Below are 51,100 nucleotides of genomic sequence, written 5' to 3' on the forward strand. Positions count from 1 at the left end.
TCTGCTGCTATATGGATATGAATGAGAAGCTTCTGGCAGAAGCGCGCAGGAACTTGAAGGCAGAGAACGAGTATAAGGAACAATATTTCTGGCAGTTCATAAACAGCAGGCTGAACTGGTACAGGACAGTGGCCGCGTTCTGCGACGGGCCCGTCGGGTCCGGTGATGAGAACTGGCATATGATTCTTAAGGAGTACAGTTCCGATGATATGCGCTTTGGTATCGCGGATACGCATGGGACGATATATTTCGGAGATAACGAGACGGCGGACATCAGCGGCCGGAGCTATTACAATAAAGTGATACAGGGGAAGGAAGTCATCTCCGATGTGCTGGCCGGAAGCTGGGACGGACAAGAGACGGTCGTCATGGCCGTGCCTATCTGGACGGACGGGAAAGTGAGCGGAGCAGTCTGTGCGGAATATACGGCCTTGAATCTCGGACAGACCCTGAATACATCGATTACGGAAAAAGCAGGAGCAACGCTTGTGTTCGACAAGACGGAAAAATAGTTGCATCCTACAAAGGGATGGAAAACTTTTCGACGATATATGATATGCTGGAGACGATGCAGTACAAGGACGGAAACGAGGTCGGAAAGCATAAGGAGGACGCGGAGGCGGGCAAATCCGGCTATCTGACATATTACAATAACGACAAGGTACGGCTGTTCTACTATCAGGCGTCAGAGTACAATGACTGGACCAGTCGAGAGAGGGATGCACATGGAACATAACAAGTCGTTCGGTGCCTGCCTCTTTATAGATGTGGATAATTTCAAAGGGGTCAACAATACATACGGACATGATGAAGGAGACCGCATACTCATCAATGTAGGGCGAATATTCATGCAGAATACGCGCGACCGGGATATCGTCATCCGGTTCGGCGGAGATGAATTCGTCATATGGATGTATAAGGTAGACAGCATTAAAGCAGCCGAAGATACAGCCAAGCGGATTCTGAAAACATCTTATGATGAGGCTGGAACGGGCCTGAGCATTGGCATAGCAATGGTAGAGCCGGGAGAGAAATACTATGACGCGGTCATAAAACGGGCCGATGAAGCGCGCTATCAGGCCAAGGCGGAAGGCAAAGGCCGGTATGCGGTTCACCGTGATGCGGCAGAAGAATAACAGGCAGCGCTTAACCGCGTATCTACTTGCCGACAGACGCTGCCAGGTCTTCCAGCACCTCTTCCACGGAATCCGTGACATAGGTAGAGTAATAGGCGATGCCGGGAGCGGCGTTCGACATGGCGTAGCTTGCTCCTGCAAGCTGCAGCATTTCAACATCGTTATACTGGTCCCCGAACGCGATACAGTCTTTTGCCTGTATATCCAGATGTGCCAGCAGATTGGACAAGGCAGTTCCTTTGTTGGCGCCCGGGGCGATAAAGTCGACCCAGAGATTGCCTGAAGTCACTACATTGATTCTGCCACGGAAACGCTCTTTGAAAAAGGGGGCCATATCCCGTGTTCCGGAAAAGCTGCACGCTGCTATCTTCAGAAACGGTTCATGGATATCTTTCAGGCTATCTACCTGACGGATATCAAATTTTACAACTTCTGTCATGTGCCGGATAAACTCCGGATTGCCGGAATCCATATAACCGCCGGATTCACAGGACAGGAAGCAGTCACATTTACCATATTCCTTTACGGAATCGAGTATTTCAAGGCCGAGTTCCCTCTCGATGATTCCACGTGAGAGAACCTGGCCTTTGTGTATGCATAAAGAACCGTTTTCGGCGATATAGGATATCTCATCTTTAATTGGTTCAAAAAGGCGGCGCAGATTGCTGTACTGCCTGCCGCTGGCCGCCACGAAACGGATCCCTTTCTGCTTTAATTCCATGATAAGCTCTATCATTCTCGGGCTTACAGCCTGTGCGTCATTCTGCAGGATCGTTCCGTCGAGGTCACTGGCAATCAATTGTATCATAGTCTGTCTCCTTTTCTGGGTATTGCTAATTAAATTCCTACCCATTATAATATAAAAAGAAAATGAATGGAAGAGAGGAGCAAGTGGACAAGAATGAAAATTGGAATTGGTAATGACCATGCAGCGGTTGATATGAAGCAAGAAGTTGTAGAGTTTCTGGAAGAGAAGGGGTATGAGGTAGTTAATTTTGGAACAGATACGAAAGAGAGCTGCCACTATCCGGAGTATGGACGTAAGGTTGCCGAGGCCGTCGCCGCCAAGGAAGTGGACCTTGGAATCCTTATCTGTGGGACAGGCGTAGGGATCTCCCTGGCAGCCAACAAGGTAAAAGGGATACGGGCGGTCGTATGCTCGGAACCATATTCAGCGAAGCTGTCCAGACAGCATAACAATACGAATGTACTTGCATTCGGGGCTCGTGTTATCGGGATCGAGCTTGCGAAGATGATCATAGAAGAATGGCTGGACGCGGAATTTATGGGAGGCAGGCACCAGGACCGTATCGATATGATAATGGCAATTGAAAATGAATAACAGGATGGGAAGGATTGCCGGCGACCTGCATGTGCATACGGTATGCTCCGACAGCTCCGCATCTGTGGAATATGTGCTGGATTATGCAGAGCGGATTGGGCTTGCGTACATTTCGGTTACTGACCACGATACGCTTGCAGGTTCAGGCAGGGCGCTTAAGCTGGCCAGGCCGGGAGGCGTCAAGGTCATACCTGGGGCGGAGATATCCGCGCGGGACGAAAGAACCGGCCGGAATGTCCACATGCTTTGCTATTATCCGAAAGATGAAGCCGGCCTGCAGAGCTTTCTGGATGAGACGCTTGCAAGACGGCGGCAGCAGAAGCTTGAAATGGCTTTAAAAATCAGCAGGCTGTATCCCGGATTTACGGTGGAAGCCGTGGAGGATCTGTCTGGTGAGAGCGGGGCAGTCTATGAATGCCATCTCATGCAGGTGCTTTGCAACCTCGGCTATACAAACACGGCTATCGGGCCGCTGATGGAGGAACTTATCTCTTCCCGCGGCAGCTGCTACGTGCGAGGCAGCTATCCGTCTGTGGATAAGGTGGCGGAAATCATCAAAGATGTGGGCGGTATCGCGGTGATTGCACATCCGGAACAGTTCGATTCATTTGATCTGGCAGAAGATTTTGCCCGCAGAGGTCTCATACAAGGGGTAGAAGTATGGCATCCGAGAAATTCCGCTGCAGCCAGAGTGCGGCTCAGGGAGATGGCGGGGAAGTACCGGCTGCTTGAAACCGGCGGAAGCGATTTCCACGGACAGTACGCCAAAAGGCCCAATCCCCTCGGCGCGTGCGGCTGTACCCTAGAGCAGATAGAGCGGCTATCTACTTTACTGGCACGGGCGGGGGCGGCTGTGTGATACTGCCGGCTGATGGCAGGGCTTTGGCTATGTCAGCATAGTGATAAGGGGCTAAGCAGGGTGATAACCTTAGTTAAAGGTAATCGTCATGAAGAAGAGCCGGAATCAGGTACGGAGATGTTTATGAGATGACATCCCCTGCCTGGTTCCGGCTCTTCTTGCAGCAACGGCGTGCACACCTCGCTATTTTTTATCAGCCAGCTTACGCAGCCAGCAGCTTTATGTTGGCCAGTAACGCCACACAGCCGTCCTCGCCCTTGTTAGTGAAGTAGATAGCGGGCGGGGAGCCGGGTGGGAGATGCGCAGGTGTAAGCGGAAGAGGCGGAGAATCCGTCCCGGAATCCTTGGTTTGTGGGAGAGGAGCTGCTATCAGCGACTCTGCCGCAAAGTTAGGAGGCCGTGGACTAGTCGAAGCCTCGGACGCATCGGAGCAGATGCCACCCGGCTCCCTGTCCGCGGTCTGTTTCACTAAACCCCCATTTACTGGCAGGAGTAGGCTCCGTCTACGATGAGATCGCTTCCTGTCGTGTAGCCTGAGGCGTCCGACGCAAGGTAAAGCACCGGCGGTATCAGCTCTTCTGGCTTTCCCATCCGGCCGAGCGGCATGAGCGGGATCCATGCGTCTATCAGTTCCTGCGGCGACAGGTCGACAGACATCGGTGTGGCGATGTAGCCCGGGCTCAGCGAATTGACCCGGATGCCATATTGTGCCCATTCTACAGCCAGTGACTTGGTCAGGTGGATAACCCCTGCCTTTGAAGCATTGTAGGAACACTGCCACTGTGGTATGTTGACGATAGTCCCCGACATAGAAGCCATGTTGATGATGCTGCCCTTTATGCCTCGTTCAATCATAATTCGTCCCACGGCGCGCGCCATGATAAATTCACCGGTCAGGTTCGTGTCTACGACCTGTCGGAATTCCTCTACGGTTGCATCCATGGTTGACTGATGCATGCAGATGCCCGCGTTGTTGAAAAGGATATCGATGGTGCCGGAACGTTCCAGTATGGAGCCAAGCGCCTGCTCCACCTGTGGTTCGTCTGTGACATCGGCTCTGAGCTCGTAAGCGTTTCCGCCGTCTTTCATTATCATATCCACCGTCTCTTCGGCTCCGGACCGGGAGATGATTACAACTTCCGCTCCTGCTTTGGCAAGGCCACAGGCAATGACTTGTCCGATGCCGCGTCCGCCTCCGGTCACGATGGCTACTTTGCCGTCTAATCCAAATATATCTTGTAAATACATGATAGGGTCCTCCTTTTAGGTTCTAGTCAAGCCAGCCTTCCCTCGGTACTGCGTGGAAAGTATCGGCGAGGGCTTTGAGCTGGTCTTTTGGTATCTCGTTCTTGCGTTCTAGATGGGCAATCTTCATATAGATTTCTGCAGCCTTCTCCACGGTTTCTATGAGGCCGAACGCTTCATCCAGTGTTCTGCCTGTGCCGAAGATGCCATGGTGCGCCCATACGACGAGACGGCAGTCCCTGATCTTTTCGGCAGTGGCCGCCCCGATGTCGTTCGTTCCTGATACCATCCATGGTACGACGCCGATGCCGTCCGGAAATACGACGATACATTCTGTAATCATCTGCCAGAGCGTGCAGGTGAAGTCCCGGTCATCGATGGAATGTACAAAGGTCATGGCAATCGTATTTGCCGGATGGCAGTGCATGACGACCTTATGCTCAGGGTCTGCTTTCAGCCTTGCCATATGGTTCATGAGATGGGTAGGGAATTCGCTTGTCGGTAACGTATTGCCCTCAAAGCCCCAGAGCAGCTCCAGTTCTCTGCCATTTGACGCCACACGTACGATTCCAAGATTCCCTTCCGGGTCTTTGGTTACGTTCTTGAAATACTTGCCGGTCCCTGTCACGAGAAACAGGCGTCCGGCAAGCTCTGCGGCATCAAAATCTATCGGGATATTGCGGATGGTCTTGGAAAGGTCGAGATAATCTGCCAGCTCCAGTTCATCCAGCAGCCAGCTTATATTTCCGCCGTTTCTCTCGTCCCATCCGAGACGGTACATGTTAGCCGTCATATCACAGATATCGGTTATGATTGGTGATTCTAATATATGTTTCATCTTTGCTCCTCCCTGGCGTCTCACAGCGACGCCGGTTCTGAATCGTTCGACAGTTTCAGAAATGCCTCATAATGCATATTCCACTCCTCCGAGTTCTGAGGGGTATATTCTTTCGTCTGATAAGACGGCCTCATGATATCTTTTGCCTCATTGAGCGTAGCGGCCGCGCCTGTAGCGATGAGCTGTACTGTGATGTTGCCGATGGCAGTTGCCTCGTCCGGCCCTGCGATAACCTTGCGGCCCGCCGCATTGGCTGTAAACTGGCAGAGCATGGATGCTTTGGCTCCTCCGCCCATCATGTTGATGACAGGAAGCGGCTTTTGGGAGATGTGCTCCAGCTGCTCGATGGTCCATCGGAACTTCATCGCAAGGCTTTCATATATGCAGCGGATAATTTCGCCCGTGGATTCAGGCCGTGCTCCATAGTGGTCCATACAGTACTGCTGTATTTTAACGGGCATATTGCCGGGCTCATAGAACAGGCTCTCATCCGGGTCGAAAAGGAAGCCGAACGGTTTGGCGGCTTCGGCAAGCCGGCCCAATTCTTCAAAGCTATAGTCCTGGCCGTGCTCTTTATAATAGCGCTTCGTCTCCTGGATGAACCAGGAACTCATCACATTGCGGAGCAGGCGGTGGTGGCCTTTGAATCCGCCCTCGTTGGCAAGGTTCGCCCGGTAGCCTTCCTCGGTGATGACGCAGGAGTCCAGTTCCGTGCCTATGAGCGCCCATGTGCCGCAGCTCATGAGGGCACAGTCTGATGTGACCGGAGAAGAGAGATATGCGGAAGCCGTATCATGCTCGCATACGACAGACACGGGAAAGCCTTTCGTCTCCATATATTTGTTGTAGCTTTCCTGCGTGTGTCCGAGCAGGGTGCCCGGCTTAGTCAAAGTGCCGAACAGGCTGCGGGGTATGGAATAGCTGTCCAGAATCTCCTGGCACCAGTCATCCTTCTTGAAATCATACATCTGGCTGACGGAAGACAGCGTGTATTCGGATATCGTCTTTCCGGTCAGGAAATTGATGAGCAGGTCAGGGATAAAGAGCAGCTTGTGCGCGTTCTCCAATATGTATCTGTGGCCGTCCTCGCACATGGCGGCGAGCTGCATGTAAGTGTTGAAGAGCGCGTTCTGGTTGCCGCTCAGGTTGTAAAGCTGTTTTTTGGAAAGCCGTCCGTATATCTTCGCGGCGTGGCGTTCGGTACGCTTGTCCCTGTAACAGCGCACCGGAGTGAGCAGCGTTCCTTTTTCATCGATAAATGCAAAATCATTGGAAAAGGAGTCGATGGCAAAAGAATCGATATGGTCGTCCGTCAGTTCTATCGCTTTTTTGATTCCGATGTTCATCTCTTTGTAGATGTTGATGATATCCCAGTACAGGCTGCCGTTGATCTGGTATGATACATTGTCGAACCTGTGGATATTCTGTATAGAAGCTTTGCCGTTACCCACGTCTGCAAGGAAGAGCTTGCCTCCGCTTGCGCCCAGGTCAAAAGCCAGTATGTTCAATGTGGACCCTCCTCCCTCTAGCTTGTAATAATCTTAATATTATTTTTGGAAGTAATCGTACGTATGTTGCTGCCGGTCTGCGGCGTATAGTCATATTTGTCTGTCACGATATAATCGATCGCATCAAAATCTGACAGATAGAAAGGCCCGTTGATCTCGAATTTCGTGTGGTCTGCCAGCAGATATGTCTCTTTTGATTTCGACATGAGCGCTTTCTTCGTATCGACCTCGTTGAGGCTGATATCGGTAAGCCGGTTCTCAAGCGTAACGCCGGTACAGGAGATAAAGGACTTGTTCGGGAAAAAGTCCTCCGCACTTTTGATCGTCCTCGTCCCGTATACCGAATAATTATTACAGTTATAGAAGCCCGCCAGCGAAATGAGCGACAGGTTGGGATTCTCGAGCTTGGCCGCCTCCAGCAGTACCTTTATGGAGTTTGTGATGATAGTCAGGTGTACTTCTCTTGGAATATAGTCCAGGAGAAATAGCGTGGTCGAACTGTTATCGATGAAAATGGTATCCCGGTTCTCGATAAATCCGGCTGCTTTCTGCGCTATCTTTTTCTTTTCCGGTATATTCCTCACATGCCGGAGCGCAAAAGGATACTCGTTGTTGAGTATAGTGTCGCCGTACTTGGCAGACGCTCCGACGGAACGGGAATTGCCGTTCGTTATAGCTCCGCCGTGGGTTCTCGTCAACAGGCCTTCGCTTTCCAGCTCTTTCAGGTCTCTCCGTATCGTCTCCTTGGATGTGCGAAGCATATCGGCCAGTATATTGACGCTTACAGAAGACTGTGACTTCAGCAGATCGATGATTTTGGCTTTCCTTTCATGGCTATACATAATTCATACCATCCTTATTTAGAATTTAGATGAGGTTCTTCGTAATGGTACAGAAAGCGTCACACTCGATGCGCTCTAACATGCTGTAGGCGAGATAGATGCTCGGACCAGATACGACGACGCCGTGCTTTGGCATGATCATTCCGATCGGCTTCTTCTCGGCCAGCTCCCTGTGGTCCTCAAAATACTGGTATACGTTTCTGCTCAGCTCTTCGGAATAGGCTTTCGTCCATTCGATACATCCGACCTCGCCGCGCCCCATCGTGGCTTCTGTCACATTCGGAATCGGCTTGCACTGTGCCACGAACGGCATACAGTAGAACGGATGGGCATGTATCGTGCATTCTATTTCTTTGAAGTTGCTGAGAATCAGCACGTGCATCAGCCCTTCGCGGGAGAGCTTTCCTTCTCCTTCCAGTATGTTCTGGTCATAATCGATCAGAAGGAAATCTTCCGGCTTCATATTACAATGCTTATTCTCTGACATAAGTGACGGGGACATGAGGATGCGGTTATCGTCCACGCGTACCGCGAAGTTCCCTCCGGCAGCGTTCGTAAGCCTGCGTTCCCACATCAGCCGTGCTACTGTTACCATTTCCTGTCTCATTTCGTAATAAGATAAATTGCTCATACTTTTACTCCTTTACTTTAATATAATTGGCAGATTTTTTCAATTGTTACTTGGTTTTTCAATTCCATGGCGCGGCTATAATCATAGCCCGCCGAGAGCTGTGATTCGGCGGTGGCGGCTGAGACTCCTGTCGCAGTCCGTATCGTCTCTTCCATATCATATCCCTTCGTCAATCCGTATACGAAGCCGGCAAGATAGCAGTCGCCGCAGCCTATCGTATTGATGACATCTACCTTCGGCGGATGTACACGGTATACCCCTTCCGGAGTCTTGACGATAGAACCGTCCCCGCCGAGTGATACGGCTATGATCTCCACGCCATATCGGTCCAGAGAATCAATGGCTTTGATAATAGACGCGTCATCTTCCGGAATGCTGTACCCGGCCAGTGTAGAGAGTTCGTCCAGATTCGGCTTGATCATATAGGGAGACTCCTGGATGCATTCCTTCAGCGAGGCGCCGCTCGTGTCCAGGAAGAACTTCAAATCCCTCTCCCGGAAGATGTGCAGGATCTTATTGTATATAGAAGGATTGGGAGAATTGGACGCGTCGCCCGAAAATATGAGGTAATCTCCGGGGAGGATGGCTTCCTTCATCGTGGACAGAAGTTCATCCAGCTCTTTTTCGGTGAGCGTGACTCCGGATTCCGCGACGATCGTACAGTCGGCACTGTCCTCGATGATCAGATAATTTGTCCTCGTCTCCTTGTTATCTTCCATATAATGGTTGAACCGGACGTCGATGCCGTAATCGGAGAGCATCTGAATGACCTGCCTGCCGTTTTCGCCGTGGCATATGCCGAAGGCGTTATTATCCTGTCCCAGAAGCTTCAGGTTGATAGATACGTGTGTGCCTTTGCCGCCGATAGTATCTGTGGTTTTCTTGACCCTGTTTGTGACATTCTTCTCCAGCTCGTTCAGGTACAAGATCCTGTCAATGGCGGGGTTCAGCGTAAGGGTGTGAATCATAACATGCTCCTTTCTATGTACATCTTATATAAGAAATTAAGCATAAGATAACACAAAAACAAAAAGAAAACAATAAAAAACAAATAGAAAGTCAAAAAGAATAATTGAATGACGGTTGATAATATGAACTAAATATGAACAAAGATATAACTAAAAATGTACATTTTAACAAAAATCATAAAAAAGTGACTGTCAAAGGACAAAAAAGTGACTTGACAAACAAGGGTCATAATATTATAATTTGTCCTATAATAAGCAAAATGCATAATAAATATAAAATATTTGTCATATAATCGTTAAAAATGCTGAGTAAGATATTGGCCAATCACAAACGGTCATAAACGGTAATAAAACAAATATGTATAATTGCAAAAAAATGATAAAAGCTGTGCAGTATATGAAAAGGGAGGAAAGAAGAGTGGAGAATATTAAAATGCGTGTCAGCGGAATTAATAAGTCTTTCCCAGGAGTCAAAGCTTTGGACAACATCGATTTTGCGGTAAGAAAAGGGACGGTGCATGCCCTCTGCGGTGAGAACGGAGCAGGAAAGTCTACTCTGATGAAGATTATCAACGGACTTTACAAGCCGGACTCAGGACAGATATTCATCGACGAAAAGCCGGTGGAAATTAAAAACCCTATCCAGGCGCAAAGCTACGGAATCGCCATGATTGCCCAGGAGCTGAACTATGTACCTGAGATGTCGATAGAAGAGAACCTGTTTCTCGGAAGGCTGCCGGTGAACAAGCTTGGTAAAATCGACTGGAAGAAAGTCCGCAAGGAGACGGTCAAGTTTCTTGAGCAGGAGAAGCTTCCGTATGACCCGGAGCAGAAGCTTAAGACGCTTACCGTATCTGATATCCAGATGCTGGAGATCATAAAGGCCATTTCTAATAACGCAGATATCGTAATCATGGATGAGCCGACATCGGCAATCACGAACAGAGAGGTAGAGGTGCTGTTTGAGAAGATTGCAGAGCTTAAGAGCCGCGGCGTAAGTATTATCTACATATCCCACAAGATGGAAGAAGTGTTCCGCATCGCAGACGACATCACCGTACTGCGTGACGGCACGGTCGTCGAGACGCATCCGGCTTCCGATATAGACCTGGACACGGTCATTGCACTGATGGTAGGGCGGAAGATGGAAAATGTATACCCGAAAGAGGAAGTGCCCGTCGGCGATCCGATTCTTGAAATCAAGGATCTGGAGAGCAGGGGGGTATTCAAGGATATCAACTTCTATGCGAAGAAAGGCGAGATCGTAGGATTTGCAGGGCTGATGGGAGCAGGACGTACGGAGACGATGCGGGCGATTTTCGGCCTGGACCCTTATGACGGGGGAGAAATCAAAGTCCACGGCAAGCCGGTGCACATTAAGAAAGTAAGAGACAGTATCAACAACAAAGTAGTCATGCTGTCAGAAGACAGAAGGCGTTATGGAATCGTACCTATCAGAAGCGTTATGGAGAACGCGAGCATTTCAAGCCTTGACAAGTTCATCTACGGCGGCAGGAGCCACCCGAGAGAAGAGAAGAAGCTCGTCGGAGAATATTTTGACAAGATGAACGTCAAGACACCTTCGTTAGAGACTGCGATACAGGCGCTTAGCGGCGGCAATCAGCAGAAGGTGCTTCTCGCAAAGTGGATGCTTAGAGATCCGGATGTGCTGATTCTGGACGAACCGACCAGAGGTATCGACGTTGGAGCAAAGTTTGAAATATACAGATTGATGACCGAACTCGTGAAAGAGGGTAAGACCGTCATCATGGTTTCGTCAGAACTGCCTGAATTAATCGGAATGTGCGACAGGATCTATGTCATGAACAAAGGGATGATTACAGGATGCCTGAACAGGGATGAGTTCTCGCAGGAGACGATTATGAGATTTGCGACAGGTACAGAAAAAGCGGAGGTATAGGAAGATGAGTAAAGGTAAATTCAAAAACAGTAAGTTTGTAGAAAAATATTCTATTTTTATCGTGTTGCTGGCGATGTTCATATTATGTGCGGTAATGAATGAGAATTTCTTGTCCGTGAACAACCTGACTAACGTTGCCCGGCAGCTGTCTGTAGGAACCATCATAGCATACGGAGAGATGCTCCTTGTCATCGCGGGGCTGATTGACTTGTCCGTAGGCTCCGTACTGGCACTTTCCGGCGTGCTTTCGATCGCTTGTTACCAGTCCACCGGTTCCCTTGTGCTGGCCCTTGTGCTGGCAGTTGTAATCGGAGTTCTGTGTAACCTTGTAAATGCGGTACTTGTAACGCATTTTGATGTTCCGGCCTTCATCGCCACGCTCGCTATGCAGACGATGGCTAGAGGTGCAGCCCTTCTTTATACAAAAGGGCAGAACCTGCTTCAGCTGAAGGATTTTACAATCTTCGGGCAAGGCAGCGTGGGACCGATACCGATGCCTATCATCTTCATGGTCGTCATCACGATCATCACCTGGTATATCATGAACCACACGAGATATGGCCGTTCTCTGTACGCGATCGGCGGCAACGAAGGGGCAGCCATCGCATCCGGCATCAATGTTAAGAAGAACAAGTACATTACATATATCATCAACGGCGTATTTGCCGGAATCGCAGGCGTATTGTTCATGAGCCGTGTCAACGCAGGGCTGCCAAACGGTGCGGTCGGATACGAGATGGAAGGACTGACGGCTACTATCGTCGGCGGCACGAGCTTCTCGGGAGGCGTGGGAACGACGATGGGTACCCTTGCCGGTGCGTTCATCATCGGTTTCCTGAACAACATCATGAACCTGACCGGAGTGGACTCCTACGTACAGCAGATAGTCAAAGGCGCCATCATCGCGTTTGCGGTCGTACTGGATATCCGTTCCAAGAACAAGAAGACGAGGAAGGTTATCCTTGTGGCAGATGATACCAAGAAGGAGGAGGCGAAGTAAAGCTTCCCTCACAAAGATGAATGCATTAAGTGCAGAACTTTTACAATATGAAAGCAAAAAAAGGAGGACATTATCTATGAAAAAGAAAGTTATAAGCGTATTACTCTGCGCAGCAATGGTTGCTACCATGGCAATCGGATGCAGTAAATCAGACTCAGGAAGCTCTGATGACAAGAAAGATTCAGGAGACAAGAAAGACAGCTATAAAGTTGCTTATATCGCAAGAGCCCAGTCCGATTCATTCGCGGCATGGCTTGCAAATGAGCTGAAGGCTGAATTTGAAAACTATGATGATATGACACTGGAAGTATTTGACGGTGAGGCTAACGACGAAAAAGAGAACACGATGATTGAGAACGCGATCTCCAGCGGATTTGACGGAATCATCATCCAGGCGAACAACGGTGAGGCTCAGCTTCCTTATATCCAGCAGGTAGTTGACGCGGGAATCCCATGTATCACGACAAACCCACGTGTCGAGTGTGAAGGAACCGGCTCCATCGACGCCGATCCATACGAGCAGGCGAAAGTAAACTGCGACCTTGCTATCGACCAGATTCCTGAGAATGCAAAAGTTGTCGTACTGTTAGGACCAGCAGGAAACTTCCACAGCACAGAGAGAAGAAATGCATGGGAAAAAGAATTCTTCGAGAAGAGGCCAGACGTTGAGATTCTTGCAGAAGACATCGCAAACTGGAACAAAGACGAAGCTATGGCACTCATGGAAGACTGGGTACAGGCATACGGCGACATCGATGCAGTCGTATCTATGAACGATAATATGGCAGCGGGCGCAATCGAAGTAGTAAAAGATAATGACAAATTCAAAGATATGCTGGCATACGGCGTTGACGGAACAGCAGAGGCTTGCCTGTTGATCAAAGAAGGCAAGATGACATCTACAGGCTTACAGTCAGCAATCGACCTGGCTAAGATGAATGCAGAAGCAATCCATTCTGTACTGACAGGCGAAAAGAAGATTACTGACATTAATGACAACGTTCCGGCTCCATTGATCACAAGCGACAATGTTGACGAGTATATCCAGATGTACAAAGACAACGGACAGATTAAAGAATAATAGAATGTCAGTAAATAAAAGTATATTGTAAAAGTAAAAAACTGGCAGGTCTTATGGCTTGCCAGTTTTTATACAAAAGATGCGCTGTCTCGCATGCGGGACATTTTATTTGACCTAAAAAAATCGAGAAAAATTTAACAATCCAGGAAAGGACAGGTGGTTTGGTATGAAAAACAGAGCGGCTTATATGACAGATTTAGACAAAATGGAGATCCGCGATATCGAGATGCCGAAAGCCGGAGCAAAAGAAGTGCTTGTCGAGCTTGAGTATGTAGGAATCTGCGGTTCCGATGTTCATTATTTCCATGACGGGAGATGCGGCGATTACAAGGTAGAGGGAGACTTCATGCTCGGACACGAATGTGCGGGCACGGTCGTCGCCCTTGGCGAAGGCGTAGAACACCTTAAAGTCGGTGACAAAGTTGCACTTGAGCCGGGTATCACGTGCGGCCAGTGTGAATTCTGCAAGACAGGGCGTTACAACCTGTGTCCGGACGTACAGTTTCTGGCGACGCCTCCGGTACAGGGCTGCTATGAGAACTACATCGCATTTCCGGAGAACATGTGCTTCAAGCTTCCGGATAATATCAGTACGAAGGAAGGTGCTCTTGTAGAACCCTTATCCGTAGGTATGCACGCAGCCAACCAGGGCGACGTAAAGCTCGGTGACTCCGTAGTAATCCTCGGCGCGGGCTGCATCGGCCTTGTGACGCTGCTTGCCTGCAAGGCACATGGCGCCACAGATATCACGGTAGTGGACGTGATTCCGAAGCGTCTTGACTATGCCCTGAAGCTTGGCGCGACCCGTGTCATCAACGGCAGAGAGGCGGACGCGGTCGGAGAAGTGGATAAGCTTACGGATGGCGCAGGGGTGGACAAAGTATTTGAGACAGCCGGCTCCCCGATTACAATCCAGCAGACACCGTACATGGTGAAAAATGGCGGAACTATCGTTCTCGTAGGGATATCCGCACAAGAGAAGATAGAGTATAACTTCGCCAAGATTATGGCGAAAGAGGCCAGGATCGAATCCGTATTCCGCTACAGAAACATATATCCACAGGCAATCGCAGCCATTGCGGACGGCATCATCGACGTATCCGGCATCGTGACGCACGAGTTTGACTTTGATGATATCCAGGAAGCTTTCGACTGTGCGATCAACAATAAGGATGATGTCGTAAAAGCGGTAATCAAGATTAAGTAGCGGACAGGAACACCATGGAGGATGATTAGAGATGGATTACAGGAATTTTAATGAAGACTTCAGCCTGGCAGGGAAGACGGCTATCGTCACAGGAGCTGCGAGCGGTATCGGATTTGAGATTGCGAAGATGTATGCGAGAAAAGGTGCCAACGTAGTGAGCTTCGACTTAAGCGAACCGGCCGAACTGCCAGCGTATATGAAGAGCCAGGGCGTGGGTTACATGGCTTATGCAGGAGACATCACAAAGACTGAGGCGATCGAGGAGTGTGTCGGCAGGACCGTGGAGACGTTCGGATCCCTTGACATCCTCGTCAACTGCGCAGGAATCGGGGTAGTGGAAGGCGTGCTGGAGCATGATGAGGCGCTCTGGGATAAGACGCTTAGTATCAACCTGACAGGCACCGTGCGGTTCATGAAGGCCGCGGCAAAAGTGATGAAGGAAAACGGCGGCGGGAAGATTATCAACATGGGCTCTCAGGCCGGAGTGGTCGCGCTCGACGGGCACCTGACCTACGGCTGTGCCAAAGCGGCGGTCATCTATGCCACGAAACAGTTCGCAATGGAGCTGGCCCAGTATAACATCAACGTCAATGCCGTCTCACCGACAATCATCCTCACACCTATGGGCGAAGAGAACTGGAACAATGAGCGGGGAGAGGAATTCAAGAAGAAGATACCGGCCCACCGTTTCGGCTATCCGGAAGAAGTGGCGGCGTGCGCGGTGTTCCTTGCAAGTGACGCGGCAAGCCTTATCAACGGGGCGAACCTGGTAATTGACGGTGGATTTACAATCTGCTAAATGAATATGACTAATATCAGACGGAGGTTCTTAAAGATGGAAGAGAAAAGAGTGAAAGAACTGGCACTAACGGCAGCAAAGATAAGGAGAAAGGCGCTCGAGGCAATCGAGGCGGCCCACTCCGGACATGTAGGCGGTTCTTTTTCAGTGGCAGACATACTGGCAGTATTATACTTCGAGAAGATGCATATAGACCCATCTGACCCGAAGAATCCGGACCGTGACCGGTTCGTGTTATCCAAAGGACACTGTACGCCGACGATGTACGCGACGCTTGCGCTGAAAGGATACTTCCCGGTGAGCGACCTGATGACGTTCCGCAACGTGGACAGCTATCTGTCCGGGCATGTAGAGATGACGAAGGTCCCGGGTGTGGATATGTCGGCAGGCTCTCTTGGGCAGGGCTTGTCTGCAGCGGTCGGTATGGCGCTGACAGGCAAGGTGGATAAGAAAGATTACCGTGTATATGCGGCCCTTGGCGACGGAGAGATCCAGGAAGGACAGATATGGGAGGCCGCCATGGCTGCCGGAAACTATGGCCTTGACAATCTCACCGTGTTCGTGGATAACAACAACCTGCAGATCGACGGTACGGTAGAAGAGGTAATGTCCCCCTATCCTATCGGAGATAAGTTCAAAGCGTTCAAGTGGAATGTGATTACGATAGACGGACACGATTATGAGCAGATTGCCGGTGCGGTCGATGAGGCGGCAAAAGCAAAGGGCATGCCGACAGTGATCGTGGCAAAGACGGTAAAGGGCAAGGGCGTATCATATATGGAGAACAACGTGAAGTTCCACGGCGGCACTCCGACAGAAGAACAGTTCAGACAGGCATTTAGCGAGATCGATGCAGCTATCGCATCACTGGAGGTGTAATCATGGGAAATGTAATATCAACGAGAGAAGCATATGGAAGGGCTCTGTGTGAATTCGGAGCTGACGAGAAGATCATGGTATTTGACGCAGATCTTACGATCTGCACCATGTCCTGCTATTTTGCCGAGAAGTATCCGGAGCGTTTCTTTAATGCGGGCATCGCCGAGTGCAACATGGCCGGAATGGCTGCAGGTGCGGCGGCGTCCGGCAAGACGGCTTTCGTCCATACATTTGCGATGTTCGCCGCAGGCAGGATATACGATCAGGTAAGAAACTCTATCGCCTATCCGGGGCTTGATGTAAAGGTGGTTGGTACCCATGCCGGGCTGTCCGTAGGAGAGGACGGCGCTACCCATCAGTGCATCGAGGATCTGAGCCTGATGCGCACCATACCGGGCATGACGGTCATCTGTCCGTGCGACGCGAATGAGACGCGGGAAGCTTTGAAGGCCATGATCGGTTATGACGGCCCGTGCTATCTGCGGCTCGGACGTTCCGGGGTAGAGTGCGTGACGGACAGTATGGACGGTTACACATTTGAACTTGGAAAGGGCGTACAGGTAAAAGACGGCGGCGATGTGACGATTATTGCCACGGGACTTATGCTGCAGGAAGCGCTGAAAGCGTCGGAGCTTCTTCAGGAAGAAGGGATCGGGGCAAGGATCATCGATCTCCACACCATCAAGCCGATAGACAGGGACATCATCATAAAAGCGGCAAAGGAGACCGGTGCCATCGTGACGACAGAAGAGCACAACATCATCGGCGGGCTCGGAGCTGCAGTATCTGAAGTGGTAGGCGAGACGTATCCGGTGCCGGTCGAAAAGCACGGTGTGGAAGATGAGTTCGGACATTCCGGAACAGCTGAGGCGCTTATGGTGAAATACGGCCTGACGCCTGAGAAGATAGCGGCAAAGGCAAGAGAAGCGATTGCCCTGAAGAATAGAAAGTAGGTGTCTAGAATGGAAATGATGAAAGCGAATGTATATGACAAGCCGGGCCACTGCCAGATAACACAAGTGCCGGTACCGGAAATAGCGCCTCACCAGGTGCTCATCAAAGTAATGTCCTGCGGCATATGCAAGGGTGCAGATGTGGCCCTGGCGGGCGGCGGGTTCCTGGCGGAATTCCCTCTGCTGAACGGACATGAATTTGCAGGATACATATATAAGGTAGGAAGCGATGTCAAGACATTCAAGGAAGGTGACCGGGTGACGGCAGACAATACGGTGCTCTGTGACGACTGCTACTATTGCAGGAAAGATGAGCCGCTCTACTGCGAGAACTTCTATTCACTCGGCTGCAACGGCCCTGGAGGGTTTGCGGAATATGTCGCGGTGAACGCTGACAAGGTATTCCCGATCAGCGATAACCTGTCCTTTAATGATGCTATATTTGCAGAGCCTACGGCGTGTGCGGTCCATTCTATGGACCGGGTCCAGGTGCAGTTCGGAGATGACGTGCTCGTATACGGCTGCGGTCCTACGGGAATCATCCTGATCCAGCTCCTCATGCATTCCAATGCAAACCGGGTCGTCGTGTGCGGGCCGAGCCAGGATAAGCTGGACATACTGAAAAAGTACGGATGCAAGGAGACGATTCTCATGGACAGGAACGATCCCGGCGTGCATGAGGCGAAGCTTAAGGAGATCGCGCCAAAAGGATTCGACGTGCTTGTAGATACGACTGCAAACGTTGCTGTCATGGAAAGCATGATCAAGTTCGGCAAGATGGGCGCCAAGTTCATGATGTTCGCTATGCCGCACGCAGGCGCGAAGTGGGCCATCGACCCGGAATACTGGTACCTGCACGAGATACAGCTCATTCCGACATGGGCGCAGACCCACTGTTTCGGCCGCGCGCTGGAATATCTCGAGTCAGGCAAGGTACAGGTGAAAGACCTCGTCACACACGAGATGCCTCTTGAAGATTACGACAAAGGCATCGCGCTGGCTGCAAAAGGCGGCCCGGGAACACTGAAGGTCATCCTGCACCCGAATTATGAATAAACGGCAATCCCTCGAGGATGCTGAATTTAATAGCGGTGTACGGCAAACTGTAAAGCTGCACAGAGATGTCATTCTCTGTGCAGCTTTCCGCTTTGTCTGTCTTGTATGCAAGTGGTCAGTGTTCTTATACAGCAGAAGGCATTGATTATTCTGCGCCCACATCAGACAGCAGAAAAAAAGCCGTAGGAACAGATTCTGTTTGACATTTTTTATTTATGCAATAAAATAGTAGTAAGAAGCCCGTACAGGAAGGAGGCAGAAATATGGCAAGTATTAGAGACATTGCCAGAGAAGCCGGTGTTGGTGTCGGAACGGTGTCCAGGCTTATCAATGGCAGCGGTTACGTTTCAGAAGATACGAAAATCAAGATAGAAAACGCGATGAAAAAATTTAATTATACGCCAAACGAACTGGCAAGAAATCTATACCATAAACGGAGTGGAATTATTGCAGTAATCGTACCGAATATTGTAAATCCGTTTTTTTCAGAATTTGTAAATCATGTAGAGACAGAATTGTTTAACGCTGGCTTTAAGATGATGCTTTGCAGTACGACGAAAGAAAATAATGCAGAACATGACTATCTGGATATGTTGAACAGGCATATCGTGGATGGTATCATTACCGGGGTGCATACTCTTGATATAGAAGAATATCTTAAGATGCGTAAACCGATTGTTGCATTTGACCGTTATCTTGGCGACCATATACCTGTTGTTACGGTGGACCATAAAAAGGGCGGGAAACTGGCGGCAGAAGCATTGATTAGAAGCGGGTGTAAAAAAGTATTGCATTTTAAAGGTGCGACAAAAGTTAAATCACCGTATCACAAGAGGCATTTCGAGTTTGACCGTGTCATGAAGGAGAATAATGTTGAAACGATCGGCTATGATCTTGACTGGAACCGTTTTGAACTTTGTTACATGAAAAAAGCAATTGCAAACGTGTTTTCAAACGAAATCGATTTTGATGGTGTTTTCGGTGTGGATGGTCTGGCAATCGAATGTATGAATGAAGTAATCAAAAGACATAAGAATGTTCCGGAAGATGTAAAATTGGTCAGCTATGACGGAACATACGTCGTAGACATGGTAGAGCCCAGATTGACGGTCATCGTCCAACCTATCCAGGAGCTGGCAAAAGAGGCGGTCCGACTGATTCTAGAATTATTGCAGGGCAAAAAATACGAGAAAAAATCAGTTGTTTTAGATGTCGAACTGAGACAGGGAGATACGACGATTATTTAGTGATATATGACAATTCAGGAAGTTCATTTTTGTTGCTTTATATAAAAATACTTATATATCAAAAAAAAGATTGACTTTTTTGTCCCTTGGAATATAATAAAATTAAATAAATCGAAGAGTGCGCAATTGAGATTTTATTTTTTTTCTTTGATGTGGAACCCGTTCCGCATCAAAGAAATATAGGGAACGGCAATTTTTTTTAGTCATTATGGAACGGGTTCCATAAATTGCAGAAGAAAGGGAGAAATGTATGAAAAGCAAGTATGTAAAAAGAATTTTATCAGCAGTTATAGCGAGTGCACTGTCAATGGGATTGATAGCAGGCTGTGGCAGTAAAAGCCAGGAAGCCGAAAAGGATGAGAGCGGGGCAACGGTTATAAAATTGGGGATTCATGTAGCGAATCCGAAAGAACAGGAACCGGTTACGAACAGCATTGTTGAAGCGTTTAACAAGGCCAATGAAGGAAAATACAAAGTTGAATTTGAAGCGGCTGATACGGAAACACATTCTAAGAATATGAAGCTAAAAGCAGAAGATGGAACTTTGCCTCAGATATTTTGGATTGAAGGTTCAGAAGCTTCAGAGTACAGCGAAGCCGGGGTTTTGATGGATCTTACAGAATTCTTAGAAGAAAATTCTGATATCAAGACAGCGCTGGATGGAATGGAGGAAGCTTTTAAAGATGATGACGGACAGTATGGCCTTCCATATCAGTGTAATGTACAGGGTATTTTTTATAACAAAGAATTATTCGACAATGCCAATGTTGATTATCCGACGGATGAAACTACATATGAAGAATTTATAGATATGATTAAGAAATTAAAAGATAGTGGAGTAACGCCGCTCGCTATTGGCAGCAAGAACAGCGCTTATGCTATGTGGGAATTTAATGAGTTCCTTGAAAGATATGGATGGGGCGATGCCATTGCCCAGATTCTGGACGGAAAAGAAAAATACAATAATAAAGAATTTCTGAAATGCTTTGAAGCATTACAAGGGCTGAAAGAAGCTCAGGCATTTCCAGAAAACATGGCAACAATTGAGTATTTTGACGCAAAACAGCTGTTTGATGAAGGAAAGGCAGCGATGTTCGGAACAGGACAGTGGGACTGTGCAGAGTTTGATGAGAATATTGGAGATAAAATAGGCTTTTGGTGGGGACCTAGGTTTACCGATACAGATCAGAATCAGGATGTTGTGATGAAAGTACCTTCAGCGCCCATTGGCGTCAGTGCGGCTACGGCTGAAGATGAAGAGCTGAAAGAAGGTGTTTATGAATTTTTGAAATTCTACTATGGAGAAGAAGCGGCAAAGATTTCTTATGAAGGATCTATTTTCCCTGCTACTAATTATGAAGGAGTCGCGGCTTCTGACACACAATATTCTATGAATGCAATGCTTGCAGCTCTCTCCAATGGATGGGACAGTCCGAAAGCAGCACCGGATCTTACCGTACCGTCTTCAGTTCAGGAAGCATTATATGACGGCATTTTTGGGGTTCTGCAAGGGAATTATGAACCGGCCGAAGCACTGGATAATATGGATGCTACGGCTGCAAACAGTCAATAGTTTTATAGGATATCTTTGCCGGAGTAAAACCGGCAAAGATGATTGGAAAAATAGGGTGAAAGCATGTATTGGTTAAGTAAAAATAGATATAAAGCAGGTCTTTTGCTGCCTACATTGTTAATTTACAGCACATTTATAATACTGCCGATAGCAATCGCAATATATTATAGCCTGACCAAATATTCGGGAATTGGTCAACCAAGGTTCACTGGAATGAAAAATTATATTCGATTATTCCAAGATCCGCTGTTCTGGACTTCCTTTAAGAATACGATGATTATATTTGTTCTGGCTTTTGTACTTTTATTGACCTTATCGTTTTTCATTGCATTACTATTGAATCAAAAGCTAAAAGCAGTTGATTTTTCTAAAGCTTTGATATTTTCGCCTGCTATCATAGCACCGATTATCGTAGGTATTATTTGGGTTTACATTTTGGATCCTAATATCGGTATCCTCAATAATATTCTGGATGCCATAGGGGCAGATGCATTGAAACTGAAATGGATTGGCGGAAAATCGCTGTCACCATATAGTATTGCGATTATTTACTTCTGGCAGCAGCTGGGGTATCTGGTGACTATTTTTATCGCAGGCTTGAAAATGATACCCGGAGATGTCTTAGAAGCTGTGAAGATTGATGGAGCCAGCGCTGTACAGGAGATTCGCTATGTGACGATTCCGATGATGAGAACGACGATATCTACAGTTGCAGTGCTGATAATTACCGGAGTATTCAAAGTGTTTGAGATTGTCCAGCAAACGACCGGAGGCGGACCCAATCATCTGTCAGAAACTCTCGTTACATATAGTTATTCGCAGACATTTGCAAGTGGTGATTACGGATATGGGATGTCTCTCGCTACGGTAACTTTCATATTGTCGCTTATCATTACGGCTGTGTATACGACTCTGACAAGAGAAAAGGAGGAATAGAGGATGTTGAGCAAGAGAAAAAGGGCAGGGATGTATGTTTTAATAGCAATCATTACTGCATTGGTCGTATTCCCGTTCATCTGGATGCTGGTCCTTTCTTTTAAGACGAATTCCGAGATTTTGTCCTCTCCGCTGTCTTTGCCAGAAGTATTCAATCTTGATAATTATAAACATGCATTGGGAATATTGAACTTTCCGAGATTGTACGCGAATACATTTTTTGTCTGTATCGTGTCACTTGTCGTCGAACTGGTAATTACATATTTTAGCTCATTCGTATTGGCAAGAATGGAATTTAAAAACAAGAAGATAAAAAAGATGTTGTATGGTTTTTTGATTCTCGGGTTATCTGTCTCACCGTTCATTTTGTTATTCCCGGTTTATAAAATCAACGTATTTTTTGGGCTCCGCGGGAAACTGGCATTGATTCTTCCATATGTTGCAACATCCATTTCATTTAATACCCTATTGCTTGTCGGCTATTTAAAAGCGTTGCCCTCAGAAATTGATGAGGCTGCGATTATAGATGGATGTAACATTTGGGATTTGATGTTTCGTATAATACTTCCTATGACGAAACCGGTCATCGCGACAATCGTAATTTTCAATGTGCTCTATATCTGGAATGAGTTTCCATTTGCGTCAGTTATGCTAAGGGAGGCTTCGGATTATACGTTATCTATGGGGGCTTCTTTCTTTAAAGGGACATATACTGTCGATTATGGTGGGATAGTGGCATCCAGCGTAATGATTATTATTCCGGAATTGATCTTCTATGGACTGTTCCAGAAGAATATAGTGGAAGGTATGACTGCCGGAGCAGTAAAAGGATAAAAAAATAAACAGGATAATTATTAAGGAGATAAAGCGATATGAGTAAAGTTTCAGGATTATTTCAAGATTTGACAACGATAAAAAAGGCCAGAAACGGCAGGCTTGCAAGTTGGGATCAGAGGGGCAAAAATCAGGACTATTGGGAGATACCGGCAAAAGAAAGTATTGTATTAGGTGAAGTTGAGGGGCCGGGGTGTATAACGCATATCTGGATGACTTCCTCCTGCCGTAAAGTGAAAGCACCAAGTATTCTGGATCCGGTATCAAATGCGTCAGCTGCGCCGGTAATGGAGATTCACCCGGCATTAGGGGTCATATGGGACGATTATGACCCGTTTTATTACAGAAAAGCATTGATTAAAATCACCTGGGACGATCAGGATACACCGAGTGTTCTAGTGCCATTTGGAGATTTCTTCTGTATAGGCAACTGCTATCCTGGCAACTTCAGTTCTCTGCCGTTCAATGTTTCTCTAAAGCCGGAAGAGGCAGGGCGATATGGTGCACCTTGTTCTGTATCGTGTTATTTCCCTATGCCGTTTAACAAAAGGGCAAAAATCGAAATTGTCAATGAGAATGAACTGCCATTTATTTTATATTTCAATATTGACTATGAGATGTATAAAGAGCCGCTGGATGAAAATACAGCATATTTTCATTCAAGCTGGAGACGTGAGAATCCATGTGACGGGTGGGGGCCGGATATACAGACGAACTCGCCGGAAGTCAATAATGTGACAAATTTTAAAGGGGACGGAAATTATACGGTGCTGGATGTAGAAGGGACGGGCCATTATGTAGGGTGTAACCTTACTGTAAAGCATTACCAGGGAAGCTGGTGGGGCGAAGGAAACGATATGTTCTTCATAGATGGCGAAGAATATCCAAGCCTGAACGGTACCGGAACAGAAGACTATTTCAACCATGCGTGGGGGATGCAAAGAAATGCATTTCCATTTTTCGGAACAATCGTACATGAAGGGGACACGGATGGATTTCAGGTATCTTACCGCTTCCATATTACGGATCCTGTTCGGTTTGAAAAAAGCCTGAGAGTAACGATTGAACATGGACATGCAAACCATCTCTCTGATGACTGGAGTTCTACGGCATATTGGTATCAGACATTGCCTACCGGTAATAAAATCACAGTTCTACCCGTGGAAGAAAGACTGCCCAATGTTCCTGTTCTTCCTGATAAGGCACAGAGAACACCTGAATTAACAGAAGAGATGAAAGCAGCAAGAAAGTCCTGGAATAAGCGATGGGAAGAGTATGGTCCTGCCAGACAGGAACAGTTCAGGATTAAAGAGAATAAAGCTCGACGCGAATCTATATTAAATACGGAATTTGCAAAAAAGCTTCGCGATGAATATAAATAAAATTGGAGGAGTCTTATGTCCAGAGAACTAATGATACAAAACATTGAAAAGGCTCAGAAAGAAATAGATACAAAAAAGGATATAGTAAAAACAGGAAAGATGCGTCAGCATTATCACTTTATGGCACAGACAGGGTGGCTCAATGATCCGAACGGACTGATTTTTTACAAGGGCAAGTATCATTTTTTCTTTCAATATAACCCATATTATGGATTCTGGGATTATATGCACTGGGGACATGCGGTAAGCGACGATCTGCTTCACTGGGAATATCTTCCCTTGGCGCTCGCCCCGAGCGAAGCTTATGATGATCATATGCGCGGGGGATGTTTTTCCGGCAGCTCAATTGTCTACGAGGATAAACTATTCCTGATGTATACTGCAACCACTAATGCAGGGAAAGGGTTTGAACAGACACAGTGCATTGCCTATAGCGATGACGGAATCCACTTTGAAAAATATGAAGGGAATCCGGTTATTACAGCTCCCGAAGGAGTTCCGGCCTGCCAGTTCCGGGATCCGAAAGTGTGGAAACATGAGGACACCTTCTATATGGTATGTGGAGCAAGCAGAGATAATAAGGCACAGGCGCTACTGTACAAAACCACGGATATGGTTCACTGGGAATATGTCAATGTGTTAGCCGAAAGCAGAGGAGAATGGGGATATATGTGGGAATGTCCTGACTTTTATCCTCTGGGAGACCAGTATGTCCTGATGTTTTCTCCGATGGGTGCCGGTGAACGTACGGTAGTATATCTGACCGGAGATTTTGATTACAGTACCGGTAAGTTTGATTATCATACGAGCGGAGAGATTGATTGGGGATTTGACTATTATGCGCCGCAATCCTTCATGGCTCCGGATGGGCGGCGCCTGATTGTCGGATGGGCAAATGCCTGGGACTGGATGCCATTCTGGAAAGACTGGGGGCCTGCTTATAAAGAGGGATGGTGCGGTTCATTTAACCTCACCCGGGAAGTAAGGATGTCAGATAACGGGACATTACAGTTTGTGCCGGTAAAAGAACTGGAACGTATTCGGACGAACGGAAAAAATATAAAAGCATTGACGGTTGCGCAGACAGTAACTAATCTGGCAGCAGGAGACGGTATCTCTTTTGAATTGAAATTTTCTATCAATCTGGATGAGACGGACGCAAAGCAATTCGTTATGGAATTAAGGAAAGGGGCAGGAAAGAAAGTTATATGCACCTTTGACTTTGAGCATACACAGCTGACAGTAGACCGAAATAATTCAGACGGTTGGAGCAAAGGAATATCAAGAAGCGTGCTGGCCGTACACAATAAGAAAGTGCTGGATGTACATGTCTTTTCCGACCAGAGTTCCCTGGAGATATTCACGGATTGTTATCAAAACAACCATTCTAATAATGTATTTGCCGGAAACGACCAGAATGAAATCAATGTATATGCTTATGGAGGCAAAGTCTGCCTGACAGATATAGAATCTTATGGACTGGAGGATTGCTATCAGAAGTAAAATCTAAAGATTTCCTGCGATACGAAAGAAACCGAAAGTAGACAAAACAGGAACACAATGCTAGAATATCCTTAGAATCTATACTTATTGAACTGCTAATGTTAAATAAGGTAAAATAATCAAATCGCATTCAGGAGGGAATTAAGATGAAGATTGCAATCGGCTGTGACCCAAATGCACAGGAGGCAAAGGAAGATTTAATTAAATTTATGGAAGCAAAAGGCTATGGAGAGATTACTGACTTCGGAAGTGATGACCCGATATATGCCAATACTGCTGTCAAAGTAGCAGAGGCGGTGGCGTCCAAAGAGTATGATCGTGGCATCCTTATATGTGGGACGGGCATCGGCGTGTCTATCGCGGCAAATAAGGTCAAGGGCGCATATGCGGCATTGGTTTCCGACGTATACTCTGCACAGAGGGCCCGCCTGAGCAACGATGCGAACATCGCATGCATGGGCGCGTTTACAACCGGTGGAAAGGTAAGGGAGCTGCTTGCGGAAGCATTCCTGTCTAACGAATTCGTACCGGGGTGCTCTTCACAGCCCAAGGTAGATGCATTTGTAGAATATGATAACACGCGTGACTAGATCCGCGAGCAGAGGGCATGGAAAACACAGGCTTTAGTTGGCCGGTTTTCCGTGCTTTTTTAGTGACGTGGATTTTTCTTTATGAAAGTTTAAATATTCTGAACATACCGTGGCAGCATTATATATAGGATCTAGGTTCTTTTAATATTTTGTTAGCTTGAGAAAATTAAAAATCATATTGAACCAAAAATCTATCCGGAGATTAATAAAGTAGTCCTAGATGGACGAGATTGTATTCATGTGAAGTTTTCGGGAAAACAAGTCCCATATTTTGCTTATGGAGTAGCCAGAATCAGAGTGGCAGATGAAGATTTGCCGATGTCACCTGAAGAGATTACTAATCTGCTTTTAAAGTCTGGGCGAGAAGGAAACCGTTGGGAAAATCTTGTGTCCGATAAATCTGTAGATGATGTGGATGAAGAGTTACTGAAAAAATATACGGTACAGGCACATGATGATGGACGAAATGCGATAACATACACAGATAAGAAAACAGTTTTGAACCAACTTGAACTGACAGACGGGGACAAGCTATTACCTGCATTGAAACTGGTGGATATTGCAGAAAGCTATATAAAAAGCAATATTCATTGGAAAGTGGAGTTTACGGGAACATTACAGAGAACTGAGATACCGGAAATTCCTGTGGATGCCATAAGAGAGGCTTTGCTGAATTCATTTTGCCATAAAGATTATTCTTCCGGTGAGAGCAATGAGGTGGCCATTTATTAAAATCGTGTGGAGATATATAATCCGGGTACTTTTCCAGAAGGACTTGAGCCACGGGACTTTATTGATAAGGCCGAAAGGCCTGTTCGCAGAAATCCTAAGATTGCCAGAATTTTGTATTACTCAAAAAATATTGAAAGTTTTGGTACCGGATTGAAACGTATTGCCGATGTCTGTGATGCTGCAGGTGTCAGATATGGATTTCAGAAAAAGAGAACAGGATTTGTAGTTTGTTTTTATCGGCCAGAAGAGAGTAAACCGGTAGAAACCGATAAAAAGCCGATAAAAGCCGATAAAAAATGAGCGAAAAGATTTGATTGTTAAATATATAGAAGTAAACGATTGTATAACCAACAAAGAAGCTCGTAAATTATTAGGACTTGCAGATTCAACGACGAAGAGAATGCTGAACGAAATGGTTAAAGAAGATATTTTAAAAATAGAGGGTGAAAGAAAAGCGAGAAAATATTTGTTATCAAAAAGATGAATTAAATAGCAGATATATTCAGGGGGTTATTGATTTTATCGATAATCCTCTATTATTAAGTATTGAAGCACAGTTCCTCACATTTATACGGCCAGTAAAGGCGACATTGAACGTTCATGCTTTTTCGGTGCATTGGCATAGGAGGAAGGTACCAACACTAACAATATTACTCTAGATACAAACAATGGGACATTATGATATAATAGAGTGGATTTTAGACGATACGAAAGAGAGGTTGCACGATATGGTGAAGGTACTGATTGCAGATGATGAGAAGAAGGTGTGCCAGCTGATTGTCAATCTGGTGGATTGGAAAGCGTTTGGGCTTGAGATAGTCGGGGTGGTGAACGACGGGATATCAGCCTATAAGTTCTTGCAGGATTATACGGTCAATGTCATGATTACAGATATCCGCATGCCCGGCTGCGATGGGATGGAGCTGATACAGAAGGCGAAGGTACTGTATCCTGACATGTATATCGTCATCATCAGCGGATACAGCCAGTTTGATTACGCACAGAACGCTATCCGCTATGGAGTGGAAGATTATCTGCTGAAGCCGATACGTAAAAAGGATCTGACTGCGACGCTTAAGAAGATTATCGAGAAATGCAGGGAAGAGATTCTGGACGCACAGAAGTGGGAAGACATGCAGAAGAGGCTGGAAGAAAATGAAGAACGGGTGAAGGGCAGCTTCCTGGAGGATCTGCTGAAACGGCCGGAAAAGTTTGGCGGCTTCTATCCGCTGGATCGGATCAACAGGGAATACCATTACCAATTTCAGGACATCTGCTATCAGACCTTCATCATCAAGGCCATACCGGTAAAGAGGAAAGAGGACTCGGATACGAGAAGGATCCTGCTCCAGAAGGGGACGGAAATCGTTAAGGAAGCGCTGGAAGGCATGTGCGGCGAGGCGGTAACCGGTGTGGTTGACGGGGATATATGCGGGATACTCAACGGAACGGAAGAAGACATGAAGAAGGCTGCCCGCAAGCTCAAAAAGGTGAAGCTGGACATATCAAGGCTGCAGGATGTGTTCGAGGAGGTGCAGGTGTACGTCGGCCTTGGCAGAGAGGCGGGGAGCATGCAGAACATACGGGAGAGCTTCGAGACGGCAGAACAGGCGGTGCAGCAGAGGTTCTATTACGGGGAGGACTTCCTGCTGAAGGCGCCGCAGGGGGATAAGTATAAGGATACGGTTGGAGAGATCATCGATAATGCATGCAAGAAGCGATTCCTGAACTATATCGAGATTATTGACCTTGAAAGCATCGAGGGGGAACTGGATAATCTGGAAAGGCTGCTGCTGGAAAGTCCTGAGAAAGACGGCCGCCTCGTCTCAGGAATATACAAGGAAGTCCTGACGCTGTTCTATTTTGGTACACATAATTATAATATTGCCATACCCGACCAGTACCCGGAACTACTAAAGCACCTGGAGGTGCTAGGTACCATCCATGAGGCGGTTGGCTATCTGAAGCAGTATATGCTGCGTTCTCTCATGCATTGGATGGAAGAGAAGAAGTATGTGGAATCGAGGCCGATCAGGCAGGCGAGACAGTTTATCGGGGAAAACTACTACCTTCCGCTGACGCTTGAGACAGTGAGCAGGGAAATCGGATTCAATCCTACATATTTTTCGGGTATGTTCAAGAAGGAGACGGGAAAGAACTTCTCGGATTACCTGAAGGAGATAAGGATAGAGAATGCGAAGAATATGCTCTTGAATACAGAGCAGCAGGTGGAGGATATATCCTTTGCGGTCGGATACTCGGATATCAAGTATTTTTCCAGACTGTTCAAAAAGCTGACGGGAGTCACGCCTACAGAATTCCGCAGGCTGTACAATTAGAAGGAGGCAAGGGATGAAAAGAAAAGCGCTTTCCGCGCGGGTCGCGGTTGTCATCGTTTTGCTGCTGCTGTCTGGTGTCATCAATATAGGGATCTTAAGCATTATCTTTTCGGAGGGCACCGTCTCCGCAGCGTTCCTGTGTACCGTCATCCTGGCAGAGGTTATCGTGCTGCTCGTCTCAGCCTATCTGGCGGCAGAGTATGTGCTGAAGCCATATCAGGAGATGAGGCGGCTTTACCAGCGCTTTATTGACGGACAGGTGTATGAAGAACTGTTCGACGCCGAGTATGAGCTGATGCCGCAGTGGTATGAAGTGATGAAGAAGATACGGCATCTGCTGAACAAGCAGGATGCCATACGGATGTCCAAGAAGCAGGCGGAATATCTGGCGCTGCAGAACCAGATCAACCCTCATTTCCTGTATAACACGCTGGAGGCGATCAGAGGGGATGCCATCTGTGCAGGACTGGACAGCGTGGCGGAGACGACGGAGGCCCTCTCTATCTTTTTCCGGTACTCTATCACAGGAGTGGACAGGCTCGTCACGCTGGAAGAAGAGATAGACAATGTAGAGAATTATTTTACCATCCAGCATTACAGGTTTGGCGAGAAGCTGAAGCTTCAGATTACCTATCCGAAAGAGGAGGAGGTCCTGCAGCTGCGTCTGCCGAAGCTTACGATCCAGCCCTTTGTTGAAAATGCCATATATCATGGGCTGGAAAAGAAGGTGAATGGCGGCGTGGTGCGGGTGAAGATTGACACGACGGAGTATAAGCTGATGATTACTGTGTCTGACAACGGCGTCGGTATGCCGGAGGAGCAGGTGGAGAAGATAAACGGTTACTTTGAGAGGGTGGCGGTCAGCTATGTGGGAGATGACCGGAAGAAAAAGGGCGGCATCGCTATGAAGAATGTCAACAGCAGAATCAAGCTGCTGTTCGGTGAATACTATGGAGTGCATGTATACAGTGTTGCGGGAATCGGTACAGATGTGAAGGTGATGCTGCCCAGACTGAGGCGTGGTGAATATGAAGAGAGAACGGCTGAGGATTGAGAACATCAGAAAAGGGAGTCTTCTCAAACGGATCGAGCTCCAGGTGTTCGAGGGGGAGATCATCCATTGTGTGTTTGACAATATACAGGAGAAGACGTTATTCTTCGATATCATGACGGGGAAGCAGAAGGCTGATTACGGAAGGGTGTATTATGAAGAAAATAACATTCCGGAAAAAGATACTGCTCGTGTGCTGAAGATGCGGGTTGCGCTTATATCAAGAGAGAGCAGGCTCATCGATTCGGTGTCCATGGAGGAAAATATGTTCCTTGTACGGCCGCAGGTGAAGGGACACTGGGTCAAAAGAAGGAACTACAGGAAAGAGGCCGCAGAGCTGTTTGAAGAGTTTGGACTGGAGATAGACATGGAAAAGCCGATGGGGCGGCGTTCTGTATTTGAGAAGGTGCAGATAGAGATCATGAAAGCCTATCTGCTCGGACAGAAGATTATTATACTGACCGCACTCAGCATATGCCTGAGCGATGCGGAGATGAGAAAACTCTGGCAGCTTCTGGAGAAGCTGCGCGGCAGAGGGCTTTCCTGCCTTGTCGTAGAACCGCTGGAGGATATCAATTTTATCTATACAGATACGGTAGTGGTCATAAAGCATGGCAGGACGTGTGCGGTAAAGGATGTGGACGACTGCGACTATACGACGCTTCACACCATCCTTTACTGCGATGAGATGGAGAAGAACGCGGAGGACTGGAAACGCGGCACAAAAGAAATGTCCGGGGAAGGGATTAGCGTACAGGACATTTGCACGGACTACCTCAGAAATGTCTCTTTCTCTGTAGACAGAGGGGAGATCGTAAAGCTATTCTGCATAGACGAGCGCAGCTATGACGAGGTCACCGGCTTTCTGAAGGGCGAGTCGGAGGCAGTGTCGGGCAGGCTGCGCATCGGCAGTGCGCAGAAGGCTGTCGGGAAGGTGCTGGGGGGTGTGAAAGACCGGATCGGCGTCGTGCAGGGCAACCCAGGAACCGCTTCGTTATTCGGGGAGCTGTCCGCCATGGATAATCTGCAGATACTGCTGTCACAGAAGGTGAGCGGGATGTGGATGATTCCGAAGTACAGAAAGAGCATCCGAAAACTGCTCGGCGGCACCATATCGGACGATGTATATGCAAGGAAGGTGAAGGACCTGTCCCCGTCGGATGTGCAGCGGATCGTATATTGCCGCTGGCTCATCTATTCCCCGCAGCTGCTTGTCTGTATCCAGCCCTTTGCCGAGGGGGACATACAGGCGAGGGAGACGGCAAGGGAGATGATATATATGCTGGAGAAAAGAAACATCCCCGTCCTGATCATAACCTCCAACACGGCTGAGCTGAACTACTGCCGCGGGAGGGAGCTGTATATGCGGCACGGCAGGATGATAAGCAAAGAAGAGGCTTATGAATTCCTGTATTCAGAACTTTGATGAATGAAGAAAAACGAAGTAGATGTATGATAGATATCCGGACTGTATCCTGTGGTATCCCCGCCTGGCGGGGATATTTTTTTTTGTTCAATAAGGTAATACGTGCCATTTCATTATACATTTAGAACTTGGACAATATAGACAAAAATACAACCAATCAATAAAAGATATTATGTAAATCACCCAACTTCTGAAGATTGTCCCCCTTATTGTGAAGATGGTGGGTAGGATACGAAAGAGTAGTGTGATACGATGCATGCATCGAGAGGAACCTGTGAACGGTGATGAGATATATGGGAGGAAAAGTTATGAAAAATGAGGAAAAAGCGCAGGACGGGCTTGTGCTTGAAGCTAGAAATATCACAAAACGTTTCCCGGGGGTCCTGGCATTATCTAATGTGAATTTCAGGCTGGTCAAAGGTAAAGTCCACGCCCTTATGGGGGAGAACGGGGCCGGCAAGTCAACTTTGATGAAGATCATTGCAGGTATCTACCAGGCAGATGAAGGCGACATCTATCTGCACGGGGAGAAGGTCTCGTTCCATACGCCGAAGCACGCGCTCAGCCATGGCATCTCCATGATTCATCAGGAACTGAGCCCCATATTGGATATGACGATTGCCGAGAACCTCTTTCTTGGAAAAGAATTCTGCAAAGGAAAGCTTATCGATTACAAGTCGATGAACCGGGAGGCTGCCGAACTGCTCAAAAAGGTAGGGGTCGGCCTGCCGCCGGGAAGGCTTATGAAGGAGCTGACCGTGTCGCAGATGCAGATGGTAGAAATTGCCAAGGCGCTGTCCTATGATGCGGAAGTTATAATAATGGATGAACCTTCGGCGACCATAACGGACAGGGAAGTCGCCAGCCTGTTCGGAATCATCAGAAGCCTGAAGGAGGACGGCAGATGTATCGTCTACATCACCCATAAGATGGATGAGGTCTTTAAGATTGCCGACGAGATAACGGTGTTCAGGGACGGACAGTATATCGGTACATATGACGCCGGTGAGATAGATGAAAATGAGCTTGTCGTCAAGATGGTGGACAGAGAGCTGACGGAGATATATCCGCCACGTACAAACGAGGCGGGAGACATCGTGCTGAAGGTGGAGAACCTCAGCCAGGAAGGTGTATTTGAGGACATTTCTTTTGAGCTGCGAAAGGGAGAGATACTTGGCTTCTCGGGCCTTATGGGTTCCGGAAGGACGGAGGTGATGAATGCGCTGTTTGGCATCACCCAGCCGACGGGCGGCTCTATCTGGGTCAACGGGGAGAAGCTTGACAGGCCAAAGCCGGGGAAAGCTATCTCGAAAGGGATCGGATATGTGACGGAGGACCGGAAAGGGAACGGGCTCGTCCTGGAGATGAGCGTGTACGATAACATGGTACTGCCGTCTCTTGGAAAGCTGTCCAACAGGATGGGGGCCATCAACCGGAGGCAGGCGGCAAAAGTAGCGGAGGAATACAAAGACAAGCTTAACATCAAGACACCGAATATGCAGCAGATGGTCAAGCAGTTAAGCGGTGGAAACCAGCAGAAGATCGTGCTGGCGAAATGGCTGCTGCAGAACCCGGATATATTGATATTCGATGAACCTACGAGGGGTATCGACGTCGGGGCCAAGACGGAGATATACAAGCTGGTGGCACGGCTTGCAGAAGAAGGGAAGGCGATTATATTTATCTCTTCGGAAATGCCGGAGATTCTTGGAATGTCAGACCGTGTCGTCGTATTTTATGAAGGAAGAAAAAAGGGAGAGCTGGCAAGGGAAGAGGCAACACAGGAGAAGATTATGATGTTCGCTTCGGATGTCGATGAAGGAGGATTGCAGTGATGAAAGAGATGACAAAGAGGTTTGACCGGAACTGGATTCAGACATATATGCTTATTTTTATAGTGATTGGGCTTGGGATTATACTATCGTTTATCTCAGGCAACTTTTTGACAGGGACGAACCTGCTCAATGTACTGCGTCAGATATCGATCAACGGGATACTGGCCATCGGGATGACGATCGTATGCCTGACCGGTGGGATCGATCTGTCGGTTGGTTCTATCGTGGCATTTTCAGGAATCATAGCAGCAGGGCTTCTGAGGGACAAGGAGTATCCGATAGCGCTCATCGTGCTGATTGCGGTTGCAATCGGCGGGCTGCTCGGACTCTATAACGGCTATTTTGTGGCGTACTGGAATGCCGCGCCATTTGTCGTAACGCTGTCTATGATGACGATAGCAAGAGGCATGACTTACGTGTACAGCACCGGACGTCCGATATCGAACCTGCCCACGGAATTTCTGGCAATCGGCAAAGGAAGCATAGCAGGCGTGCCGGTGCCGACGATTATACTGATCATCGTATTCATACTGGCCAGCGTGATGCTCACGAAGTTAAAGTTCGGGCGGTATGTGTATGCGGTTGGAGGAAATGAAAATGCAGCTATGGTATCCGGCATCAATGTAAAGCGCATCAAGATGATGGTGTATGTGCTAAGCGGCATTGCCTGCGGAATCGCCGCAATCATACTGACCGCCCGAGTGTCTGCGGGGCTGCCGACGGCGGGTGAGAGCTATGAGCTGGATGCCATCGCCGCCACCGTCATCGGTGGTACGAGCCTCTCGGGAGGGCGCGGCAGGCTCTGGGGCACGATAGTCGGAGCCATCTTATTAGGTATTGTGAACAACGGGCTGGACTTGATGAACGTGTCGTCGTTCTATCAGCAGATTGTAAAAGGGTTGATTATTCTCGGGGCGATTTTAATCGATTCAAAACGTAACCAATAATAACAGGAGGGAAAGTTATGAAAAAAAGAATATTATCTATGTTACTCGTAGCGGCCATGGCTGCCAGCCTGCTGCTTGGATGCAGCTCAGGGACAGAAGAAAGCGACGGCAAGGGGGATGACAAGAAGGCGTCAAAGAAGGACGGAGGGTATACGATCGGCTGCACGGTCTATTACATGACCGAGTTCGTAACTCTTATGACAGAAGGCATGGAGAAAAAAGCAGAGGAGCTTGGCTGTGACCTTGTCATGCTGGACGCGCAGCAGGATGCACAGAACCAGATTACGCAGATTGAGAACCTGATAGCCCAGAAGGTGGATGTCATCATCGTGGCGGCTGTAGACTCGGACGCGATACTTCCGGCTATCGAGATGTGTGATGATGCAGGTATCCCGCTTGTCGGCGTGAACATGCTGTTCAACACAGAAGAGCCTTACCATTATGTAGGACCTGACGATGTGCTGGCCGGAGAGCTCGAGATGCAGAATGCCATAGATGAGATCGGCGGAGAAGGCAACGTCGTCATTCTGGAAGGGCCAATCGGTCAGTCTGCGCAGATCCAGCGTCTGGAAGGGAACCAGAACATACTTGACAAATACGAAGGCAAGATTAACGTGCTGGCAGACCAGACGGCAAACTGGAGCCGTGAGGAGGCGCTTACTCTCGTAGAGAACTGGCTGGAGACATTCAGCGGCAAGATAGACGCTATCGTGGCCCACAATGACGAGATGGCGCTTGGCGCGATCCAGGCGCTGGAGGCGGCCGGCCTGACAGACAAGATTGTCGTTACAGGCGTCGATGCAATCCTGGATGGCTGCAACGCGGTCAAGGACGGCACGCTTCTCGGAACCGTATATCAGGATGCAGGGCTGGAAGGAAGCGAAGCAGTGCAGAAAGCATATGACGTGCTAGAAGGAAAAGTGACAGAGAAAGAATTATCTTACATCGATATGAAATGGATTACGAAGGATAATGTAGACGAGCTGCTGGACACTATCTATGCAAAATAGTGGCAGATACATAATCCGATGATAAAACGCAATGAGCCCTGAGAAGAATTATAAGTGGTTGGGTAACCCCCAACCACATTAAAAATAGAGATTTGTTAAAAAAATATCATATAGTATTGTACAGTAGTAGTTCAACAGGTATATTTTATTGAGTATCAGCAGTTCGATAAATATAGAATGGTGGAAAAGAGGTATACGTATATGAAAGGAAAGATGAAGGTTGCGGTGATGACAGGAGCGAGGCAGATGGAGTGGACGCAAAGGGACATTCCCAAACCGGGAAAAGGTGAGCTTCTCGTCAAGCTGGAGTATGTGGGAGTGTGTGGTTCTGACCTGCATTTTTATGAGGCCGGGAGGCTTGGAAACTGGGTACCGGATGGTCCGCTCGTGCTTGGCCATGAGCCGGGGGGGTTTGTAGAAGAAGTCGGCCCGGAAGTGACGGGATTTAAAAAAGGTGACCGGATAGCGATAGAGCCAGGGGTCCCATGCGGCACCTGTGACATGTGCAGGAAGGGGCTGTATAACCTCTGCCCGGATATGTCCTTCATGGCGATACCGAACGAGAGGGACGGGGTATTCTCCGACTACTGCGTCCATCCGGCGAATATGTGCTTCAAACTGCCGGATAATGTAGACACGATGGAAGGGGCGTTGATTGAGCCGCTGGCTGTCGGGTTCCATGCCGCTAAGGTGGCGGAGGCCGAGATTGGGCAGAGCGCCGTCGTACTTGGCTGCGGCTGTATCGGGCTCGTCACGATCATGGTGCTGAGGGCAAGGGGGATAGAGGAGATCTATGCGGTAGACATGATCGGCAAGCGTCTGGATAAGGCCAGGGAAGTCGGCGCGAAAGAGGCATTCAACGCAAAAGATGTCAATATCGAAGAATTTGTCAAGACGCTTCCGGGAGGGGGAGTGGACATCGTCTTTGAGACGGCAGGCGCGGAGTTTACGACACGGCAGTCTGCGAAGCTGATCAAGAACGGAGGCCGGGTCGTGCTGGTGGGCATGTGCGCGGAACCTGAGATCGTCGTGGATATCGGCAGCCTGAGCGCGAAAGAAGGTGACCTGAAGACGATATTCCGTTACCGGAACCTGTATCCGACAGCGATAAAAGCGGTGAGCGAAGGTACGATTCCGCTGAAGTCCATCGTCTCCCACATCTTTGAGTTCAAGGAGGTGATCGAGGGGGTTGCCTATAACGTAGATAACAAGGCAGATGTCATAAAGGCAGTTGTGAAATACTAGAACGGGGGAAAAGTATGAGGAAAATAATCAATGACGCGGACCATGTCGTTTCGGAGATGATGGAAGGGTTCGTCGGAGCTTACAGCAGGTACTTTCGGAAGCATCCCGAGGTGAATGCCATTTTGTCCAGACAGAAGCGTACGGATAAGGTGGCTCTTGTCATCGGCGGAGGAAGCGGACATGAGCCGATGTTCGGGGGCTTTGTCGGGAAAGGGCTTGCGGATGCGGCCGCCTGTGGCAATATCTTTGCCTCGCCTGACCCGAATACGATATACGAGGCGGCGAAAGCGGTGGATAACGGAAAAGGGGTGCTCTTCGTGTATGGCTGCTATGCAGGGGATAACCTGAACTTTGACATGGGCGAAGAATTTCTCAGGGACGATGGCATCCGGACGGCCCATGTGCGTGTACAGGACGATGTGGCGAGCGCACCGAAGGAGCGGATGGAAGACCGCAGGGGGATCGCAGGTGACGTATTCGTAGTCAAGATCGCGGGCGCGGCATGTGACGCGGGGCTTAGCCTTGAGGAAGTGACGCGTGCTGCCGAAAAGGCGAGAGACCATACAAGGACGATAGGGGTTGCCACGGCTCCGGCCCAGCTTCCGGGAGTGGATAAGCCGATCTTCGAGCTGGGTGAAGACGAGATAGAATACGGTATGGGGCTGCATGGAGAACGGGGAGTGCTCCGCACGCTCTGGCAGCCTGCCGATGTGCTTGCGGCAAAGATGTACGCACAGATAATGGAAGATACGGACCTGCAGGCAGGTGATGAGATATGCGTACTCGTGAACGGGCTTGGCTCTACGACAATCACAGAACTGGCAATCGTCTACCGCAAGATAAAAGAGCTGCTCGATAAGGACGGTATCAGAGTATATGACGCAGATTTGAACAACTACTGCACGAGCCAGGAGATGGGAGGCTTTTCGGTTACTTTTTTCCAGCTTGACGAAGAGCTGAAAGGCTATTACGACAGCCCCTGTTACTGCCCGTACTATGCCAAAGGGGAACTGGCAGGCTCCAGCTGCAGGCAGGCGGAAGAACAGGAAACCGTCAAGAAGGCTGAAAACCGGGAAGCCGAGGGAGAGGATAAAAGGGATGGAGATGCCTCTGACGGGGAGGCCGGCGCCGCTGTAGAGCCGGATATAAGACAGAAGGGCGTACTGAATGAACTGAGTGCCCAGGACGCCAGAAGGATGCTCCTCTACATAACAGACAAGATTATAGAGAAAAAGCCATATCTCACGGAGATAGACAGCGCCATCGGCGACGGAGACCATGGCATCGGCATGGCCGGAGGCATGAAGAAGGCAAAAGAAAAGCTGGAGCAGATGGCTGGCGAAGAGAATGCCTATGCCGTGTTCGAGGCTGCCGGAAAGGCGATGCTCATGTCCATGGGCGGCGCCTCAGGCGTCATCTTCGGGAGCCTGTACCTGGCGGGGGCAAAAGGGATGGAACCCAAGCCGGTTATAACAGCAAAAGATCTGGCCCGGATGGAGCAGAAGAGCCTGCTTGCCATCCAGGAGAGAGGGAAGGCTGAAGTAGGAGACAAGACGATGGTAGATGCCCTGGCCCCGGCTGTAGACGCAATGAAAGCCAGCTGCAACGAAGGACTCCTGCCCATGCTGAGAGCGGCAGAAGCCGCCGCATTACAGGGCGTGGAAGACACGAAGAAATATGTGGCAAAGTTCGGAAGGGCCAAGTCGCTCATGGAACGGGCGGTCGGTTACCAGGATGCGGGAGCAACCTCGGTGTGGCTCATCTTCCAGGGGATGAGAGAATACGTAGAAGGATAAACAAATTGGGGACGTAGGGAAATTGGGGACGGAGGAAATCTAAAAAACCTCCGTCCCCAATTCATTTTTGGGTGTCCCCAATTCGTTTTACCCTGTCCCCTTATTGAATTATCTGTATTCTAATGTTAGAATGTATCACAAACCAAAGGTGACGCAGTTTTGCTCGGAGCATGGGAAGGAGATGGCGGGTATGATGTTTTATGTGTTGAACGGGAGTCCCAGAAAGAACCATAATACGGCAAAGATTTTGAACTCTGCAATGGAAGGGGTCAGAAGCCTCGTTTCTGATGCAGAGTTCAGATGGATTCATGTCTATGATTATTCCTACAGCGGATGTGTCAGCTGCTATGGCTGTAAACGTATTGGGGGAACATATTATGGGAGATGTGCAAAACGAGATTCGATTACCGGGCTTCTGGAGGATATCTCCCAGGGGGACGCTCTGTTGATTGGAAGTCCGGTCTTCTTCCACGATCTTCCGGGGCAGCTGCGGAATTTCTGGAGCGTCTTTTGTACCCGTATCTCGTCTATGGACAAGCGTACACTTCGATTGCGCCGAAGCGCTTCCCTGTCGCCTTCTTCTATACGATGAATGTGACGGAAGAAAAGATGGAGCAGATGAATTATCGTGTAAAACTGTCTGCAATGGAAGAGTACGCAGAGATTGTCTTTTCCAAGCCGGAAATCTTTTATCGCTTCGACACATGCCAGTTTGACAATTATCAGTTGTACAAGGCGGACCGGTTTTCGGAAGAGGAGAAGCTGCATACCAGGAAGGAACAATTTCCGAAGGACTGCCTAAGAGCCGCCGCGTTTGGAAAGAAGATCGCACAGAGAGCTATATGTCAGAATCCCACTGCTTCAGAAAGTCCTGACAGAACTTGATGAAGTCTGCCTGTTCTGGATAAAAATAACTGTTATGTATGGAAATCAGGTTATACGAATGATATTCCGGTATTCTGAATCAGCAGCTGCTTTACGGTTGTAAGGCTGTTGCTGATTTCTATGCGGTGCGCAAAGCGCATGGAGGAGATATTGTTATCCCGGAATATCTGCTCCAGCCTGTTTCTCGACGGGGTCTTATCGACACCAAGTATGAGGGTGCTGTTATAAAGCTCTTGTATGGATACACTCTTTTCTGCAAGCGGATGTTCGGGCGAGCAGGCGCAGATCGTACTGCTGCTGCACAGCTCGTAATAATCATGTTCTGATTTCGATACGATTCCATCCATCAAAAAAAAGTCCAGCTCTCCTTCATTTAGCATTCTTGAGAGCGCGTCATAATTATCAGTCACAATCCGAATCTTATAATCTGGATACTTTTCCATAAATGCAATAATCAGATAAGGTAAAAAAGACTCCCCCGCAGACTGTTCTGCTCCGAGCCGCAGCTCCTTTGTAGAAGAGGATAAAAGGGACAGGTGCTCTCTGATACGTTCGGAATCGGAATGTACGGAATTGACGTACTGGTACAGCGTGCGCCCTGTGGGAGTGAGGACAAACCTGCGGTTCGTGTAAGTGTAAAGTTTTGCGTGATAATAACCTTCCAGATACTTGATGTGATGGGAGACGGCAGGCTGCGTGATATGCAGCTTCTCGGCAGTTTTTGTAAAACTTTTCGTCTGGCAGAGGGTCAAAAAGGTAACCAGTCTTGTATCTAACATGTAGAAGCCTCCTGACTATTATTTGTAGTAATAGATGAATTACAATTTAGAATTTTATTATAGATAAAAAAAGGCTGATATAATCAATAGTAAGTCGATAGAATCGGAAAAAATACTATTAATTAGCAAATAAAATGAAAAAACAGTCTTTATTTCTGATAGTTCAATCAAAATCCATAAAGGAGGGTAATATATGAAGAAAATGATTTCTAGTTTACTATGTGTTGTTATGGCAGCCGCCCTGTTCGCCGGATGCGGTAAAGCGTCGTCTGATTCGGAAGAGACCGGAGATACGCCATCTGTCGGGGATACGGCAAATGACGGCGATGATATAGTCAGATATACGCTGACCTCAACCCCGCAGATCGACCCGGGCGTCGGTTCGGACCTTGGAGCTGCAACGGTACCGATCAATCTCTATGATCCGCTCGCGCAGCCTCAGAAGGACGGGAGCACAGAGCCATGGATAGCAACGGAGTGGGACGTCTCCGAGGACGGAAAGACATGGACCTTCAAGCTTCGCGATGATGTGAAGTTCCACAGCGGCAATCCGCTGACGGCGGCAGATGTCGTATATTTGATGCAGAGGAACCTGGATATGGGCGAGGGGTTTGGATATCTGTTCAGCTCTGTTGTCGAAGAAGCAAAGGCAATCGATGATACGACGGTTCAGTTTGTCTGCAGCAAGCCGACCGGAACGTTTCTTGCAACATTAGTAAGGCTTTACATACTGGACAGCAAGCTCGTAGAAGAAAACTATGCAGACGGCTATTACGGGGACAAGGGCGATTATGTCAAAGCGTTCCTTCTGGAAAATGACGAGGGAAGCGGACCGTACAAGGTAAAAGAGTATGCGGCCAACTCCCATGTGTTGTGCGAGAAGAATACGGAGTACTGGGCAGGCCTGGATGATAACACGCCGGAAGAATTTAAAGCTATGCTCTGCAAACCGGGAGAAAATCTTGTCATTACATATGATCGTGTGTAGATGAGAGAGTGGTCCATGCGCTGACAGAGGCGGCTTACACGATAGATACAGTCCCTACGGTCGTCTATTATCCGACGGCTGAAGGATTTTATGCGGACCCTCCGCAGCCGGTAGCTGACGCTATCGCAGCAGCGGACGTATGGATCGAGCTGACTTATGCATCTATTATGCACGGGCCGGCTTACCGCAAGGCGGTGGATGAGAACGGCGCGTGCTATATCTGTGCGACGGGGCTGGATACGGAGATGTTAGTAAACTGTATCGGCAAAGTGAATGTGGATAAGGTGATTGAGCTTGGAGGATATTTCAAATACCGTCTGGAGAAGGCACAGAATATCCAACTGCTCTCCAAGCAAGGCATGGATCTTAGAGGCAGCATGGGCGGGCGCAAGGTTCGCCACTCCGGAATCAAGGCATCAGAGAAAGGGTATCCGGTCATGCTGACCGGTTAGACGATCTGTATCGACTTCAAAGAAGGTCGCGTCGTAGACGTGACAGGAGGTGAAGAAGCGGACATCTATAGGAACTGGCTGTATTCCTTCCACGATCCGAATATGCTCTGCCTCGCACATTACTCACAGGGATTTAATCCGGGAGTCAGAAAGGTGACCGGGCGTATCGTGGAGAATGAAAGGGTGTTCGGCTGTATGGAATTTGGAATCGGCAGCCAGGGAATCAAGATTGGCGGTGCACACTGGAGCGCTGCTTCGCATTCAGATGGAACTGTTCTGCGCCCTACGATTATATTGGATGGTGAAAAGCTGGAGGAAGACGGCGTGTTTGTAGATCCTACTGCTAAGAAGCTCTGCGCGGAACTGGGGATTGCAGGATACTAAGATGCGAATTTGCTAAGATGTTAAGCACAGATGAGGAGAACATATGGGGAAAAGGCGGATTTTATTTTTAAAAGCAGTTGCATACAACGACTTAAATCCGATGATTCAGTCTTATCTGGACAAATATCGGGACGAGGATACGCAACTTGAAGTACGAAGTCTAAAAACAGGTCCGAAGCATTTAGAATACCAGTATTATTAGGCCATTGCAGGAAGCGGCATCTTAGAAGAAGTGCAAAGGGCAGAAAAGGACGGGTTCGATGCAGTTATCATCAGCTGTTTTGACGATCCCTTTTTGTACCTGTCACGGGAAATCAGCCAAAAGATAGTCGTTACAGCACCCGGCGAAGCCAGCATGCATCTGGCCGCCATGCTGGGAAACCAATTTTCTGTCATCGTAGGAAGAGATAAGTGGATTCCCCAGATGAAGGAGAATGTGCACAGATACGGGCTGGAAAGTAAGCTTGCGTCCTTCCGGAGCCTTGGCATGGGGGTGCTTGAGTTCCATCAGGATGAAGAAGAGACAGTCAGACGGATGAAACGGGAGATACGCTCGGCAATTGAAACAGACCGGGCAGAAGTCATCATCCTTGGCTGCAGCATGCAGTTCGGCTTCTATGAAGAACTCCAGGAAGAATTCCAGGTACCGGTCATAGATTCCATGGTCGCAAGCCTGAAACATACGGAGTACCTGCTTCAAGTGCGGGAACAGACTGGCTGGTGCTTCAGCAGGCGGGGACTGTATGAGCGGCCTCCGGAACAAGAGATGTAAGAGTGGGGGTTAAATTAAGATCCTAATTAGGGACGGAGGAAAATGAATTTTCCTCCGTCCCTAATTCGATTCAGGGTGTCCCCATTTCCATTCGGGGTGTCCCCCAGTGATTCCCGTGTTGCCTATTGATTTTTAAACCATTATAATATAACATAATAAATTAATGTTGGTGCCAGAGAGTATGAGATGAAAGGTGTTTGAAATGCAGAATAGAAAATGGCGTGTACTGATTGTGGACGATGAATTTAGGATTGGGATGTTGATCAAGAAGCTGATCAAGTGGGACGAGTATGATATGGAGTTTGTGGATGCTGTCGATAATGGAGAGGCTGCGTTTCAGATTATCAAGGAGAAACGGCCGGACATCGTGATTACGGATATCCGGATGCCGAAGATAAACGGGCTGGACCTGATCTGCATGACACGGGACATAAGCCGGGACATCAAGTTCGTCGTCATAAGCGGCTATAAGGAATTCGAGTATGCGCACCGTGCGCTCCAGTATGGGGTGGATGATTATCTGCTGAAGCCGATCAGTGAGGACGAGCTGGACAAAGTGCTTAAGAAGATACACAAGGAATTTATGCAGAAGGAGCGCCAGCTTCAGGAGAGGCAGGAGCTTCAGGAGAAGGTTACGGAGAGCAGGCAGATTATCAAGCGCGACTTTTTGAAAAATATAATCGAGCAGGATGACGAGGTCGAGATGGACGATGCCAGAGTAGCGCTTGAAGGTGAAGTCTACCGGGGGATTGATATCAAGCTCGACTATGTCGATTACAGCAAGAGCGACAGGAAGCAGGACAGGCTGACGGTGGAGCGGGTTGTCTCCATCGTGGAAGGGATTCTGAAGGAGGTATCGGAAGAGGTGCTCATATGTGAAAAGGAGAACCTGCATATCTACTGCCTCTTCAATTATGATTACAGCAGGGCCAAGCTTATCAAGAACAGTATCAACGACATCCTGTCGGAGATAAAAGATTACCTGATGGGGTTTGAACAGTATGAGGTGACGATCGGTGTCGGGACAGAGAAGACAGACTTCGCGGGGATACGTTTTTCTATCAAAGAATCCAACCGGGCAGTCGGCAACCGCATCAAGATGGGAACCGGGCGGCTCATCTACGCCGATACATTGTCAGGCGGGGGAACTGCCTCGCAGGACAATCCGGTGGAACAATACAGGGAGGCTTTCCTGGCGAGCCTGAAGGTATATTCCAGAGATAAGATGGAACAGTGCCTGAATCAGATATACAGCAGCTTTATGCTGCGGGATGATATCGACTTCTCAAAGTGCTATACGGTTGCGGAGGAGCTGGTCGAACTGTTTTTCGGTTATATGGATCTCCATCAGGAAGAGTCCCGCCAGCTTCGGAAAAGGCTTGGCGGCAGCTGCCAGCACTGCTACTCCGTCACGCAGCTTAAGAACCTGCTGAAGGCGGAGCTGGGCAGCTATCTGGATATGAACCGGGAGGCCGCCGAGGACGAATCCGTCAAGCCGGTACGCCAGGCAAAGCAGTATATCGAGGAACACTATAATGAGAAGATAGTTCTGGAAGACATCGCCGAAGTCATAGGACTGAACCCGGTCTATTTCAGCGTCCTGTTCAAAAAAGAGACCGGCATGAACTTCAGCGCCTACCTTATGAACGTGCGCATGGAAAAAGCGAAGGACATGCTCTGCAGTACGAACGAGACGATAGCCGCCATCGGCGAGAGCGTCGGATACAAGGACTCCAGGTATTTCAGCCAGACATTTGCCAAAGTAGTCGGAGTGAAGCCGGCCCTTTACCGCAAGCTGCACTCTTAGGAGGAGAATATGAAACTGGTCAAAAGATTAAGTACTGTGATAATATGTGAAATCGCCTTCCTGCTCCTGCTGTTTACGTGTATCGAAAGATACGGATATTCCAGGGCCGTGATACCGGCAGCCATGCTTTTCCAGGCAGGAGCCATGATCTATCTTACAGCAGCTGTTCTGATTCCATTTAAAAACTTTGCCGAGACGCTCGACTATTTTGCGGAAAGAGACAGTTCGGAAGAAGAAGACATCGAAAGAGAACTGGAGCAGGTGGCAGGGCGTGTCCCGTATATGGAACAGATCGGGCGGCTTGCCGAACGGTTTGCCAAGCGGCGTACGAGAAAGAGCTCCGCGAAGATCTTCGACAAGCAGACAGAGCTGACGGCCCTCCAGAGCCAGATAAACCCTCATTTTCTATATAATACGCTGGAATCCATCCGGGGACAGGCTCTGATGGATGACAATTTTGAAATCGCAAAGATGGTGGAAGCGCTCGCCGCATTTTTCAGATACAGCATAAGCGGGAAAGGAAATCTTGTCACGCTGCGCGATGAACTTGCCAATATCAACAATTATATGCTCATACAGCGGTACCGTTTCAACAACCGATTTTCCATGGAGATCATTATAGATGAGGAAGATGAGGCTGCCTATGACTTCCTTATCCCGAGGCTGATCATCCAGCCCGTAGTAGAAAATGCCATTTTCCACGGGCTCGAAGAGAAGCTGGAAGGAGGCAAGGTTATCATCGAAGTCATCGTCACAGAAAGCAACCTGATCGTCACCATATCAGACAATGGCAAAGGAATAGACAGCAGGGAGCTGAAGGAGCTCAACGCCAGGATACAGTCCCAGGATATGCAGCTGGATGACGGCGGCAGCAGGCAGCGGAACACAGGAATCGCGCTGCCGAATATCCACAAGCGGATCCAGCTGCTCTTTGGAGAAGAGTATGGGGTAAATGTATACAGTACCGTCGGCCAGGGGACGGATGTAGAGATTACGGTCCCGGCCGGATATGAAAGGGGCGGTGGATTGGAAGATGAAGAAAGAAATACTGCGGATTAACAGTCTGAATTATACATATGCGGGCAACAGGAAGCTGGAGAACATCTCCATGTGCATACTGGAAGGGGAGAGCGTCGGCTTCCTCGGACTGACCTATTCGGGCAAGGATCTGCTCGTCCGTCTGTTGTGCGGCGAGGCGGAGGCCGACATACGGGGGCTCAACATATATGTGGACGGGGCCAGGATGTCAGACCAGGAGGAGCTGGCCCGGTACGTATACCGTATCGCGGCATCGAATTATAAGATTGATGACTGGACGGTAGCAGAATATATAGGGCTTGTAGATTCCGGATGGTTCCAGATGCTCTGGAACAGGCGGCGGCTGGAAGAAGAGACGGATGCATATTTTAAAGAGCTCGGCATCCCGTTCGATGTCGCCCGGAAGCTGAAAGAACTGACTGAGCTGGAAAAAAGGATTGCAGATATGGTAAAAGCCAGAAGGCACGGGGCCAGGATCGTCATAGTGGAGGACGAATTCGAGGGGATGCGGCCGGAATCGATCGGGGAATTCGCCCGTATCATGAAGAGGCTGGCCAGAGAAAGCATGGCTGTCATCGTAAACAGCCATTCCGATATGGTCTTATCCATGCTGTCAGATAAATATATCATCATGAAAAAAGGACGGATTGTGAAAAAGTGCAGGACGGACTATATACAAGGCAGCAGACATCTGGAAAAGTTTCTGCTCGGCGGCACGATCAAATCCAAAAAGCAGGACATGGACAGCTATGCGCTGGAACAGAGCGAGGAAAAAAAGACGGTGTACCGGGTGAGAGGTCTGGAGCTGAAAGACGGAAGGAAAGGAGACTTCAACTTCTCAAGGGGAGAGGTCGTCACGTTCCTTGTGCTGGACGGCAGAGAAAAGGAGAGGCTCTTCCTCGTGCTGTCAGGAAGGCAGCCGGGAAGGGACATTTACTGCAACATCGATTCGCGCGAATATGCGTCCGGCGATTTCAGCGGATTCGTACGGGGCAAGGTCGTGTCTGTCATGCATATGGGGAGCAAAGAAGAAGTGTTCACGCATATGTCCGCAGGGCAGAACCTGCTGCTCCCGTCACTCGGGAAGATTTCTTCCGTAGAGTATATCGCATCATCCGGAAGGATATCAAAGATGCTGAAACATAATATGGACAGTGATGCCATGATGCCGGACATGGAAGCGGGCGACCTGGAAATCAACGATCTTATCAGCATAACGCTTGAGCGCTGGTACATATATAATCCCAAGGTGCTCGTCCTCTTCGAGCCATTTGCACAGTGCGACGTATACGGGGTGTCCATCGTAAAATCATACATCAAGAAGTTTGCGAACAGGGGAACAGCGGTAATCATACTGAAGTCCAGAGAAGAGTATGTAGAAGATATCTCGGACAAGATCATAAGCCTTGATTAGACATTCTGGTCAACGCCTTAAAATGTTCACACTTAATCTAAATCCTGTCACATTGGAATCTGAATTTCCCCCATGTATAATAAAACCATTCCAAGAGGGAAAGAACTAACATAAAGGAGGAAATGTACATGAAAAAGAAAGTTTTATCCGTTCTGCTGGCAGCAGTCATGGTTACTGCGCTGCTGGTAGGATGCAACTCCGGAGAGCCTAATAAAGAATCAGGGGGAGAGGCGAAGAAGGGCGAGGACCTGACATTCGTCGTCGTACCTAAATGTGTCCATGCCTGGTTCGATGAAGTCAACAAAGGTGCACAGCTACAGGCAGATGCGTTGTCCGACCAGCTCGGTGTGGAAGTAAAGATCGACTACCGCGCGCCGTCCAAGTCAGACGTGGCCGAACAGAACTCAGTCATGGAGCAGGCGGCTGCGACGAAGCCGGACGGTATCGCTGTCGACCCTGTAGACTATGAAGGAAGCAAGGCCGTAATAGAAGAGATCCAGTCTCAGGGCATACCGGTCGTACTCTTTGACGCACCGTCACCGGAAGGCAGCGGCCTCACAAGTGTCGGCAATGATTTTAAAGAGCAGGCGACGATAGCCGCAGACAAACTTGCAGAACTCATTGGAGAAGAAGGTAAAGTTGCAGTGATGCAGGGATTCCCGTCTGCACCGAACCATGCAGAAAGATACCAGGCACATCTGGACGCGCTGAAAAAATATCCAAATATAGAAGTGATTGACGGCGGTATTGACAACGACAATGTAGAAGAAGCCCAGTCCCAGGCAGCAGCTGTTCTTGCAGCCAACCCGGATCTGAAAGGCTATCTGAACTGTGATGCCTGCGGCTCCGGCGTGGCGGCAGCTATCGAGGAGGCAGGAAAAGCAGGTGACGTTACATTCGTTGCGATGGATAACCTGATCGAGATCCTTGATTACGTCAAGAGCGGAACGATTTCCGCGACATCTTCCACAATACCTCAGATGCAGGGTTCTATGGCAGTTCTGATGATGTGGCAGCAGTCTATCGGAATCGAAATTCCACAGAAAGTTGACACAGGTATTGCATACATTGATGAGACGAATATCGATGAATGGATCAAAACTGTAAGTGAATAACAATCAGAATGACTAGAAATGGGGGGCTTGTGACTGGATTAATTCAAGTTACTCGCCCTTCGTTTTTTTAAAAGGAGCATGTCTATGAAAGTATTAGAGGCACAAAATATTACGAAATTATTTCCGGGCGTAGTCGCTCTTGACTCGGTAGATGTATCCTTTGATACGGGAGAGATCCATTGCGTCATCGGAGAGAACGGTGCGGGGAAGAGTACGCTGATCAAGTGTCTGACAGGCGTGTATGAGCCGGAAGAGGGGCAGGTCCTGATAGGCGGGGAGGACGCGCTGAAGAACAAGGTGCTGTTTGACAAAGTGGCATACGTGCCCCAGGAGATAGATCTGTTCGGCTATATGTCTGTTGCGGAAAATCTGTTCCTTCCATATGAGAAATCCGGCCTCAAAGGAATTGTAAACCAGAAAGAATTAGAGAAGAAGGCGGTTCCACTGCTTGAGAAGTTCCGTATACCGGTAAAGCCGGATGAACTTGTGAAGGATATATCCGTATCCGCACAGCAGCTGCTGCAGATTGCGAGAGCCACCGTCCATGAAGATTATGAAGTGCTGATGCTGGACGAACCGACGACCAGCCTGACGACGAGCGATACACAGATATTATTTGACATTGTAAAAGAGATTAAAGCAGAAAATAAAGCGATTATATTCATTTCCCATAAGCTGGAAGAGATATTTGCCCTCGGCGATGTACTGACAGTATTCAGAAATGGTAAGAAAGTTGCTTATTCCAAATTGGAAGAGATAGATATACCGTGGGTAATCCGGCAGATGACCGGCCGTGAGCTTGATCAGGAGCAGGTATTTTATTCTGACAAGGTATCGGAAGAAGTGCTTCTGGAAGTCGAAAGCCTGACAGGGGAACGGTTCACGGATGTGAGCTTCACTTTGAAAAAGGGAGAGATCCTGGGATTTTCAGGATTGGTGGGGGCCGGCAGAAGCGAGCTGATGCAGGCTATCTTCGGTTACCTTCCCGTATACTCGGGCAGTGTGAAGCTGGATGGCGAGGACTGGAAACTGGGCGATACGAATTATTCTGTAAACCACGGGTTTATCTATCTTCCGGAGGAGAGGAAGAAGCAGGGGATACTCCCGGTCCTGTCCATCCGTGAGAACATATCTGTCTCAGCCCTTAAGGACTTGACGAGCGGACTTGGCATCTCCAAGAAGAAGGAAAACGAACTTGCGGGCAGGATCATAGATACATATGATGTAAAGACACCGGATGCAGAGAAAGAGATTCAGTTCCTGAGTGGGGGCAACCAGCAGAAGGTCATCATCGGACGTTCCATGTGCTGCAGCCCGAAGGTGCTTGTGTTCGACGAGCCGACGAAGGGGATTGATGTCGGCACGAAGGCAGAGATATACCGTCTCATGAAGGAGCTGGCAGAGGAAAAGGGCATCGGCATCATCCTCATATCCTCAGAGATGGAAGAGATCAAAAAATGTTCCAACAGAATCATTGCATTGTACGAAGGGAAGAAAGCCGGAGAGTATGATGCAGAGGCGGATAAGGAAGCAATCCTGAGTGCTATTATTGGAGTAAATTCTTAGAGAAAGAGGAGTCGTTAATTATGAATAAAGAGAAAACAAAGACAAACAACGTCTTCGTAAATGCGTTGAAGAAAAGTAATATGACAGCTATCGGCGTCGTATTGTTATTGATGATTATTATCGCAAGTGTAGCTTCTCCGTATTTCCTGGATATGTATAACCTGCAGTCTCTTATCAGAGACCTGGCTTTTATCGGCATGATAGGTATCGCCCAGTCACTGCTTCTGCTCATCGGCGAGCTGGATCTGTCGGTCGGGAAGATCGCGTCCCTGTGTGGTATCCTTGCAGGTATGATGATGGTGAATTATGGCATCAATCCGTGGCTTGCGCTTGCGCTTGCGCTGCTGCTCGGTCTTGTGTTCGGCTGTATCAACGGGCTTATCATTACTAAGCTGAGGCTGAATTCCATGGTAGCCACGATTGGTATGCAAGGGGTATACGGAGGCATCAACCTTGTGCTGACAAAAGGAAAAGCAATCACTGGGATTCCGGAAGACATCTACATACTCGGCAAAGGGAACCTCGGCCCGGTACCGTTCCCGTTCGTGTTCTGCGTGGGGGTGCTCATCCTTATCCTGTTCATGGTGAAGAAGACAAAGACCGGACGCTATATCTACGCCATCGGCAACAGCCGCGAGGCAGCAAAGATTCTTGGCATCAAGGTGGATAAGATCAGGGTGATGATATACGCTATCGTCGGGCTCATATCTTCTCTGGCGGGCATCCTGTATGTGGCAAGGCTCGGTTCCTCCCAGTCTGCTATCGGTGAGAACTGGCCGATGAACTCTATCGCCGCATCTGTCATCGGTGGGGTATCCCTGACAGGCGGTATCGGCAATCCGGCGGGCGCGCTCATAGGCGCGGCGATCATTAGCATCATCCAGAACATGATCGTGCTGTTCGGCGTCAACGTATACTGGCAGTCAGCCGTCAGCGGCATCGTAGTCGTCATCGCCATATCCTTCAGCTCTATTTCAGAGATTATGCGGGAGAGAAAGCAGAGAAAGATAAAGCTTGGCTAAGATTCATATATGGGCTGCACAAAGTGCGGCCCTTGTTCGGAAAGCCTGCTAATAAAAAGTCAAGCACTTTTTGAAAAATTTTTGTGAAGTGATTTTATGGCACAACTCTAAGACCGCCTCATCAGCCGGTCAAAAAGAAAGTCGTAATAGATGGAATGATTATTCGT

The 51,100-nt window shown here is 48.4% G+C and carries 52 protein-coding genes (1 of these 52 running past the window's edge); 43 read left to right on the plus strand and 9 right to left on the minus strand.

The genetic code is table 11. The features are described 5' to 3' along the window. The 3 genes in view from E1963_RS13280 to E1963_RS13290 are tightly spaced (at most 17 nt apart) and all read left to right on the plus strand, a layout consistent with a single transcriptional unit that may run on beyond the window. Window positions 1-512, plus strand: partial view of a PDC sensor domain-containing protein gene (locus tag E1963_RS13280; protein WP_132278737.1) — the 3' portion only. It extends 64 nt beyond the left edge of the window; only the last 512 of its 576 coding nucleotides appear in the window; its start codon lies beyond the left edge, outside the window; it ends in the stop codon at window positions 510-512. A gap of 17 nt (window positions 513-529) precedes the next feature. Continuing rightward, on the plus strand, window positions 530-736 hold the full coding sequence (locus tag E1963_RS13285) for a PDC sensor domain-containing protein (protein ID WP_132278740.1): 207 nt from the start codon (window positions 530-532) through the stop codon (window positions 734-736). Beyond that, window positions 726-1,136: a GGDEF domain-containing protein gene (locus E1963_RS13290; RefSeq protein WP_167482199.1), complete on the plus strand. Its 411-nt coding sequence runs from the start codon at window positions 726-728 to the stop codon at window positions 1,134-1,136. The genes E1963_RS13285 and E1963_RS13290 overlap by 11 nt, the downstream gene beginning before the upstream one ends. A gap of 22 nt (window positions 1,137-1,158) precedes the next feature. Here the strand turns inward: E1963_RS13290 and E1963_RS13295 are convergent, their stop codons facing one another. Further along, window positions 1,159-1,944, minus strand: coding sequence for an HAD family hydrolase (locus tag E1963_RS13295; RefSeq protein WP_132278746.1), 786 nt, complete (start codon window positions 1,942-1,944; stop codon window positions 1,159-1,161). Window positions 1,945-2,037: 93 nt separating this feature from the next. Between E1963_RS13295 and rpiB the strand changes: the two genes are divergently transcribed. Continuing rightward, window positions 2,038-2,478 carry a ribose 5-phosphate isomerase B gene (gene rpiB / locus E1963_RS13300; RefSeq protein ID WP_132278749.1) on the plus strand — a complete coding sequence of 147 codons (441 nt, stop codon included), beginning with the start codon at window positions 2,038-2,040 and terminating at the stop codon, window positions 2,476-2,478. After that, window positions 2,471-3,337: a PHP domain-containing protein gene (locus E1963_RS13305; RefSeq protein WP_132278752.1), complete on the plus strand. Its 867-nt coding sequence runs from the start codon at window positions 2,471-2,473 to the stop codon at window positions 3,335-3,337. The genes rpiB and E1963_RS13305 overlap by 8 nt, the downstream gene beginning before the upstream one ends. A 202-nt stretch (window positions 3,338-3,539) precedes the next feature. On the opposite strand, the gene E1963_RS19455 is transcribed toward E1963_RS13305, so the two are convergent. From E1963_RS19455 to E1963_RS13335, 7 genes are read right to left on the minus strand one after another with little or no spacing between them, the layout of a single operon-like run. Next, window positions 3,540-3,806, minus strand: a complete 267-nt coding sequence (locus E1963_RS19455) for a hypothetical protein (protein ID WP_145964190.1) — start codon at window positions 3,804-3,806, stop codon at window positions 3,540-3,542. A gap of 11 nt (window positions 3,807-3,817) precedes the next feature. Further along, complete coding sequence (locus E1963_RS13310) at window positions 3,818-4,585, minus strand: SDR family oxidoreductase (RefSeq protein WP_201272042.1); 768 nt, start codon at window positions 4,583-4,585, stop codon at window positions 3,818-3,820. Window positions 4,586-4,607: 22 nt separating this feature from the next. Beyond that, complete coding sequence (gene rhaD / locus E1963_RS13315) at window positions 4,608-5,420, minus strand: rhamnulose-1-phosphate aldolase (RefSeq protein WP_132278758.1); 813 nt, start codon at window positions 5,418-5,420, stop codon at window positions 4,608-4,610. 20 nt (window positions 5,421-5,440) lie between these two features. Continuing rightward, window positions 5,441-6,928, minus strand: a complete 1,488-nt coding sequence (locus E1963_RS13320) for a rhamnulokinase (protein WP_132278761.1) — start codon at window positions 6,926-6,928, stop codon at window positions 5,441-5,443. A gap of 17 nt (window positions 6,929-6,945) precedes the next feature. After that, a complete protein-coding gene (locus E1963_RS13325; protein ID WP_132278764.1) occupies window positions 6,946-7,770 on the minus strand; it encodes a DeoR/GlpR family DNA-binding transcription regulator in 825 nt (274 codons plus the stop codon). 25 nt (window positions 7,771-7,795) lie between these two features. After that, window positions 7,796-8,401: a class II aldolase/adducin family protein gene (locus E1963_RS13330; protein ID WP_066580322.1), complete on the minus strand. Its 606-nt coding sequence runs from the start codon at window positions 8,399-8,401 to the stop codon at window positions 7,796-7,798. Between the two features lie 17 nt (window positions 8,402-8,418). Next, window positions 8,419-9,369 carry a 1-phosphofructokinase family hexose kinase gene (locus tag E1963_RS13335; protein ID WP_132278767.1) on the minus strand — a complete coding sequence of 317 codons (951 nt, stop codon included), beginning with the start codon at window positions 9,367-9,369 and terminating at the stop codon, window positions 8,419-8,421. Between the two features lie 418 nt (window positions 9,370-9,787). On the opposite strand from E1963_RS13335, the gene E1963_RS13340 reads away from it, so the two are divergent. The 28 genes from E1963_RS13340 to E1963_RS23130 all read left to right on the plus strand — a co-directional run bounded on the left by E1963_RS13340 (window position 9,788) and on the right by E1963_RS23130 (window position 39,596). Continuing rightward, complete coding sequence (locus E1963_RS13340; RefSeq protein WP_132278770.1) at window positions 9,788-11,290, plus strand: sugar ABC transporter ATP-binding protein; 1,503 nt, start codon at window positions 9,788-9,790, stop codon at window positions 11,288-11,290. 4 nt (window positions 11,291-11,294) lie between these two features. After that, window positions 11,295-12,290: an ABC transporter permease gene (locus E1963_RS13345; protein ID WP_132278773.1), complete on the plus strand. Its 996-nt coding sequence runs from the start codon at window positions 11,295-11,297 to the stop codon at window positions 12,288-12,290. Window positions 12,291-12,366: 76 nt separating this feature from the next. Then, window positions 12,367-13,371, plus strand: a complete 1,005-nt coding sequence (locus E1963_RS13350; protein WP_132278776.1) for a sugar ABC transporter substrate-binding protein — start codon at window positions 12,367-12,369, stop codon at window positions 13,369-13,371. 166 nt (window positions 13,372-13,537) lie between these two features. Continuing rightward, a complete protein-coding gene (locus tag E1963_RS13355) occupies window positions 13,538-14,578 on the plus strand; it encodes an NAD(P)-dependent alcohol dehydrogenase (protein ID WP_132278779.1) in 1,041 nt (346 codons plus the stop codon). 31 nt (window positions 14,579-14,609) lie between these two features. Beyond that, the gene (locus E1963_RS13360) at window positions 14,610-15,377 is read left to right on the plus strand and encodes a GolD/DthD family dehydrogenase (protein ID WP_132278782.1); all 768 of its coding nucleotides are present in this window, start codon (window positions 14,610-14,612) and stop codon (window positions 15,375-15,377) included. Window positions 15,378-15,413: 36 nt separating this feature from the next. Continuing rightward, complete coding sequence (locus tag E1963_RS13365; protein WP_132278785.1) at window positions 15,414-16,256, plus strand: transketolase; 843 nt, start codon at window positions 15,414-15,416, stop codon at window positions 16,254-16,256. 2 nt (window positions 16,257-16,258) lie between these two features. Then, the gene (locus E1963_RS13370; RefSeq protein ID WP_132278788.1) at window positions 16,259-17,209 is read left to right on the plus strand and encodes a transketolase family protein; all 951 of its coding nucleotides are present in this window, start codon (window positions 16,259-16,261) and stop codon (window positions 17,207-17,209) included. Between the two features lie 9 nt (window positions 17,210-17,218). Then, the gene (locus E1963_RS13375; RefSeq protein WP_132278791.1) at window positions 17,219-18,265 is read left to right on the plus strand and encodes a zinc-dependent alcohol dehydrogenase family protein; all 1,047 of its coding nucleotides are present in this window, start codon (window positions 17,219-17,221) and stop codon (window positions 18,263-18,265) included. Between the two features lie 263 nt (window positions 18,266-18,528). Continuing rightward, a complete protein-coding gene (locus E1963_RS13380; protein WP_132278794.1) occupies window positions 18,529-19,512 on the plus strand; it encodes a LacI family DNA-binding transcriptional regulator in 984 nt (327 codons plus the stop codon). Window positions 19,513-19,762: 250 nt separating this feature from the next. Beyond that, entirely contained in the window at window positions 19,763-21,085 is a 1,323-nt protein-coding gene (locus tag E1963_RS13385; RefSeq protein ID WP_132278797.1) for an ABC transporter substrate-binding protein, read from the plus strand. Between the two features lie 63 nt (window positions 21,086-21,148). Then, the gene (locus tag E1963_RS13390) at window positions 21,149-22,021 is read left to right on the plus strand and encodes a carbohydrate ABC transporter permease (protein WP_132278800.1); all 873 of its coding nucleotides are present in this window, start codon (window positions 21,149-21,151) and stop codon (window positions 22,019-22,021) included. A 3-nt stretch (window positions 22,022-22,024) separates the two neighbouring features. Next, a complete protein-coding gene (locus tag E1963_RS13395; RefSeq protein ID WP_132278803.1) occupies window positions 22,025-22,855 on the plus strand; it encodes a carbohydrate ABC transporter permease in 831 nt (276 codons plus the stop codon). 38 nt (window positions 22,856-22,893) lie between these two features. Next, window positions 22,894-24,237 (plus strand): glycoside hydrolase family 172 protein, encoded by a 1,344-nt coding sequence (locus E1963_RS13400; protein WP_132278806.1) that lies wholly within the window; start codon window positions 22,894-22,896, stop codon window positions 24,235-24,237. A gap of 15 nt (window positions 24,238-24,252) precedes the next feature. After that, on the plus strand, window positions 24,253-25,740 hold the full coding sequence (locus tag E1963_RS13405; protein ID WP_132278809.1) for a glycoside hydrolase family 32 protein: 1,488 nt from the start codon (window positions 24,253-24,255) through the stop codon (window positions 25,738-25,740). Between the two features lie 146 nt (window positions 25,741-25,886). Next, on the plus strand, window positions 25,887-26,330 hold the full coding sequence (locus E1963_RS13410; protein ID WP_066580295.1) for an RpiB/LacA/LacB family sugar-phosphate isomerase: 444 nt from the start codon (window positions 25,887-25,889) through the stop codon (window positions 26,328-26,330). A gap of 297 nt (window positions 26,331-26,627) precedes the next feature. After that, window positions 26,628-27,062, plus strand: a complete 435-nt coding sequence (locus E1963_RS13415) for a hypothetical protein (RefSeq protein ID WP_132278812.1) — start codon at window positions 26,628-26,630, stop codon at window positions 27,060-27,062. 6 nt (window positions 27,063-27,068) lie between these two features. Continuing rightward, on the plus strand, window positions 27,069-27,362 hold the full coding sequence (locus tag E1963_RS13420; RefSeq protein WP_132278815.1) for an ATP-binding protein: 294 nt from the start codon (window positions 27,069-27,071) through the stop codon (window positions 27,360-27,362). Between the two features lie 10 nt (window positions 27,363-27,372). Beyond that, window positions 27,373-27,546: a winged helix-turn-helix transcriptional regulator gene (locus E1963_RS13425; RefSeq protein ID WP_167482201.1), complete on the plus strand. Its 174-nt coding sequence runs from the start codon at window positions 27,373-27,375 to the stop codon at window positions 27,544-27,546. A 184-nt stretch (window positions 27,547-27,730) separates the two neighbouring features. Further along, a complete protein-coding gene (locus E1963_RS13430; RefSeq protein ID WP_132278821.1) occupies window positions 27,731-29,401 on the plus strand; it encodes a response regulator in 1,671 nt (556 codons plus the stop codon). A 13-nt stretch (window positions 29,402-29,414) separates the two neighbouring features. Continuing rightward, the gene (locus E1963_RS13435) at window positions 29,415-30,455 is read left to right on the plus strand and encodes a sensor histidine kinase (RefSeq protein ID WP_132278823.1); all 1,041 of its coding nucleotides are present in this window, start codon (window positions 29,415-29,417) and stop codon (window positions 30,453-30,455) included. Beyond that, window positions 30,430-31,878 carry an ATP-binding cassette domain-containing protein gene (locus tag E1963_RS13440; protein ID WP_132278826.1) on the plus strand — a complete coding sequence of 483 codons (1,449 nt, stop codon included), beginning with the start codon at window positions 30,430-30,432 and terminating at the stop codon, window positions 31,876-31,878. The genes E1963_RS13435 and E1963_RS13440 overlap by 26 nt, the downstream gene beginning before the upstream one ends. 308 nt (window positions 31,879-32,186) lie before the next feature. Next, window positions 32,187-33,713 carry a sugar ABC transporter ATP-binding protein gene (locus E1963_RS13445; protein ID WP_243117728.1) on the plus strand — a complete coding sequence of 509 codons (1,527 nt, stop codon included), beginning with the start codon at window positions 32,187-32,189 and terminating at the stop codon, window positions 33,711-33,713. Then, window positions 33,713-34,660 carry an ABC transporter permease gene (locus E1963_RS13450; RefSeq protein WP_082912897.1) on the plus strand — a complete coding sequence of 316 codons (948 nt, stop codon included), beginning with the start codon at window positions 33,713-33,715 and terminating at the stop codon, window positions 34,658-34,660. Before E1963_RS13445 ends, E1963_RS13450 begins: the two co-directional genes overlap by 1 nt. A gap of 17 nt (window positions 34,661-34,677) precedes the next feature. After that, a complete protein-coding gene (locus tag E1963_RS13455) occupies window positions 34,678-35,670 on the plus strand; it encodes a substrate-binding domain-containing protein (RefSeq protein ID WP_132278832.1) in 993 nt (330 codons plus the stop codon). Window positions 35,671-35,871: 201 nt separating this feature from the next. Further along, window positions 35,872-36,915: an NAD(P)-dependent alcohol dehydrogenase gene (locus E1963_RS13460; protein ID WP_132278835.1), complete on the plus strand. Its 1,044-nt coding sequence runs from the start codon at window positions 35,872-35,874 to the stop codon at window positions 36,913-36,915. A gap of 14 nt (window positions 36,916-36,929) precedes the next feature. Continuing rightward, window positions 36,930-38,711, plus strand: coding sequence for a dihydroxyacetone kinase subunit DhaL (dhaL, locus tag E1963_RS13465; protein ID WP_132278838.1), 1,782 nt, complete (start codon window positions 36,930-36,932; stop codon window positions 38,709-38,711). Window positions 38,712-38,904: 193 nt separating this feature from the next. After that, window positions 38,905-39,303 (plus strand): flavodoxin family protein, encoded by a 399-nt coding sequence (locus E1963_RS23125; protein WP_414655374.1) that lies wholly within the window; start codon window positions 38,905-38,907, stop codon window positions 39,301-39,303. A 17-nt stretch (window positions 39,304-39,320) separates the two neighbouring features. After that, a complete protein-coding gene (locus tag E1963_RS23130; RefSeq protein WP_243117729.1) occupies window positions 39,321-39,596 on the plus strand; it encodes a hypothetical protein in 276 nt (91 codons plus the stop codon). Window positions 39,597-39,646: 50 nt separating this feature from the next. Here the strand turns inward: E1963_RS23130 and E1963_RS13475 are convergent, their stop codons facing one another. Further along, entirely contained in the window at window positions 39,647-40,375 is a 729-nt protein-coding gene (locus E1963_RS13475; protein ID WP_132278841.1) for a LysR family transcriptional regulator, read from the minus strand. 193 nt (window positions 40,376-40,568) lie between these two features. Between E1963_RS13475 and E1963_RS13480 the strand changes: the two genes are divergently transcribed. From E1963_RS13480 to E1963_RS13525, 10 genes are all read left to right on the plus strand, one after another. After that, a complete protein-coding gene (locus E1963_RS13480; protein ID WP_132278844.1) occupies window positions 40,569-41,363 on the plus strand; it encodes an ABC transporter substrate-binding protein in 795 nt (264 codons plus the stop codon). An 8-nt stretch (window positions 41,364-41,371) separates the two neighbouring features. Next, complete coding sequence (locus tag E1963_RS13485) at window positions 41,372-41,815, plus strand: hypothetical protein (protein ID WP_132278847.1); 444 nt, start codon at window positions 41,372-41,374, stop codon at window positions 41,813-41,815. A gap of 39 nt (window positions 41,816-41,854) precedes the next feature. Next, window positions 41,855-42,199 (plus strand): hypothetical protein, encoded by a 345-nt coding sequence (locus E1963_RS13490; protein ID WP_132278850.1) that lies wholly within the window; start codon window positions 41,855-41,857, stop codon window positions 42,197-42,199. Between the two features lie 220 nt (window positions 42,200-42,419). Then, entirely contained in the window at window positions 42,420-42,971 is a 552-nt protein-coding gene (locus E1963_RS13495) for an aspartate/glutamate racemase family protein (protein ID WP_262201315.1), read from the plus strand. A 202-nt stretch (window positions 42,972-43,173) separates the two neighbouring features. Continuing rightward, entirely contained in the window at window positions 43,174-44,778 is a 1,605-nt protein-coding gene (locus E1963_RS13500) for a response regulator transcription factor (protein ID WP_132278853.1), read from the plus strand. Window positions 44,779-44,787: 9 nt separating this feature from the next. Continuing rightward, window positions 44,788-45,837 carry a sensor histidine kinase gene (locus E1963_RS13505; RefSeq protein ID WP_132278856.1) on the plus strand — a complete coding sequence of 350 codons (1,050 nt, stop codon included), beginning with the start codon at window positions 44,788-44,790 and terminating at the stop codon, window positions 45,835-45,837. Next, window positions 45,812-47,230, plus strand: a complete 1,419-nt coding sequence (locus tag E1963_RS13510; RefSeq protein ID WP_132278859.1) for a sugar ABC transporter ATP-binding protein — start codon at window positions 45,812-45,814, stop codon at window positions 47,228-47,230. Before E1963_RS13505 ends, E1963_RS13510 begins: the two co-directional genes overlap by 26 nt. Before the next feature lie 128 nt (window positions 47,231-47,358). Next, window positions 47,359-48,345 carry a substrate-binding domain-containing protein gene (locus tag E1963_RS13515; RefSeq protein ID WP_117772588.1) on the plus strand — a complete coding sequence of 329 codons (987 nt, stop codon included), beginning with the start codon at window positions 47,359-47,361 and terminating at the stop codon, window positions 48,343-48,345. 84 nt (window positions 48,346-48,429) lie between these two features. Next, on the plus strand, window positions 48,430-49,911 hold the full coding sequence (locus E1963_RS13520; RefSeq protein ID WP_132278862.1) for a sugar ABC transporter ATP-binding protein: 1,482 nt from the start codon (window positions 48,430-48,432) through the stop codon (window positions 49,909-49,911). A gap of 20 nt (window positions 49,912-49,931) precedes the next feature. Further along, complete coding sequence (locus tag E1963_RS13525) at window positions 49,932-50,933, plus strand: ABC transporter permease (RefSeq protein WP_117772590.1); 1,002 nt, start codon at window positions 49,932-49,934, stop codon at window positions 50,931-50,933. The last annotated feature ends 167 nt before the right edge of the window (window positions 50,934-51,100 follow it).

Source organism: Extibacter muris, assembly GCF_004345005.1.
In the GTDB taxonomy this organism is placed as follows: domain Bacteria; phylum Bacillota; class Clostridia; order Lachnospirales; family Lachnospiraceae; genus Extibacter; species Extibacter muris.

Bases quoted from the DNA above. Each gene is read 5' to 3' on its own strand.
- E1963_RS13405 (WP_132278809.1), top strand. From the start codon at position 24,253: ATGTCCAGAGAACTAATGATACAAAACATTGAAAAGGCTCAGAAAGAA.
- E1963_RS13305 (WP_132278752.1), top strand. From the start codon at position 2,471: ATGAATAACAGGATGGGAAGGATTGCCGGCGACCTGCATGTGCATACG.
- E1963_RS13445 (WP_243117728.1), top strand. From the start codon at position 32,187: ATGAAAAATGAGGAAAAAGCGCAGGACGGGCTTGTGCTTGAAGCTAGA.
- E1963_RS13430 (WP_132278821.1), top strand. From the start codon at position 27,731: ATGGGACATTATGATATAATAGAGTGGATTTTAGACGATACGAAAGAG.
- E1963_RS23125 (WP_414655374.1), top strand. From the start codon at position 38,905: ATGTTTTATGTGTTGAACGGGAGTCCCAGAAAGAACCATAATACGGCA.
- E1963_RS13360 (WP_132278782.1), top strand. From the start codon at position 14,610: ATGGATTACAGGAATTTTAATGAAGACTTCAGCCTGGCAGGGAAGACG.
- E1963_RS13310 (WP_201272042.1), bottom strand. From the start codon at position 4,585: ATGTATTTACAAGATATATTTGGATTAGACGGCAAAGTAGCCATCGTG.
- E1963_RS13440 (WP_132278826.1), top strand. From the start codon at position 30,430: ATGAAGAGAGAACGGCTGAGGATTGAGAACATCAGAAAAGGGAGTCTT.
- E1963_RS13515 (WP_117772588.1), top strand. From the start codon at position 47,359: ATGAAAAAGAAAGTTTTATCCGTTCTGCTGGCAGCAGTCATGGTTACT.
- E1963_RS13510 (WP_132278859.1), top strand. From the start codon at position 45,812: ATGAAGAAAGAAATACTGCGGATTAACAGTCTGAATTATACATATGCG.
- E1963_RS13400 (WP_132278806.1), top strand. From the start codon at position 22,894: ATGAGTAAAGTTTCAGGATTATTTCAAGATTTGACAACGATAAAAAAG.
- E1963_RS23130 (WP_243117729.1), top strand. From the start codon at position 39,321: ATGGAGCAGATGAATTATCGTGTAAAACTGTCTGCAATGGAAGAGTAC.
- rpiB (WP_132278749.1), top strand. From the start codon at position 2,038: ATGAAAATTGGAATTGGTAATGACCATGCAGCGGTTGATATGAAGCAA.
- E1963_RS13330 (WP_066580322.1), bottom strand. From the start codon at position 8,401: ATGAGCAATTTATCTTATTACGAAATGAGACAGGAAATGGTAACAGTA.
- E1963_RS13435 (WP_132278823.1), top strand. From the start codon at position 29,415: ATGAAAAGAAAAGCGCTTTCCGCGCGGGTCGCGGTTGTCATCGTTTTG.
- E1963_RS13390 (WP_132278800.1), top strand. From the start codon at position 21,149: ATGTATTGGTTAAGTAAAAATAGATATAAAGCAGGTCTTTTGCTGCCT.
- E1963_RS13475 (WP_132278841.1), bottom strand. From the start codon at position 40,375: ATGTTAGATACAAGACTGGTTACCTTTTTGACCCTCTGCCAGACGAAA.
- dhaL (WP_132278838.1), top strand. From the start codon at position 36,930: ATGAGGAAAATAATCAATGACGCGGACCATGTCGTTTCGGAGATGATG.
- E1963_RS13325 (WP_132278764.1), bottom strand. From the start codon at position 7,770: ATGTATAGCCATGAAAGGAAAGCCAAAATCATCGATCTGCTGAAGTCA.
- E1963_RS13500 (WP_132278853.1), top strand. From the start codon at position 43,174: ATGCAGAATAGAAAATGGCGTGTACTGATTGTGGACGATGAATTTAGG.
- E1963_RS13385 (WP_132278797.1), top strand. From the start codon at position 19,763: ATGAAAAGCAAGTATGTAAAAAGAATTTTATCAGCAGTTATAGCGAGT.
- E1963_RS13505 (WP_132278856.1), top strand. From the start codon at position 44,788: ATGAAACTGGTCAAAAGATTAAGTACTGTGATAATATGTGAAATCGCC.
- E1963_RS13350 (WP_132278776.1), top strand. From the start codon at position 12,367: ATGAAAAAGAAAGTTATAAGCGTATTACTCTGCGCAGCAATGGTTGCT.
- E1963_RS13285 (WP_132278740.1), top strand. From the start codon at position 530: ATGGAAAACTTTTCGACGATATATGATATGCTGGAGACGATGCAGTAC.
- E1963_RS13345 (WP_132278773.1), top strand. From the start codon at position 11,295: ATGAGTAAAGGTAAATTCAAAAACAGTAAGTTTGTAGAAAAATATTCT.
- E1963_RS13370 (WP_132278788.1), top strand. From the start codon at position 16,259: ATGGGAAATGTAATATCAACGAGAGAAGCATATGGAAGGGCTCTGTGT.
- E1963_RS13450 (WP_082912897.1), top strand. From the start codon at position 33,713: ATGAAAGAGATGACAAAGAGGTTTGACCGGAACTGGATTCAGACATAT.
- rhaD (WP_132278758.1), bottom strand. From the start codon at position 5,420: ATGAAACATATATTAGAATCACCAATCATAACCGATATCTGTGATATG.
- E1963_RS13525 (WP_117772590.1), top strand. From the start codon at position 49,932: ATGAATAAAGAGAAAACAAAGACAAACAACGTCTTCGTAAATGCGTTG.
- E1963_RS13380 (WP_132278794.1), top strand. From the start codon at position 18,529: ATGGCAAGTATTAGAGACATTGCCAGAGAAGCCGGTGTTGGTGTCGGA.
- E1963_RS13480 (WP_132278844.1), top strand. From the start codon at position 40,569: ATGAAGAAAATGATTTCTAGTTTACTATGTGTTGTTATGGCAGCCGCC.
- E1963_RS13520 (WP_132278862.1), top strand. From the start codon at position 48,430: ATGAAAGTATTAGAGGCACAAAATATTACGAAATTATTTCCGGGCGTA.
- E1963_RS13460 (WP_132278835.1), top strand. From the start codon at position 35,872: ATGAAAGGAAAGATGAAGGTTGCGGTGATGACAGGAGCGAGGCAGATG.
- E1963_RS13295 (WP_132278746.1), bottom strand. From the start codon at position 1,944: ATGATACAATTGATTGCCAGTGACCTCGACGGAACGATCCTGCAGAAT.
- E1963_RS13355 (WP_132278779.1), top strand. From the start codon at position 13,538: ATGAAAAACAGAGCGGCTTATATGACAGATTTAGACAAAATGGAGATC.
- E1963_RS13365 (WP_132278785.1), top strand. From the start codon at position 15,414: ATGGAAGAGAAAAGAGTGAAAGAACTGGCACTAACGGCAGCAAAGATA.
- E1963_RS13335 (WP_132278767.1), bottom strand. From the start codon at position 9,369: ATGATTCACACCCTTACGCTGAACCCCGCCATTGACAGGATCTTGTAC.
- E1963_RS13395 (WP_132278803.1), top strand. From the start codon at position 22,025: ATGTTGAGCAAGAGAAAAAGGGCAGGGATGTATGTTTTAATAGCAATC.
- E1963_RS13455 (WP_132278832.1), top strand. From the start codon at position 34,678: ATGAAAAAAAGAATATTATCTATGTTACTCGTAGCGGCCATGGCTGCC.
- E1963_RS13290 (WP_167482199.1), top strand. From the start codon at position 726: ATGGAACATAACAAGTCGTTCGGTGCCTGCCTCTTTATAGATGTGGAT.
- E1963_RS13410 (WP_066580295.1), top strand. From the start codon at position 25,887: ATGAAGATTGCAATCGGCTGTGACCCAAATGCACAGGAGGCAAAGGAA.
- E1963_RS13375 (WP_132278791.1), top strand. From the start codon at position 17,219: ATGGAAATGATGAAAGCGAATGTATATGACAAGCCGGGCCACTGCCAG.